Raw genomic sequence first — 56,016 nt, 5'->3', positions numbered from 1 at the left:
CTGCCGCTCGCCATCCTCATCGGCGCGCTGGTCTCGGCCGCCGTGGGCGCGCTGGTGGAGATCCTCATCATCCGCCATCTCTATGACCGGCCGCTCGACACCATCGTCGCCACCTGGGGCCTCAGCCTCATCTTCACCCAGGGCACGCTGATCGTGCTCGGCTCCACCATGGCCGGCGTCGGCACGCCCTTCGGCAGCTTCACCGTCGGCGATTATTCCTATTCGCTCTATCGCCTCGTGCTGTGCGGCATGGCGGTAGTGGTCATCGCCGGGCTCTACGCGCTGTTCAACTGGACCCGCTTCGGCGTGATGGCCCGCGCCACCATCCAGGTGCCGCACATGGCGGCCGCGCTCGGCATCGACACCCGCCTCGTCTACAGCCTCACCTTCGCGCTCGGCGCGGGCCTGGCCGGCCTCGCGGGTGGGCTCTACGCCCCGACCATGACGCTGGTGCCGACCATGGGCACCACCTTCATCATGGAAGCCTTCGTCACCGTGGTGGTCGGCGGCGCCGACGTGTTCCTCGGCACCGCGCCGGCGGCGGCGATTCTCGCCGTGGTCAAGGCGACCATGACCTCCTGGTACGGCCAGTTGGCCGGCCAGATCGGCCTGCTCATGGCCGTCATCATCGTCATCCGGGTGCTGCCGCGCGGCATCTCTGGCTTCCTCCTGCGCGAGCGGGCCTGATCCCGGACACGGAAAACTGACATGAACGCGCTTTCACGTTTCTTCGCCCGCCTCGAAGGCCCGCAGACGCTGGGCCGGGGCCCCGGCTTCTGGATCGGCTTCCTCATTGTGCTGGCCGGCGCCTGCGCCTACCCGCTGTTCTCGGACGGCTACACGGTCGGCAACACGGTGTATTTCTTCACCTGGATCTTCATGGCGCTCGGCCTGTCCCTCATCTGGGGCTATGGCGGCGCGCTGAGCTTCGGCCAGACCGCCTTCTTCGGCATTGCCGGCTATGCCTATGGCATCCTCACCATCAATTTCGGCGCCGCCTATGGCTTCACCTTCATCGCGCTGCTGTTCGCGGTGGCGATCGCCGCGCTGTTCGCGGCGCTGCTCGGCTATTTCCTGTTCTTCGGCCGCATCTCCGGCGTGTTCCTCGGCATCGTGACGCTGTCAGTGACGCTGGTGCTGGAGCGATTCATGGCGCAGACCGCCGGCCCGGAATGGAAGATCGGCGCCGCCCGGCTCAACGGCTTCAACGGCATGAGCAACATGCCCCCGCTCACCGTGCCCTGGCCCGGCGGCGACATCGTGCTGTTCCCCGATGTGCAGCTCTATTACGTCGTGCTCGGCATGCTGGTGCTGGTGTATCTCGGCCTGCGCATCCTGGTGAACTCGCCCTTCGGCAATGTGCTCGTCGCCATCCGCGAGAACCCGGAGCGGGCGGAGATGCTGGGCTACGACATCCGCAAATACCAGCTCGGCACTTTCGTCATCGGCGCCGCGCTCGCCGGGCTGTCGGGCGTGCTCTACACCAGCTGGGGCCAGTATATCACGCCCTCCTCCATGGGCATGACCGCCGCCGCCCTGCCCATCGTCTGGGTCGCGGTCGGCGGGCGCTCGGACCTCACCACGACGCTGGTCGGCACCATCACCGTGCTCGCCGTGTTCCAGGCGCTCACCATCCATGGCAGCCAATATGCGCTTGTGGTGATGGGCATCATGCTGGTGCTCACCGTGCTTCTGGCGCCGCGCGGCCTCATCTACGCGCTGGCCCGGCTCATCGCCCGCCCCTTCTCCAAGCGTCAGCCGGGAGACGCCTGATGCCGATGCTCCAGACCCTAGGCCTCAACAAGCGCTTCGGCGGCCTGCACGTCACCAACAATGTCGACCTGACGCTTCAGGCCGGCGAGGTGCACTGCCTCATCGGGCCGAACGGCGCCGGCAAGTCGACGCTGTTCCGGCTGATCCTCGGCGAGCACCTGCCGAGCAGCGGCGCCATCCTGTTTGGCGGCGAGGACATCACCAGCCTCAAGCCGTTCCAGCGCATCCGCCGCGGCATGAGCGTGAAGTTCCAGGTGCCCGGCATCTTCAAGGCGCTGAGCGTCCGCCAGAACTTGGAGATCGCGATGCAGCACCATTATCCCCCGGCGGTGCTGGGCGAGGAGATCGACAAGCTGCTGGCATTCCTCAACCTCACCGCCGATTCCACGCGCCTCGCCGGCAATCTCTCGCACGGCCAGAAGCAGTGGCTGGAAATCGGCATGGCGGTCAGCCTCAAGCCGCGCCTGCTGCTGCTCGACGAGCCGACCGCCGGCATGTCGCCGGAGGAAACCCATGCCACCGGCGAAATGGTCAAGCGGCTCAATGCGCAGGGCATGACCGTGCTGGCGGTGGAGCACGACATGGCCTTTGTGCGTCAGGTGGCACAGCAGGTCACGGTGCTGCATCTGGGCAAGGTGTTCGCACAAGGCTCGATCGACGAGATCGTCGCCAATGAGGACGTCGCCGCCATCTATCTCGGCCAGACCACGGCACACGAAACCGCTCACGAGCCGGCGGGAGGCCCCCATGCGTAAGGAAGTCATGCTCTCCACCCTTGGCCTGCGCGCCGGCTATGGCGGCAAGCCGGTGCTGCAGGGCCTCGACATCGAGGTGCGCCAGGGCGAGATCGTCGCCGTCATCGGCCGCAACGGGGTGGGCAAGTCCACGCTGATGAAGAGCCTGATCGGCCTCGTGCCGGCGATGGAAGGCTCCATCGTCTTCGGCGACAAGCCGGTGGAACATCTCTCCGCCTTCAGGCGTGCGCGGCTCGGCATCGGCTATGTCCCGCAGGGCCGCGACGTGTTCCCCCGCCTCACCGTGGGCGAGAACATCGCGGTCGGCGGCATGCGCACGGGGCGCGTCACCGAGGCCGACCGCGAGCGCGTGCTCGGCTATTTCCCCATCCTGCGCGAGCGCTGGAGCCAGCGCGCCGGCACCCTGTCCGGCGGCCAGCAGCAGCAGCTCGCCATCGGCCGGGTGCTGGTGGCCAATCCGCAGCTCATCCTGCTCGACGAGCCCTCCGAGGGCATCCAGCCCAACATCGTGCAGGACATCGCCCGCATCATGGTTCAGCTCAACGCCGACACCGGCGTCACTGTGGTGCTGGTGGAGCAGAACATCGACATGATCCGGGCGATGGCCCAGCGCTGCTATGTCATGGACAAGGGCCGCGTCGTCGCCGAACTCACGCGCGAGGGGCTCGCCGATGGCGAGGCCATGCGCCGTCACCTCGCCGTCTGAACCAACAGCCGGAACCAAGGAGAACACCATGTCCTGGCTCGCGAACTCCCTCATGGCACGCAAAGGCCTCGCCAAAGGCCAGGCGGGCGCCACCCACTCCCTCACCGAGGCGGAGCAGGGCAAGTACCATTATGTCTACGGTCCCTATGTCGACCCGGTGCTGCGGGTCGATCCCGGCGCGGTCGTGGCGGCGGAAACCCATGACGCCTTCGAGGGCGCGATCAAGAGCGAGAGCGACAACCCGCTGGAGATCCTGAACTTCCCCTATCTCAACCCGCAGAACGGCCCGATCTTCGTCAACGGCGCGGAAAAGGGCGACACGCTCGCGGTCTACATCAAGAACATCGTGCCGCGCGGCCCGCAGCCGGTGGGTACCACGCTGATCATGCCCGATTTCGGCGGGCTGGTGCCGACCAAGGACACGGCGATGCTGAACGCGCCGCTGCCGGTCAAGGTGAAGAAGCTGCATGTCGATGCCGAAACCGGCACCAAATGGAGCGACAAGATCACCCTTCCTTACGTGCCCTTCATCGGCACCATCGGCACCTCGCCGGAGATCGAGGCGATCACCTCGCTGCAGCCGGACTATTACGGCGGCAACATGGACCTGCCGGATGTCGGCATCGGCGCGGTGATCTATCTGCCGGTGAACATCGCCGGCGGCCTGCTCTATCTCGGCGACTGCCACGCCACCCAGGGCGATGGCGAACTGTGCGGCGTCGCGTTGGAGCACCCCACCGTCACCACCATCCAGATCGACCTGATCAAGGGCTGGACCATCCACACCCCGCGCCTTGAGACGGAAGAGTTCATCATGTCCATCGGCTCGACCCGGCCGATGGAGGATGCCACCCGCATGGCCTATCGCGACCTCATCCGGTGGATGGCGTCCGACTACGGCTTCGACGAGATCGAGGCCTATATGCTGCTCACGCAATGCGGCCGCGTGCGGCTCGGCAACATGGTGGACCCGAAATACACGATGGGCGCCTCGATCCTGAAGTCGTACCTCACGGCCTGACCGTACAGATGCCGTCATGCCCGGCCGCAGGGGCGGGCATGACGCTTCCTCACACGCCACTTCTGTTCCAACCCGACGTCATCCTGAGGTGCCCGGCAAAGCCGGGCCTCGAAGGATGGAGGCTGCGTGCGCCCTGAGCGAACCTCCGTCGAGGCGCGCTGCGCGCGCGCCTCAGGATGACGGCGTCTTCCAAAAGAGCCCGGAGACCTGCCATGACCACGACGCTGAAGGTCGCAACCGTCCAGTTCGAGCCGACCCTGTTCGAGAAGGAGCGCAACCTCGCCCGGCTGGAGGCGCTGGTCACTGAAGCTGCGCAGCAGGGTGCCAAGCTCATCGTCACCCCGGAAATGGGCACGACGGGCTATTGCTGGTTCGACCGCGCCGAGGTCGCCCCCTTCGTCGAGACGATCCCCGGCCCGACCACCGACCGCTTCGCGGCGCTTGCCCGCGCGCGGGACTGCTACATCGTCATCGGCATGCCGGAGGTCGATCCCGCGACCAACCTCTATTACAATTCCGCCGTGCTGATTGGGCCTGAGGGCATCGTCGGCGCCCACCGCAAGACCCACCCCTATATCGCCGAGCCGAAATGGTCAGCACCGGGTGATTGCGGGCACAAGGTGTTCGACACGCCGATCGGCCGCATCGCGCTTCTCGTCTGCATGGACATCCATTTCATCGAGACCGCGCGCCTTGTCGGGCTCGGCGGTGCCGACATCATCTGCCACATCTCCAACTGGCTGGCCGAGCGCACCCCCGCGCCCTACTGGATCACCCGCGCGGTGGAGAACAGCTGCTACCTCATCGAATCCAACCGCTGGGGGCTGGAGCGCACGGTGCAGTTCTCCGGCGGCAGCTGCGTCATCGGCCCGGACGGCGCCATCGAGGCGGTGATCGATACGGGCGACGGCGTTGCCTGCGTCGAGATCGACCTGGAGCGCGCCCGCGCCCGCCGCATGCTCGGCGAACCCGTGTTCGAGCAGCGCCGGCCGGAACTCTATATGGAGCTGCCGACCACCACCTTCGCCTGGAATCCGCTCGACTTCTTCAGCCTCTACGGCCACCGCCCGCTGCCCAAGGGAAGGCGCTCGCAGGTCGCCGTGGCGCAGTTCGCCCCCACCGGCGACGCAAACGCCAATCTCGACCGCATCGAGGAGCTGGCCGGGGCGGCGAAGGCCGACGGGGCCGAACTCGTGGTCTTCCCCGAGCGCGCCGTCACCGGCCTCGATGCCCCCGCCGCCGTGCCGCTGAACGGGGAAGCGGTGGCCCGCCTCATCGCCATCGCCACCCGCCATGGCCTGCACCTCGCCGCCGGCCTCGCCGAGGACGAGGGCGGCACGCTCTATAACAGCGCCGTGCTGGTGGGACCGCAGGGGGTGATCGGGCGCTACCGCAAGACCCATCTAGACGCCTCCGACCACAATTGGGCGACGCCGGGCGATGAATGGGGCGTGTTCGACACCAAGTTCGGCCGCATCGGCCTGCTCATCGGCCATGACGCCGCCTTCCCGGAAGCGGGGCGCGTGCTGGCGCTGCGCGGCTGCGACCTCATTCTCTGCCCGGCGGCGCTGCGCGGGGCGCTCACCTCAGCCCATGCCGGCACGGCGATCGCGCAGAACTACCCGATCCCAACCGGCGCCGATCCGCATCACTGGCATTTGATGCGGGCGCGGGCCGGCGAGAACAATGTCCATCTCGCGTTCGCCAATGTGCTCGACGAGGCCTCTGGCTATGGCGGCAAGAGCGGCGTGTTCGGGCCTGACACCTTCGAGTTCCCCCGCCGCGAGGCCATTCTCACCGCCGTCGAGGGGGTCGTCGTGGCCGAGATCGACACCACCAATCTCGACACGCCCTACCCCACCAATGTGGTGCGGCGGAAGGATCTGGTGACGATGCGCCTGCCCCATCACTACCTCCCGCTCATCGGCTAAGGGCCCGCGCCTCATCCACAAGCCACGCCGCGCGGGCCGGGCGGCGTGGCCTTCGCGCGCGTGAGTGAATATGGTCTCGCCTTCCCCTCAAGCGATTCCGTGTTCCGCATGACCGATAAAAGCACCCTCGCCGCCGCCATCGCCCGCCAGATCGCGCAGACGATCGCGCAGGAGATCGGCGCGCGCCCGCAGCAGGCGGAAGCCGCCATCGCCCTGCTCGACGAGGGCGCCACCGTTCCCTTCATCGCGCGCTACCGCAAGGAGGCGACCGGCGGTCTGGACGACACCCAGCTGCGCCTGCTCGGCGAGCGGCTGATCTACCTGCGCGAGCTGGAAGCCCGGCGCGCCGCCATTCTCGAATCGATCCGCCAGCAGGAAAAGCTCACCCCGGAGCTGGAAGCCTCGCTCGCCGCTGCCGTCACCAAGGCGGAGCTGGAGGACATCTATCTCCCCTTCAAGCCCAAGCGCCGCAACCGGGCGGAAATCGCCCGCGAGCGCGGCCTCGGCCCGCTGGCGGAAGCGATTCTGGCCGAGCGTGCCGCCGTGCCGGCCGAGCTGGCGGCCGCCTATCTCACGGAAGAAGTGGCGGATGTGAAGGCGGCGCTGGAAGGCGCGCGCGACATCGTCGCCGAGCAGTTCGCACAGAATGCCGAGTTGCTGGGCCGGCTGCGCGGGCATCTCCGGCAGAACGCCAATCTCCGCGCCCGCGTGGTCGAGGGCAAGCAGGAGGAAGGCGCCAAGTTCTCCGACTATTTCGACCATGTCGAGCGCTGGGCCAATGCCCCCAGCCACCGCGCGCTCGCCATGCTGCGCGGGCGCAACGAGGATGTGCTGGCGCTGGAGATCGAGGTCGACATGGACGACCCCCGCCCGCTGAAGCCGGTGGTGCGGATGATCAACGAGGCCTACGCCATCGGCGACAAGCTGCCCGGCGATGCCTGGCTGATGGAGGTCGCCGGCTGGACCTGGCGGGTCAAGCTCTCGCTGCACCTCTCGCTCGATCTGATGACCGAGCTGCGGATGCGCGCGGAGAAGGAGGCGATCGACGTCTTCGCCCGTAACCTCAAGGACCTGCTGCTCACCGCCCCGGCCGGCTCGCGCACCACGATGGGGCTCGATCCCGGCATCCGCACCGGCGTCAAGGTGGCCGTGGTGGACGGCACCGGCAAGCTCGTTGCCACCTCGACCGTCTACCCCTTCCAGCCGAAGAACGATGTGCGCGGCACGCAAGCCGAACTCGCCCGCCTCATCCGCGCGCATGGCGTCGATCTCATCGCCATCGGCAATGGCACGGGCAGCCGCGAGACCGAGAAGCTGGTGGCGGAGCTGCTGGCCGCCCTCCCCGCGTCCGAAGCCGGCACCAAGCCGCTCAAGGTGGTGGTGTCGGAAGCCGGCGCCTCGGTCTATTCCGCCTCGGCTCTGGCGGCGGCGGAATTCCCCGGCCTCGACGTGTCGCTGCGTGGCGCGGTCTCCATCGCCCGCCGGCTGCAGGACCCGCTGGCGGAACTGGTCAAGATCGACCCGAAGTCGATCGGCGTCGGCCAGTACCAGCACGATGTCGACCAGTACCACCTCGCCCGCGCGCTCGATGCGGTGGTGGAGGACGCGGTGAACGCGGTCGGCGTCGATCTCAACACCGCCTCCGCCTCGCTGCTGGCGCGGGTATCGGGGCTCGGCACGGCGCTGGCCGAGGCCGTCGTCGCCCATCGCGACGCCAATGGCCCGTTCGCCAGCCGCAAACAGCTGAAGGACGTCGCCCGGCTCGGGCCGCGCACCTTCGAGCAATGCGCCGGCTTTTTGCGCATCCGCGACGGCGCTGAGCCGCTCGACGCCTCCGCCGTCCACCCGGAAGCCTATGGCGTCGCCCGCAAGATCGTGAGCGCCTGTGGGCGCGATCTGCGCAGCCTGATGGGCGACAGTGCCGCGCTGTCCGGGCTCAACCCCGCCGCCTTCGTCGATGAGCGCTTCGGCCTGCCCACCGTGCGCGACATCATCGCCGAGCTCGACAAGCCCGGCCGCGACCCGCGCCCGGCCTTCAAGACCGCCACCTTCGCCGACGGCATCGACGACATGAAGGACCTCAAGCCCGGCATGGAGCTGGAAGGCACCGTCACCAACGTCGCCGCCTTCGGCGCTTTTGTGGATATCGGCGTGCATCAGGACGGGCTGGTGCATGTCTCCCAGCTCGCCGACCGTTTCATCAAGGACGCGCATGAGGTGGTGAAGGTCGGCGATGTGGTGAAGGTGCGGGTGCTGGAAATCGACATCAAGCGCAAGCGCATCTCGCTCTCCATGCGCCGCGACGCCGGGGCCGGCGCGCCCCAGCGTGGCGTGGGCGACAAGCGTGAGACCCCGCAGCCCCCGCGCACGCCCAACTCCCGTCCACCCGCGCGCGAGCCGCAAAAGGCGCCGCAGGGCGCGCTCGGCGCCGCGCTGATGGACGCGCTGAAGCGGCGCTGAGGCAGGGCGGGACGCTCAGGCGCCGATCAGCACGATCCAGCCGGCCGCCATCGCCATGCAGGCGAGGGTGACCGGCACGCCGGCGCGGGCGAATTCGCTGAAGGAGATCTTCACCCCGCACGCCGCCGCCTGTTCCACCACGATGATGCCGGCGAGGCTGCCGAACACGATCAGGTTGCTGGAAAAGCCGGTGCCCAGCGCCAGCGCCGCGCCCAGCGCCTCGGCATCCCCGCCGGGGGTAAGAAAGGGGATGAGCAGCATCACGGCGGGGTTATTGCCGACGATATTGCTCAGCGCGCCACCCACGAGATAGAGCGCCAGCGGATCGTCGAGGTTCAGCCCGGTGGCGCGCAGCCCGTTCAGCAGTTCCTGCGGCAGGCCGGTGGCCGCCATCGCCGCATTGACCACGAACAGCCCCATGATCAGCAGCAGCAGGTCGCCATCGACATGGGCGAGCAGGTCGCGCGAGGCGATCTGCCTGTTGATCAGCAGCACGCCGGCGGCGCCGAGCGCGATCAGTTCGCGCGGCCAATCGCTGAAGATAAAGGCCGCCACCACGAGGAGCGTCACCAGCCCCGCCTTCGCCGTCTCCACCCGGTTGAGCGGCACCGGGGGAGGCGCCGCTTCCGGCGCAGCTCCCGGCATCCGCGCGCCCGCGCCCTGCGGCAGTGTCCAGCGGCCGCGATAGATCAGCGCCACGATCCCCCACACCAGCGGCAGCGAAGCCAGCGCTGGCAGGCCGGCAATGGCGAGAAACCCGTTGAAGGACAGGCCAAGCTGCTGCGCGGCGATCATGTTCTGCGGCGAGCCGATCAGCGTGCCGGCCGAGCCGGTATTGGCGGCGAAGCAGAAGGCGAGGAGGAACGGCACCGGGTTGAGCCCGCGCGCCAGGGTCAGCGACACCAGCAGCGGCGTCATCGCCACCACCACCACGTCATTGGTCAGCAGCGCCGAGAGCCCGCCGCCGACGCCGATCAGAACCGCCAGCAGCACCGGCGCGCTCACCGGAAGCAGCGCCACCCGCTCGGCGGTCCAGCCATAGAAGCCGGAGACGACGAAGGCCGAGGACACCACCATCAACCCGAACAGCATGCCGACGCTGGCATAGTCGATCGACTCCCACGCCGCCTTCGGGCTGATGCCGCCCGCCACCATCACCGCCAGCGCGCCGACAATGGCCGCCCCGGTGCGGTCCACCTTGAAGCCCGGCAGCTTGCCGAAGCCCATGGCGACATAGACGAGAAGGAAGATGAGAAGGGTCAGGGCCATGGCGGTCGCGGTTCCCGGCGCGGCGAAGGGCGCGGATCGCCGGAGGCGGCGATGCTTGAACGCCAACCCTTAGGCAGCGGGGCGCGCGAGGGCAAGACGTTCGGCGCCAGCGCGGGACAGCGGCGCTCAGAGCTCGCGTGGCGCGTTCGGCGTGATGAGCCGCCGTGCAAAGACAGCCGCCATGACCGGCACCTGCCAGGGCGCCCGCAGGATCCGCCGCCCGCCTTCGCCGAACAACGCCTGCGCCGCCCGCAGCGTGTAGTGCCAGCGCGGAGACCTGGCGAAGCGCTCCATCTTCCGCAGTTGCGCCGGGTCGGCCGGCAGTGGGTTGGGCAGGTCGAAACAGGTCTCGGTGACGGTGAGCAGGCGCTGTGCAGACCTTTCCCATCCCGCCTGCTTCACCCGCGCGAGAAAGGCCGCCGGCACCGTGCCCGCGAAATCATCATGAACCCGCTGGACAAGATCGAGTGCCTTCACCAGCGGGATTTCGGCAATGCCCAGCCACGATCCTCTGGGGTCGGTGCATTGCTGCAGCGAGCACAGCAACCGTCCCATCGGGTCGAGCTGGCCGATCCGCAGCCCCTCCCAGTCCAGCCATTCCACGCCCTGCGCCGCCTCATCGTCCGGCAGCAGGGCCTCATAGGGCGCCACGACGCTGTGGTGCAGCTCGATCCGGGCCATCTCGTCGGGATGGAAGAAGCCCGGAAAATGCCGGGGGCTCACATTCTCGGGGCCCTCCGAGACATAGCCGAGGCCGCGCAGCACCTGCATCGCCGCGCGCTGCGCGCTCTCTTGCGGCAGCCAGACGTCGAGATCCATCATCTGCCGCCCGGCGGCGGGCCCTTCCGGCGGCAGCAGCGTCAGCGCGCCCTTGAGCCAGACCGGCTCCAGCCCGGCCGCGTTGAAGGCGGCGCTCACCGTCCGCATCTGCCGCCGGAAGCCCTCATTGCGCTCGGCGTTCCAGTCCGCCACCGCCGCCAGCAGCTCGGCCAGTTCCGCATCGACCCGGTCGAGGAGCCCGTGACGGACGAGCGTGACGTGAAGGGCGGGAATCAGCCGGTGTTTGTCGGCCTGGGCGAGCAGGTCCTGCCAGGGCGGCGTCGCCGGCCAGTCCGCCAGCAGCGATTCGCGGGTGGAGAAGGGCGAGACGAGGGCGCCGAGCAGGCGCAGGCCTTCAAGGACGGATGGACGGCTCGGCATGGCGACCCCTTGACCGGCGCGGGTGGCGCGAAGCCGCCGCCCGGCCTGCGGCATCCCGGCCAACGCTATGTCAGCCCTCCGGGCCGGGCAAGCGCGCGGCAGGCAAATGCCGAAGCCGCACACGCCGCATTTCACGCTGGTGTCATAGGACCATTGACGGTAAATTGAAACTACCCTCCATTGTATGCGCCGATGGGGAATGCCTCCGGCGAACGTGCCGGTCCTGCCTTCCCGGCAACCTTGCTCTCACCTGCGAGACCGACCATGCCTCCTTCCCTGCCTGAGCCGGAAAAGACACCCGCCACGGATGAGCGCCGACGCGCGGCGTTGCGCCGCCTCGGCCGCGGCGCCGCCTATGCGGTGCCGGCCACCTTGGCGCTAATGACGCTGCGCCGCGCCTCGGCGGCTAGCCCGCCCGGCTGACCAGACGGGCTGCCGCACGACACCCGGTTCCCGCTCCCTCCTGAAAAGGCTCCAGCCCGCTAATGACCACGCGAGAGAACGCGCCGCCGCAGGGCGTGCTCCCCGGCAACGGGCCCGCCCCATCCCCCGCCGCGCCCGCCGACGCCCGTCGCCGCGACGCCTTGCGGCGCCTTGGCCGAGGCGCCGCCTGTGCCCTGCCGGCCACGCTGGCGATGATGACGATGGACCGGGCCGTCGCCCTCAGTTGACGCGCGGTCGGTGGAGGTGCATTTTTACCCTCCAGTCTTGGCTGCGCGTATATCCGCCTTGGCTCAACGAGATGAGGGAGCACCATGGCGACTGATCGCGAATCGACGACCGAGCGGGACACTCCCGCCACCCGCCCTGCGCTGGAAGGGGCTGAGCTGCGTCGGCGCGCGGCACTGGCCAAGCTCGGCCGCGCCGCCGCCTATAGCGTTCCCGCCACGGTGAGCCTTTTGATGATGTCCCGGTCCGCCCGGGCAAGCTGATCGCTGCGGCAGCATCGCTGACAACACAATTCTGCCCCGCTTTTCGCCACCCCTTCGGGATAAGCGCGCATGACACACTCTGACGACAGCGACTCCGACAACACCCACGCCGGGACGCAGGCCCCGTCCGCACACCCGGCGCCGACCGAGGCCGTCGACAGCCGCCGGCGCGCGGCGCTGGCGAAGCTCGGTAAGACGGCCGCCTATGCGGTGCCCGCCACGGTCAGCCTGATGGCGATGAGCCGCTCGGCCCGCGCCTGCGTCTGACCGGCGGCCCCGGGGACCCGGCGCCGCCTTCCGCCTCGCCCCACCGCCTCCGGGAAGCCGCGCATGACCATTTCTGACCACGTGGCCGACGATGTGCCGGCCACCGCTACCCTCCCGACCTCCCCTGCGCAGCCAGGCGAGGCGATCGACAACCGCCGGCGCGCCGCGCTGGCGAAGCTTGGCAAGACGGCCGTCTACGCGGTGCCGGCCACGGTGAGCCTGATGGCGATGACCCGTTCCGCCCGCGCCTGTTGACCCGCTGCACCGGGGGCATGACAGCGGTTCGGATAAGCCCCGCCCCGGGGCACCTTTGAAGAGGGCGCCGCCCCCCGGGAGGCGACCGCCGATCGGCCGGAGAAATCGATGTCAGCTGAAGAGAACACCCACCTCGTCAGGAAGCCGCCGACCACCGATGAGCGCCGGCGCGACGCCCTGCGCCGGCTCGGCAAGGCGGCGACCTATGCCGTACCGGCAACACTCAGCCTGATGGCGATCAAACGCGCGGCGGCGGATAGCTAGAGCCCTTTCGCGCGACGCGGCTCCGCTTCGCGTGCAGAAAATGCGTAAAACAAAAACCTGGAGCCTTTTCGAGCGAAGCGGGTCCGGTTCGCGCGACCCGAAAGCCCCCGGCACGCGCCTCTCCGTCCCAGAACCCCGTGCCCCGAGGGCGGAAAGGCCGACCCGTTTCGCATGACCCCGCAGAGCCCATGACCCCGCACCGCGTGCCCACCGACGCCGTCAGCGCGACCGATCCCTCGCCCGAGCGGTTCTATTTCCGCGTCGTCGACCAGATTCTGTTCGTCTTCGACGCCGATGACGAGATGGCGCATGCGCTGAACGAGGCGGCGGCGCAGCTGTTCCTCAGCCTGCCCCCGCATTTCCAGCCGATCGCCGCTCTTGCCGCCGAGGCCGGGCTGCCGCTTGAGGCGCCGCTGCGGGAAAGTCTCGCCGCCTGGGAAGAGCTCGGCTGGATCGAGAGCGACGGTGCCGGGCAGGTGCGGTTGCGGAACACGAGGGGGCCCCGGTCGGACGCGGCGCGCGCGGCCGACCTCGCCCCGGCTGGCGAGGAGAGGCTGGTGGATGGCTACCAGGTCCGGTTGGCCGGCTCCTCCGTCGCGTTCCGCCTGTTCGTCAGCGGCGGGCCGGAAGGCCCCGGCGGGGCGGCGACGCTGGACGAGCTATCCGCGTTCGACGACCCGTCCGATCCCGATGGCTTCGCCGCCCGGCTGGCGAGCGGCCGGCGCATGTTCGGCTTCTTCGGCGGCTTTCTCGATCCCACGCCGGAGCGTCATCCCCCCCTCGCCACCATCGACCTCGTGGCGACGCCGGAGGGTTTCCTGCTGCGCTGCGGCCCGCGCCGCCTGTTCACCGAGAAGGTGGCGGTCGTGGTCGGCAAGGTGCGGCTCTGGCTGCTCGATCTCGTCTATCGCGCGCCCCACCCTTCGGTCTTCGTCCACGGCGCGGCGCTCGCCACCACGGCGGGCGCGGTGGTGATGGCCGGCGTATCCGGCGCCGGCAAGAGCACGCTTTCCGCCTATCTGGTCACGCGCGGCTGGCGCTTCGGCACGGATGATTCGCTCGCCCTCGGCTTTCGGGACGGCGAGGCGGTGGTGCTGCCGTGCCCCGGCGCGATCAACGTCAAGCCGGGGAGCACCGCCACCCTGCTGCCCTTCCACCCGCAGCTGGCGGCGCTGCCGCTGATCGGCGTGGGCGAGAAGCGCGGGCGCTATCTGCCGGTGCCGCTCGCGCTCCACATCGGCGCCGAGGGTGGCGAGAACCATGTCCGCTGCTTCATTTTCCCCCGCTTCGCGGCCGGCTCGCCGACACGGGTGACGGCGCTCTCCCCGGCACAGGCGCTGCTCGAACTGATGGAAGCGGAGTTCGATCTCGCCGAAGAGGCCGGCGCGGCCGAATTCGACGCCTTCTTCGACACGCTGGAGCGGATGCCGCGCTACGCCATCGTCTATAGCGACCTCGTCGAGATGGAAGCCGTGCTGCGCCGGCTGGTGGCGGGCGAGAGCGCCTGAGACCCGGCCTGCCGGCGCGTCACAGCGCCGGCAGGCGCCCGCCCAGCTCCTCGTCGATATAGGCGTCGAGTATCTCAGCGAAATCCACGTCGCCGACAAAGCCGAGCGCGCGCGCCCGCGCCGCATCGAAGCGCTGCGGCCAGCTGCCCACCACGCGGGCCACGGTGGCATCGGGCGCGTGGCGGATCAGCCCGGCCACACGATCGCCCGCCCGTGCCCGCAGCGCCGCGATCTGCTCGCCCACCGTGACCGAGACGCCCGGCATGTTGAGGCTGCGGCGGGCACCGAGCGGGCCGGTGTCGAGGCTGGCGGCGTGCAGGAGATAGGACACGGCGGCGCGCGGCGAGGCGATCCACACGCGCATCGCCTCCTCCACCGGCAGCACGGCTTCCTCACCCTTCAGCGGCTCGCGCATGATCGAGGAGAGAAAGCCCGACAGCGCCGCATTCGGCCGGCCGGGGCGCACGCACACGGTGGGCAGGCGCAGCGCCAGAGCGTCGATAAAGCCGCGCCGGCTGTAATCGGCCAGCAGCAGCTCCACCATCGCCTTCTGCACCCCATAGCTGGAGGAGGGCGCGCAGAGATAGTCGTCGTCGACCACCTCAGGGCACGGCGCGCCGAACACGGCGAGCGAGGAGGCGAACACCACGCGCGGCCGATAGTCCGGCAGCGCGCGGATCGCCTCCAGCAGCGCCCGCGTGCCGTCGAGATTGACCCGGTAGCCCTCCTCGAACCGCGCCTCCGCCTCGCCGGAGACGATGGAGGCGAGGTGGAAGATCACCGCCGGCCGCCCCGCCACCAGCGCCGCGGCGGCACCGGGGGCGGCATAGTCGCCGGCCTGGCACTCCACCGCGAAGGGCTGCGACGCCGGCGTGGGGTCGACCACGTCGTGCAGCACGGCGGTCGTCACCGCCGCCCCGCCGAGCCCTTCCACCGCCAGGCGGGCGAGCAGCTTGCGGCCGAGCATGCCGGCGGCACCGAGGATCAGGATCTTCATCGGCGGGTCTCCGTTCAGGACGCCTCGGTTTTATCAGCCGGCCGGCGCCGCGTCCCGGCGCGCCCGCGCCATGCGGCAGGCGACATCGAACGCCGCCTGAATGGCGCCCCAGCCGGCCTCGCCCTTGCCATAGCGATCAAAGGCGGTGCCATGGGCGGGGGTGGCGATCGGGATCGGTATGCCGCCATGCACGGTGACGCCGCGCGAGAAGCCCATCAGCTTCATCGCGATCTGCCCCTGGTCGTGATACATGGTGACGATGGCGTCGAGCTCGTCTTTCTTCAGGAACAGCGTGTCGGCGGGGAACAGGCCGAGCACCGGCAGCCCCTGCGCCCGCGCCGCCTCCATGGCGGGGGCGATCACGTCGATCTCCTCGCGGCCGAAGCTGCCATTGTCGCCGGCATGCGGATTGAGCCCGCATAGGGCGATGCGCGGCTCGGCCACGCCCACCCGCACCAGCGTGGAATGGATGAGCCGGATCGCGCCGACGATGCGCTCCTCGGTCAGCAGCCCCGCCACATCCTTCAGCGGTACATGGCTGGTGACGCGGCTGGTCCACAGCCCGTCCAGCGCGTTCAGTTCGCCATAGGGGCCGTTGGGCTGCAGCATCTCGGCGAACCAGTGGGTCTCGTCGGGATGGCCGAGCCCGCCCAGATGCAGCGAATGCTTGTTCAGCGGGGCGAAGCACACCGCGTCGGTCACGCCGGCCGTGGTGTACTCGATGGCGCGGCGCAGCGTGTCCATGGCGTAGCGCCCGCCATTGGCGGTGGAGACGGCGCGCGCGAACGGCGCCTCGCCCCGGCCGCGATAATCCACCAGCACAGGCACGCCGGGGAACAATTCCGGGCGCTCGGCGTCGCCGGCCAGCGCATAGTCGAAGCGCGCGCCGCAGATCCGCATGGCTTCTTCCAGCTCATCGCGGTCGGCGACGATGAGAATGTCGGCGGCCTCGCGGTTCGGGGCATGGGCGAGCAGGCGGACGACGAGTTCGGCGCCGATGCCGGCAGGGTCGCCGGGCGCGATGGCGATGCGGGGGATCATGGGTGTCTCCTGGAATGTCGGCAAAGGGTCAGGAATGGGCCGGCGCGGTGTGGGCCGGGCCGAAGAACGCCGAATCCTGCAGGCGGCGCAGCGCCAGCAGTTCGGAGCCCTCCTCCACCGCGATATCGGCCATGGTGATCAGCTGCCCGGCCGCCACGGGCCGGACGAGGGTGCGGTTGGCGGCGAGGTAGAACGGGGCCGGCGCCTCCGGTGTCAGCGGCGCGCCCGGCACCAGCTCGGCGCTCGTGCCCTCGATCGTGTGGTGATGCCCGCCCATGGCGAGCACGCCGCCGGCCGGCAGGGGCTGGGTGGCGCGGGCGACGAGGTCGAGATGCGGGCGCGGGTCGATACCGCCGCTGGAAGCGCCGAGCAGCGCCGCCTCCAGGATCGTGGTCGCCGCCTCGACGCCGAGCAGATGGCGCGGCAGGTACAGCATCGCCGTGGCGCCGGAGCGCGACACGACATGGCCCTTCTCCGCCAGCATGTCCCAGGTCGCGCGGTCGGTACAGCGCACCACCACGAACACCCCGCCGGCAAAGCTCGGCTCATGCGGCGCGCGCAGGCAATGGAACACGTCGATCCGCTGTTCACCGGCGAGCAGGCCGCCTTCATGGCGGCCGGCGAGCAGGTCCGGCACCTCGCTGATGCGGGCGATCGGGGCGTGCAGCTCCGGCCGGTCCGGCAGGAATCCGGTGGCATTGCCGACGATGAGCAGTTCGCACAGGTCAGGCACGGCGCGCTGCGGCAGCATCGCGGCGACCTCCGCCCGGGCGGCGACGATCTCGGCGGCCGGGCGGGTGCCGATGGTGAAATGCGCGGCCATGCCGGGGGCGGCGATGGCGCGGCCATTGCTGGTCAGCTCATCCGTGGCGGCGTCGAACACGAAGTCATATTCGCTCGACTTGCCGGCGGCGACGATCTCGAATCCCAGAATCTGCGCCCAGGTGACGAGGCCGATCAGCAGGCTCGGCTGGTCGCCATCCACCGGCGTCGCCACCACGCCGCGCGCCGCCGCCATCCGGGCAAGGCCCGGGCCGACCACGCTGTCGAGTTCCTTGGAGACCACCGCGAGATGCTTGCCCGCCTCAAGGGTCAAACGCGCATGGCGGGCGCCGGCCTCGGGATGGCCGGTCGCTTCCACCACCACCTCGATGGCGAGGCCCAGCACGGTGGCGAGATCACCCGCCGCGACGAAATCGCCGGCCGCGAAAGCCGCCTGCGCCTCCTCCGGCGTCGTGCAAACATGAATGCGCGCCGGGTCGATGCCGACCGAGGCCAGCGCGCGCGCGGCAACCTCCGCCTCGCGGTCGACGGCGACCCGGCAGCGCATCAGCGGCACCCGCAGGCCCTGCGCGAGAAAACTGCGGCCGAAGCCGCCGGTGCCGACGACGCAGGTCTCGACCGGGCCCCGGTCGGCGGCGAAATAACGATGATAGTTCATGGACTTGCCTTTGGTGTCGCAGTGCCTCGGTCACGGTTCCACCACGCGGCGGCGCCGGGGGACGACAAGGAAACCGCGCGCCCCGGGCCGTCGAGGCCCGGATGCATGCAAGCGCAGGACGGCGCCCGCAGCAGCGGCGCCTCGCCCTCGGCATTTCCTCGCGTTCCGGCGCCTCTTGCACGGGCCTTCGTGAACTCGTGACACATATTGCATGCAATCATACGCAGAAATCAACCCGTCTGGACCGAGATTGCCGAATGTGCCACGATGTTTGCATGCAATACGCGCCCGACGCCGCCACCCCACAGCCAGTCCCAGAGACCCGCAGCCTGCGCGGGCGCAGCGCCGCCCATGTCGCCGAGCGCATCCGCGAGCGCATCCTGTCCGGCGAATTGCCGCCGGGCGAGCGGCTGTCCGAGCGTAGCCTGACCGAGGGGCTGGGCGTCACCCGCACGCCGCTGCGCGAGGCGTTCAAGATTCTGGAGGCCGAGGGGCTGCTCGCCATCGTGCCCAATCGCGGGGCGCAGGTGGTCGAGCTGTCGCCGGCCGATGTCGATATGGCGATGGAACTGCTCGCCGGGCTGGAAAGCGTGGCGGCGGAGCTGGCCTGCGCGCGCGGCACGGTCCAGCAGTTAGCCGAAGTGGCCCGGCTGCACGCCCGCATGGTCGCCTGCCAGCAGGCGGGGGATCTGGTCGGCTATTTCCGCGTCAACCAGGACATCCACCAGCACATTGTCGACTGCGCCGACAATCCCGCGCTGTCGCGGGTCTACCGCACGGAGAGCGCGCGGGTGCGGCTCTATCGCTTCGCCGGCAACCGGGTGAGCGCGCGCTGGAGCCGCGCTGTCATGGAGCATGAGCAGATTCTCACCGCCCTGCAGCAGCGGCAGGGGCCGCTGCTGCGCGAATTGCTGCGCGCCCACCACCTCAATGGCTGGCGCGTCACCCGCAAGGTGCTGGAGAACGAAGTCCAGCCGGACCTGTAAGCGCGGCCGCGCTCAGCTGCCGGTCCAGTTCGGCACCGCCTTGGTCTTGGCCAGGAAATTCTCGACGCCCCGGCGGAAATCGGCGCTGCCATAGACTTCCTCGACGATCGCCTCGATATCCGGCAGCGTGCCCAGCGCCATCAGGCGGATCGTCTCCTTGCTGGCCCGCGTCGTCAGCGGTGCGTTTTCCGCCGCCCGCGTGGTCAGCGCCGCGATCTCGGCGTCCATCGCCGCCGGCTCGACGATCTTCAGCAGGAAGCCCTTATCGAGCATTTCCTGCGCGGTGATGATCTCGCCCAGCAGCACCATCCGCTTGGCGATGCCGACACTCACCGCCCCGCCGATCCGCGCCATGGAGAGCGCCGAGAGGCAATTGCCCAGCGTGCGGCCGATCGGCGAGCCGAAACGCGCGCCTGGCGTGGCGAGGCGGAAATCGCAGGCAGAGGCGATGTTGAGCCCGCCGCCCACCGCCCAGCCATCGACCACGGCAAAGGTCGTCACCGGAATGGCGTCCACCGCCGCCATGCATTCGTCGATGCGGTGCTCATAGGCGATGCCGTCGGCACCGCTGGTGAATGTGGTGAAGCCGGATATGTCGGTGCCGGAGACGAAGGCCTTGCCGCCGACGCCGCGAAACACCGCCGCCCGGATCGAGGAATCCGCCGCGATTCGCAGCGCCGCATCGCGCAGGCCGAGCCACATGTCGGTGGTCAGCGCATTGTGCGCCTCGGGGTTGTTGAAGCGGACGAAGGCGACGTCGCCCTCGCGGTCGAAATTGATGCGCGGGCCGCTCATCACACGGTCTCCTTCGTGGTCGACGGCTTCAGCAGCCCCTTCTCCACCAGCTCGCGGCGGATGTCGGCGCCATGCTCGTCCAGCAGCGGCGGCGGCAGGCGGATTTCCTGCGGCGTCGCGCTCATCTTCACCGGGAAGCCGAGCGCGCGGAATTCGCCCTCCACCGGGTGCGGCACCATCTGCACCATCTCGCGGGCCACCGCCTGCTCGCTGGCAACCGCCTCGCCATAGTCGAGGATCGGCGCGGTCGGCACGCCGGCTTGCGTGAGCGCGTCGATCCACTCTTCGCGGGTGCGGGTGAGGAAAGTCGGCGCCAGTTCTTCCATCAGCTGCAGCCGGTTGGTCACGCGCGCCGCATTGGTGGCAAAGCGCGGGTCGTCCTGCAGTTCCGTGCGACCCAGCACCTTGAGGAAGGTGATCCACAGGCCCTGATTGGCGGCGCCGATGACGAACCAGCCATCGGAGGCTTCCACCGCCTGATAGGGCGCCGACATGCGGTTGGCCGAGCCGATCGGGGTGGGGGACTTGCCGGTGCCCCACAATTCGGTGGTCTCCCAGATCGAGAGCGCCAGCGCCGCCTCGAACAGCGAGGCGTCGATATGCTGGCCCTCGCCGCTGGTCTGCCGGCCGATCACCGCGCTGAGAATGGCATAGGCGCTGAACAGGCCGGCGCCGAGATCGGCCACGGCGATGGAATTCTTTGCCGGCTCCATATCCGGGAAACCATTGGAGCTGAGAATGCCGGACACCGCCTGCGCGATCAAATCGAAGCCGGGCCGCTGCGACCACGGCCCCGTCTGGCCGAAGCCGGAAATGCTGGCATAGACGAGGCGCGGGTTGATCGCCTTCAAGGTCGGGTAGTCCATGCCGAGCCGGCCGGCGACGCCGGGGCGGGCATTCTCCACCAGCACGTCGGCGGTCTTGACCAGCGCGTAGAGCACCTCGCGGTCCTCGGGCGACTTCAGGTCCAGCGTGATCGAGCGCTTGTTGCGGTTGAGCGCCAGAAAACCCGGGCTGTCGCTGCCCTTGAGCCGGAAGCCCATGGAATGGCGGGTGGAGTCACCCGTGCCGGGCGGCTCGATCTTGATGACATCGGCGCCCATATCCGCCAGCAGCATGCAGCAGAAGGGCCCCGCCATCACCTGCGAGATGTCGAGCACGCGAATGCCTTGCAGGGGCAGCGCCATCAGAATTTCCTCCCGTTTCGAGTGTTCTCGGCCCGCGCCTTGGCGGCGCCTGTCGCCGGACGGCCTGCTATTGGGTGCCGCCAGCGCTTCTGGCGGCGGGCAACGGGGCCGGCATCGAGCCCGACCCCACGCCGCGCGCGGCGCCGGTCCGCAGTGCCGCGTTCATATATCCTATATGATTTACCGGCGCCGCGAGGGCCTGTCAAACCCGCCGCGCCGGAGAGTGCCGCCGTGAAGGCCGGCCTCAGCGCCGGCGCGAACGGCCGCGCCGCGTCGGCCCGTCGGGCGTGGGCGGCGTCTGCGCCGCCGTGAGGCGTTCGCGCTCCTCCAGCACCACATTCATCCGCCCGCGCGAGGCTTCCAGATGCGCCCGCATCGCCCGCTCCGCCGCTACCGGGTCGCGCGCCAGCAGGGCGGATATGATCGCCTCGTGCTCCTGCACCGCCTTGTCGGTGGCGTTGGTCTTGAACAGGAAGCGGAAGATGTGGAGATGGGCATGCAGCCCCTCCACCGTCTCGGCGATGAAGCGGTTGCCGCTCGCCGCCGCCACCAGATGGTGCAGCCTGGCGTCGCCCTCGGCGAACTGGGCATAGGCCAGCTCGTTGCCGGTCTGCGCGCTCGACATCTCCCCGGCAAGGCCGGCGAGGCGCGACAGCGCGGCATCGTCCGCTTTCTGCGCCGCGAACGCCGCCGCCGCCGGCTCGATCAGCAGCCGCAGCTCGAACAGGTCGTGCACTTCCCGCCGGGTCAGCAGCTCGGCGGCGCGGAAGCCGACATTGGGGATCTTGTAGGCGAGCTTCTGCGCTTCCAGCAGCGTCAGTGCCTCGCGGATCGGGGTCTGGGAAATGTCCAGCTGCCGCGCCAGCGCCTCGATGCCGATATGCGCGCCGGGAGCGATCTTCATCGTCACCAGCATGGAGAGCAGCTGCTCGTAGGCCAGTTCCACCAGCGACTGCGGATAGGCCGGCCGCCGCTCGTCGAGTGTGACCAGCCGCGCGAAGGACAGCGGCTCCTGATTGTTGGCAGCCATGAGAATCGAACCCAAACCCCGGATGATATAAGATATAGGTTTTCATCTTTCCAACCAAGCCGGCCACGCCCTCACGCGGCTGCCTCCGGGCGGGCGGCGGGCTCCGTGGGGGCCGCCCGCCCGGAGGGCCTTCACCAGTTGACCGCGATATACTTGGCCTCGGTGAATTCCAGCAGGCCGTGATGGGCGCCCTCGCGCCCGAGCCCGCTCTGCTTGACGCCGCCGAACGGGGCGGCCGGATCGGAGACGAGGCCGCGATTGAGCGCCACCATGCCGTAGTCCAGCCGCTCGGCCAGCTGCAGGCCGCGCTTCATGTTCTCGGTGTAGACATAGGCGGCGAGGCCATATTCGGTGTCGTTGGCCATCCGCACCGCGTCCTCGACATCGGTGAACTTCACCACCGCCGCCACCGGGCCGAAGATTTCCTCGCGCAGCAAATCGGCATCGAGCGACACATCGGCCAGCACCGAGGGCGGATAGAAGAAGCCCGCCCCCTCAGGCGTCTTGCCACCGAGCCGCACGCTGGCGCCCTTGGCCACCGCGTCGTTTACCAGCGTCTCGATCTTGTCGATGGCGGCGCGGTTGATCATCGCGCCGCACTGGCTGGCGGTGTCGGTGCCGGCGCCCATCTTCAGCGCGCCCATCTTCTCCACCAGCTTCTCAACGAAGGCGGGGTAGATGCCTTCCTGCACATAAAACCGGTTGGCGGCGGTGCAGGCCTCGCCGGCATTGCGCATCTTGGCGATCATCGCGCCGTCAATGGCGGCGTCGAGATCGGCGTCATCAAGCACCAGGAACGGCGCGTTGCCGCCAAGTTCCATCGAGCAGTTGATGACATTGTAGGAGGCCTCGCGCAGCAGGATGCGCCCGACCTCGGTGGAGCCGGTGAAGGAGAGCTTGCGGGTGCGCCGGTCGCGCAGGATGGCGCGGCACACGCCGGCGGGGTCGGAGGTGTTGATGATGTTGACCACGCCCGCCGGCACGCCGGCCTGGCGCAAAATCTCGCCCACCGCCAGCGCGGTCAGCGGCGTCTCTTCCGCCGGCTTGAGGATGCAGGTGCAGCCCGCCGCCAACGCCGGGGCGATCTTGCGGGTGGCCATCGCGGCGGGGAAGTTCCACGGCGTGATCAGCAGCGAGACGCCGATCGGCTGATACTGCACCATGATGCGGTTGCCGCCGGCCGGGGCGACGGAGATGTCGCCATTGATGCGCACCGCCTCCTCCGCGTACCAGCGGAAGAACTCGGCGGCATAGAGCACCTCGCCGCGCGCGTCCGGCAGCGCCTTGCCGTTCTCCAGCGCGATCAGCTGGGCCAGCCAGTCGACATTATCGACAATGGCCTGGAAACAGCGCTGCAGGATCACGGCGCGGGCGCGCGGCGGGGTCGCGGCCCAGCCGGCGGCCGCCGCTTCGGCGGCATTCAGCGCCGCCATGCCGTCGGCGATGGTGGCATCCGCCACCGAGGTCAGCACCCCACCCGTCGCCGGGTCGAGAATGTCGATACGCTGGCCGCCCGAACCGGGCACCCAGGCCTCACCGACCAGGAGATCGGTCGGCACCGGGAAGGCCGCCGCCTCGAAGCCGGGAACGAGATAGGTGTTGCCGGCCGCCTGGACCGTCGCGCCTGAAGTGGTGAGGGTCATCGCTTATATCCCGTGTCAGAGGTCGCGCAGAGCGGCGCGTTCGCCTGAGAAGGCGGCCTGGGTGATGTTCAGCATGGCGGCAAGGTCGAGCGGGCGCGGGTTGTTCTTCACCAGCCGCTCCGCCTTCAGCGCGCCGGCGGCCACGTCCTGCTGGTGGTCGGCACCAAGGCCGAGCGCCTCCAGGGAGCGCGGAATGCCGATTTCCGCGAACAGCTTGGCCACCTCGTCGATGAACAGCTGCGAGCGTGCCTCCACGCCCATGCTGGCGTGGCCGAGGCCGACCACCTCGGCCAGCTCGGCAAAGGCTTCCGGGTTAGCGGAGCGGTTGAACTGCATGACATAGGGCAGCAGCGTTCCCACCCCGTCGCCATGCGAGGTGTGGGTGATGTTGCCCACCGGGTATTGCAGCGCATGCGCCGCCGCCGTGCCGGAGGTGCCGAAGGCGCAGCCGGCGGCGAGCGAGGCCAGCATCAGCCCCTCGCGCGCCTCGACATCGCTGCCGTCGGTGCAGGCGCGGGCGAGATAGCGGAACACATTCACCACGGCCAGCTTGGCGAAATGGTCGGAAAGCAGGTTCTTGCCGATGAACACATGCTGCTCGGTCAGCAGCGGCTCGGCCGGGCGGGTCTTGCTGGTGAAGCCTTCCACCGCATGGGCGAGCGCATCGGCGCCGGAGCAGGCGGTCAGCCCCTTCGGGCAGGTCATGGTCAGCTCGGGGTCGCACACCGCCATGTGCGGAATGATGTAGGGGCTGGCAATGCCGATCTTGGTGCCACGCCCGCTGTCGAGGATGACGGCGACCGGCGTCACTTCCGAGCCGGTGCCCGCCGTGGTCGGCACGGCGATCAGCGGCAGCACCGGGCCGGGCACGGCGAACTCGCCATAATAGGCGCTGGCCTCGCCGCCATGGGTGAGCAGCACCGAGACCACCTTGGCCATGTCGATGCAGCTGCCGCCGCCAATGCCGATGATGCTGTCCGGCTTGAAATCGCCGATGCCGGCGACGCAGTCCTGGATCGATTCGATCGGCAGGTCGGGGATGGTGCCGTCATAGACCCTCGCCTCGACCCCATGGGCGGCGAGGTCCGCCAGCAGGTCGGCGAGCACCGGCAGCTGCGCCAGCCGCGCGTCGGTGCATACCAGCGTGCGGGCGCCGATGCGGGCGGCGGCGGCGCCGATGACGTGGCGTTGGCCGCTTCCGAAAAGGATGGTGTGGGGCAGGCGCAGGGCTCCGAACATGGCGGCTCTCACTGGCTAATGGTTACTTATTACCTCTTGAAACATACGCCGGACGGACCGCCGCATCTCTGCGAGGCCTAGGGTCGGGAGGTCTGGCCGGCGTCGGTGCTGTCCCCGCGCCGGAACAGCGCGCCGAACAGCGTCGTGAGCAGCGGCAGCGACAGCAGCAGGATACCGATCCCCATCATGGTGGCGACGAGCGAACCCTCGAAGAACACGCTGAGCGAGCCGCCGGAGGACAGCATGGACTGGCGGAAGGCGTCCTCCGCCTTGTCGCCCAGCACCACTGCCAGCACGAAGGGTGCGAGCGGGTAGTCGAGCTTCTTGAACACATAGCCGACGAGGCCGAAGGCCAGCGCCACCCAGATGTCGAACATGTGGTTGGAGACGGTATAGGCGCCGATCAGGCAGACGATGGCGATAAGCGGGCCGACCACGGTGAAGGGCGCGCGCAGGATCCAGGCGAAGATCGGCACGGTGGCGAGCACCAGCACCACGGCGATGACATTGCCCAGATACATCGAGGCGATGAGGCCCCAGACGAAGTCCGGCCGGGTGGTGAACAGCATCGGCCCGGGCGAGAGGCCCCAGATCATCAGCCCGCCCATCATCACAGCCGCCGTCGCCGAGCCCGGCACGCCGAGCGCCAGCATCGGCAGCAGGGCGCAGGAGCCGGCGGAATGGTCGGCCGTCTCGGGGGCGACGATGCCCTCGGGCTCGCCCTTGCCGAAATACTTGCCGCGACGGGAGAAGCGGCGGCCGAGCGCATAGCTCATGAAGGAGGCGGCGGTCGGCCCGCCGGGGGTGATGCCCATCCAGCAGCCGATCAGCGCGCTGCGCAGCAGCGTCACCCAGTAGCGCGGCAGCTCGGCCAGGGTGCGCACGATCACCCGCAGGCTGAGCTTGGCCTTCACCCCGTCGAACTTGTAGCCCTCGTCGATGGTGAGCAGCAATTCGCCGATGCCGAACAGGCCGATGACGACGATGAGGAAGGAAATGCCGTTGGTGAGCTGGGTGATGCCGAAGGTCAGCCGCCCCTCGCCCGAGATCGTGTCCATGCCCACCGTACCGACGGCGAGGCCCAGCATGATGCAGACCAGCGTCTTGAAGGGCGAGCCGCCCGCCATGCCGATGAAGCTGGCAAAGGCCATGAAATAGACGGCGAAATATTCTGGCGACCCGAACTGCAGCGCGAAATTCGCCACCCAGCCGGACAGCAGCGTGATCACCACGACGCCGACCATGGCGCCGAAGCCGGCGGAACCGAAGGCGAGAGTGAGCGCACGCACCGCCTCGCCCTGCTTGGCCATCGGGTGGCCGTCAAATGTGGTGGCGACGGAGGAAGGCTCGCCGGGAATGTTGAACAGGATGGACGTCGTCGAACCGCCGAACAGCGCGCCCCAATACATCGAGGTGAGCAGGATGATCGCCGCGATCGGGTCCATGGTGAAGGTCAGCGGCAGCAGCAGCGACACGCCGTTCGGCGCGCCGAGCCCCGGCAGCACGCCGACGACGAGGCCGAGCAGGACGCCGATCACCATGATCATCACGTGATGCACGGTGAGGGCGACGACGAACCCGTCCATCAATTGCCCGAAATTGCCCATGGCGCTTCCTCAGTCCGTTCTTGTTTTTTCAGTAGATGCCGAAATATTCGAGGATCGGTCCCTTCAGCAGCGGGACCATGAACAGCTTCTCGAACACGACGAAATTGACCGCGATCACCAGCAGCGCGGCGGCAAGGCTGGTCAGCGTGCGGAACCCGGCGGAAACACGCATCGTGTAGAAGATGTACAGCCCCATGCCGATATAGAGGCCGAGCCAGGCCGAGAGCGCCGTCATCGCCACGATCGGCAGCACGAAGGCCACCAGCAGCCGCAGCCGCGTGCCGTCGATGAACGGCTCCTCCGGCACGGCGCCTGCGCCGGCGCCGGCAGAATGCCCGCCGGCGGGGTGCGCGCCGGCATGTTTCCAGAAGGTCTGCACCAGGGTGGCGAGGCTGCCGATCAGGATCAGGCAGCCAATGCCGAAGGGGAAATAGCCGGGCTCGGGCCCGCCCGGCCCCCAGCCAATGCCGTTCTCCGTCGAGCCGTAGCAGATCAGTGCGCCGACACTGCCGGTCAGCACTGCCGTCGCCACTTCCATGGTCTTGCGGGAAATTTCCATCGCCTACACTCCGCGGGAGCCCGGGGCATCGGCACACGCCGACGCCCCGTCTCGCCCCACCCGGCACCGGCCGCAACCGGCGCCTGTCTGGTCCGTCACTCGCGCCGGGCATACCCGGCGCATGGCGTCACTGGCGCCGGGCATACCCGGCGCATGGCGTCACTGGCGCCGGGCATACCCGGCGCATGGCGTCACTGGCGCCGGCCCAGGCCGGCGCGTGGCGTCACTGGCTGGCGGGCAGCAGCCAGTTATTGTCGGCGTAGATCTTCTCGTAGTTCTTGGTCTGCTCGGCGAGGAAGGTCTTCAGCTCGTCGCCGGCCATGAACTTGGTGATCTGGACGTTGCGGGTCGTGTAGTCCTTGAATTCCGGCGTATCCATCGCCTTCTTCATCAGGTCGGTGTAGTAGGCCACCGCTTCGGGCGGCACGTCGGCGGCCATCCATACGGTGCGCGGCTGCACGAAGTCCTTCACGTCGATTCCCGCCTCGACGCAGGTCGGGATGTCGGCCCAGCTCATGCCGTCGGCGACCACGGTCTTGTCGGTGAGGCGGGCGGAGGTGAAGACGCAGAGCGGCTTCTGGTTGCCGGCCTTCCACTGCTCCAGGCTCTCGCTCGGATTATTGGTGTTGGCCTCGATATGGCCGCCTGCGACCTGGATCGCGGCTTCGCTGCCGGACTTGTAGGGGATATAGGCGAGGTCGATGCCGGCGGCGCGCTCGACCAGCGTCACCACGGTCTCGTCGGCGTCCTTGGCCTTGGCGCCGGCAACGCGGACCTTGCCGGGGTTTTCCTTCGCCTTGGCGACGAATTCCTGCGCGGTGTTGATGCCCGAGGCCTTGGGGTTCGACCACAGGATGAACACGTCGAACACCATGGACGCGACAGGCGTCAGGTCCTTCATGGAGTAGTTCACCTTGGTGCCGAGCGGCAGCACATAGGCGTCCTGGGTGCCGAAATAGACCTTGTAGGGGCTGCCGACATTATCCTCGGCGTAGTTGAACGCCTCCGAGCCCGAGCCGCCCGGCTTGTTGACGACGATGAGCGGGGTTTCGACCAGCTTGTTCTTGGTCAGCGCCGCCTGCACCACGCGGGTGAAGATGTCGGAGCCGCCGCCCGGGCCGGCGGAAACCACCAGCTCGACGGGACGGTTCGGCTTCCATTCCGCCAGCGCCGCCGTGGCGCCGGTGAGGCCGACGGCGAGCGCCGACGCGGTGAGAACGCTCGCGGTGAGAACACCCTTGCGGAGCGAAGTGATCTGCATGTCGTTTCCTCCCAGTTGCCTGCGGCAGCGCGGCCTCTCGCCGCCCGCCTCCGGGCAATCATTGCGATGTGACGGGCGCGCCTGTGCCGGCGGCCTTCTTGTTGCTGTTGCCTCGCAGCCGGCGGCGGAGAGGGCCGCGCCGCGTCGAGGGAAGGATCGGCCGTCCGCACGCGAAGGCGCATGGAACGGGAAGGCGAGCGTTGAGCCAGCCTTGGGCGCGCCGCCGGACGAAGGCCCGGTCGCGGGGTGGCAAACCCGCCAGCGCACCAAATCATATATCATCTATGATATTGTAAGAAGCAAAGATCAAGCATCTTTTGTCTGGCGCCGCAGCTAAACGTTCATCTCCTGCGCGGAAGGGCGCCCCTCTGCGGGCACGGCCGGGCGAAGGCACGTCCCGGCGCGCGTCCGGCGCGCCCAGCCCGTGTGCCGGCCCTTCGCCGCCGCACGCACTCTCGTCGCCGGGGGCGATGTCGCACGCCCACGGCCAGCGCGACGCAGCCGCCGCGACGGTGCGAGCCCCGCCGCGCGCGCGGCAGGCCTCGCCATCCGGAAGCGATGCTAAGCGTAGCTGGTATGATAGGTCAATAGGTGGCTAGGGCACCCCGATCAGATTGCCCATCTGATCGGTAAATCGCCCTCTCATTTTCGGAGAGAGCACGCGCCGCCGGTTCACCCGGCCGGGCGGTCGCGGTCCCAATACAGCGCCGCCACCGATTCCAGATGGGCGCGCATTGCCGTTTCCGCCGCGTCGGGGTCATGCGCGGCGATGGCGTCGTAAATGCGCTCATGGAAGGCGAGCGCCATTTCCTTTGCCTGCGCGACCTTCAGCGTCACGCTGCGCTGCTCGGACAGCCATTGCACCACCGCGCGGTGGACGCCGTCGAACAGCGGGTTTTGCGAAACCAGCACGATCTCATAGTGAAAGGCGATGTCGGAGGCCTCGAACGCCGCCATGTCGCCAAGGTCGCGCCGGTTGCGGGCGAGCGCGTCGCCGATGCGGGCAATGTCGGCCGGGCTGGCCTCGCGCGCGGCATGGCGGGTCAGCGCCATTTCCAGATGCAGGCGCGCGTTCTGGAAATGCCGCATGCCGGCGGGGTGGGCGAGATAGGAGCGCACCGAGGCCGACAATTCCTGGATGAAGTGCTTCGGGTCCGGCCGCACCACCCGCGCCCGCTCGCCATTGGCGATCGACACCAGCCCGGCTTTCTGCAGCGACATCAGCGCCTCGCGGATCGCCGGCCGCCCGACCTTGAACTGCTCCATCAGCTCGCGCTCGGAGGGCAGCACGTCGCCCTCGCCCAGTGTGCCGTCGAGCATCAGTTGCTGCAGGCGTTCAGCCACATCCTCATAGATGCGACGGCGGCGGATCGGTTCGATATCGAGCACGGCGACTCCCCTGGCTGGTATGAAAGGATCACCGGCCCGGCCGAACTGTCAACCGCAAGATGCCCTGCTACGATCTTACCGTATCTTTGGCTGCACCACGACCGTGGCGGAGAGGCCCGACACCAGCCGCACGCCGGGCGGCAGCGGGCCGAGCTTGATCCGCACCGGAATGCGCTGGGCCAGTCGGATCCAGTCGAAATTGGGGTTCACCTGCGCCAGCAGCCCCTCGCCGGGAATGGCGATGGCGCGGCTCAGCCCCTCGACCACGCCGTCGATCACCACCCCGCCGGCCATCAGCTCCACCCGGGCCGGGTCGCCGTCGCGGATGGCGGGCAGCTTGGTCTCCATGAAATAGGCGTAGACATAGAAGGAATGGCTGTCGACCAGCGCCAGCATGCCCTCGCCGACGCGGGCATAGTCGCCGGCATCGACATTGAAATTGGTGATGTAGCCATCGGTCGGCGCGCGCACGCGGGAGCGGTCGAGATTGATCTGCGCCGTGGCCAGCGCCGCCTGCGCGGCGTCGAGTTCCGCCTGCGCCTCGGCGGCGGTGGAAGCGGTGAGTTCGACCGTCTGCGCCGCGATCGCGTCGGCATCGGCGCGCTCCAGATTGGCATCGCGCCGGGCGGTGTCGCGGGCATAGTCCAGCGCCTGCTGCTTCAGCGCGACATCCGCCTGCGCCTGCTGCAAGGCGGCGGTGAAGCGCTTCTGGTCGATGACGAACAGCACGTCGCCCTTCTGCACCAGCTGGTTGTCGCGCACATTCACCGTGTCGACGAGGCCGGAGACATCGGGCGCGATCTCCACCACCTGCGCCAGCACCCGCGCGTCGCGGGTCCAGGGCGAGACGGTGTAGTAGAGCCACAGCCGCCAGCCGACAAAGACCGCCGCCAATGTGGCGAGCAGCGTGACGCCCACGCGCAGCACGGAGCCGATGTTCATCGCAGGATCTCCCCCAGCGCCGGCAGCAGGAAGATGACCACGCCGAACAGGATGATGTAGAGCGCCGCGTCGAACAGCGGCTTGTGCCAGACAAAACGATAGAACCCGGCCCGCGCCAGGCCCCGGCGCAGCAGCAGATAGGGCACCAGCGCCACCAGCGCCCACAGCAGAGCGGGCGGAAAATAGATCCCGAACGCCGCCGGGGTGAGGAATGGCAGGGCGGTGTCCATCAATCCTCCCCAAAGGCGTGCAGGAAGAACGCCCGGTCGATGTCGAAACGGTCGGCGATAAAGCGCAGCGACGCCCCGGCGCGCAGATTCAGCCCCGCCGCCGGCGAGCCGGGCGGCAGATCGCGCCCGGCGTCGCGCCCGGCCAGCGCCGCCGCGCGCGCCTCCGCCGCCGCCGCGTCGACACGGGCCGGCAGCGCCGGGCCGGCTTCGGGCAACGCCTCCAGCTGCGCGGCGAAGCGGTCGAGGAAGCCGGCAACCAGGGCGCGCGTGCCCTCCGCCAGATCAGGTGCCGCCAGCAGCCGGTGCAGGCGGCCGAGTTCCAGCGCCGTCGAGGCCGCGCCCAGTGTGCCGCGCAGGAACTCGTCCTCGCCCGGTCGGTCGAGCGCGAGGCGCGGCAGCAGCTCGGCCAGCCCCCCGACGATCTCGCGCAGGATCACCCGCTCATGGCGCACGCCCCGCGCCGCCTGCGGCAGCCGCTCGCCCAGCGTCTGCACCCAGAGCCGCCGGCGCGAGCCGCGCGAGGTCACGGGCAAGAGGTTCAGCAGCACCAGCGCCAGACCCATGCCGAACAGGGTCGACAGCGCCGCGTTGAAGAACCCGGCCTCATCAGGCAGGAACACATTGCCGGTGCCGATCTCGGCGACGAAGAAGCCGCCGAAGGCGATGCCCGGCCAGGCGAGCTGCGGCGTGCCCGCCATCAGCCCGGCCGGGAACAGCGCCAGCATCAAAAACAGCGCCAGCGCCTCGAAGCCCTCGATGCGCGGCAGCACCAGCACCATGGCGAGGAACGCCGCCGCCATGCCGAGCGCGGTCCACAGCAGGAAGGCGAAGCCGAGCGGCCCGGGCCGGTCCTGGTTGACCGAGAAGAACAGCAGCACGGCGAGGCCCGAGGCGGCGTTGAAACCGTCGGTCCACTCCGTGGCCGCCCAGAAGCCGCACATCAGCGCCAGGACCAGCCCGGCGCGCAGCCCGGCGAGCCCCGCTTCCCGCCGCTGCTCGGGGGAAGGCCCCACCGGCTTCAGCGGCGCGCGGGCGAGGCCCCGCGCCGGGCGCAGGCTCGCCGCCTCGCTCACCATCACCATGGAGAGCCCGTGCAGCAAATCCCCCGCCCGCCGCAGGATCAGCACCCCATCCGCCAGCGGCACGAAGGGCACGCGCCCGGCCATCGCCTCCAGATCGGCCCGTGCGGTGTCGAGCGCGACCCGGGCGGCGAGAAGATCGGACCGCACCCGGCGCGGATCATGAAACGCCGAGGGATCGCCGGCGAGCCGCTCCAGCCGCGCGGAGACGTCCGCCATCGCCGGGCGCAGCCGGTCCGCCACCACGCCCGCCCCTTCCACCTGGAAATCGTCGAGCCGCACATAGAGCCCGCGCGCCACCGCCAGCACGCGCAGGAACTCGCGGGTCATGCGGCGCAGCCCCGCGTCGCTGGCGCGCATGTCAGGCGCCTCGAACACGGTGTAGGAGCGCAGCGCATCGAACGTCACCACCCCCGCCACCATCTCCCGGCGCAGCGCCGCGAAGGTGGCGGGCGGCGTGCGCGGCTGAAGCGCCACCGCGCCATAATGGCAGAGCCGGCCGAACAGCGTCGCCAGCTGGCGGCGCAGCACGTCGCCGGCATAGACCGGAAACACCACCACGCTCACCGCCGTGATGCAGGCGATGCCGATGATGATCTCCGCCGTGCGGTCAAAGGCGATGTGCCAGGCCCCGGTCGGCGCGAACGCCCCTTCCAGCCCCACCAGCAGCGCGGTGTAGCCGGCGAGCAGGAAGCTGTAGGCGGCATAGTTGCGCCGCTGCGCCGCCAGGGTGAAACACAGGCCGAGCCAGAGCGCGAGGGAGCCCACCAGCGGCAGCGGCGCCTGCGACCACAGGCCGAGAATCACCAGCCCCGCCGCCGCCCCGCCCAGCGTGCCGACGACGCGGTAGGCGCCCTTGGCCACGGCGGCGCCGGCGGTCGGCTGCGCCAGCAGATAGACGGTGAGCGCCGCCCATTGCGGGTCCTGCAGCTCCAGCCAATAGGCGGCGGCAAGCGCCATCACCGCAGCGGCAGCGGTGCGCAGGGAAAAGGCGACATTGCGCCAGCCGAAATCGACCGGAACCGCCTTGCGAACGCTCTTCCAGAAGGTCGGGAAAGCGGTGCCGGCCGTGTTCATGGGGCTCCGTGGCGTCGGAAGAAAAAGCCGGGGCGCCCGGCGCGGGACCTTAGCAACAGCCCGCCCCGCCACGCAATGGCGCGCCCCGGCCGGCCCTCACCAGACCAGGGTCGGCGTCGCCACCGGCGCGCACCAGAGGGCGAACTCCTCCGGCGTCAGCAGGGCCAGCGTCACCGAGAGCCCCGCCATGTCGAGCGAGGTGACGAAGGTGCCGACCAGCGCCCGCGCCGGCACGATGCCGTGCGGACGCAGGAAGGCGCGGGTCAAATTGTGGGCGAGGTGCAGCTCGATCGGCGGGGTGCCGCCAAAGCCGTTGACGATCAGCAGCGGGCAGGCCTCCGCCAGCGGCGAAAGCTGCGCCAGCACCGGCTCGCACAGCAGCCGCACAATCTCCTCCGGTCCGGCGCGCCCGGTGCGGTAGAGCCCGGGCTCGCCATGAATGCCGACGCCGATCTCCATCTCGTCCGGCCCCAGCGCGAAGGTCTCGCGGCCATTGTCGGGAAGGCTGACGCCGCGCAGGGCGACGCCCATGCTGCGCACCCGGCCGGAAAGCCCCTCGCCCAGCGCCTTCAGCCCGGCGAGGTCGTCACCCCGCTCCGCCGCCGCGCCGAGCAGCTTTTCCACCACCACCGTGCCGGCGACCCCGCGCCGCCCCCGGCTGCGGACGGAAGGGCCATAGGCGGCATCGTCCTCGACGATCACCGTTTCGATGCGGTGCCGGCCGGCGGCCATTTCCGCCGCCATCTCGAAGTTCATCACGTCGCCATCATAGTTCTTCACCACCAGCAGGCAGCCGGCACCGGTGTCGGTCTCGTCCATGGCGGCGAGGATCTGGTCGGGGGTCGGCGAGGTGAACACATGGCCGGTGCAGGCGGCATCCAGCATGCCGGCGCCGATGAAGCCGCAATGCAGCGGCTCATGCCCGGCCCCGCCGCCTGAGATCACCGCCACCTTGCCGGGGGTGAGCCGGCGGCGGCGCACGAATTTGCCCTCAACGCCAAAGGCGACGAGGTCCTCATGCGCGGCGACGAAACCGGCGAGGCTCTGCGCCGCCGCCGTATCGGCGGCGTGGAGGAACCGCGTCATCCGATGGCCCCCGAACGCGCCCTCTTCCGCGCCATACGCCGCCCCCTCTGCCGCACCCGCTCAGCCCCGCCGGCCGGGAGTGGGCGCGCCGCTGTTCCTCGCGTGCATTCAATCGCCTCCATTCACCAGCGCCGCCATCTTAGCCACGAAGTCGGCGAGGGCATCGTCAAAGCTGCGGTTCTTCTTCTCGTCGCCGAAATCCGGCACCATCAGCGCCAGGGTCCGCATCGCCGCGCCGCCGCCGACCTCGGGCAGCCGGCCTGGATGGGCGGCCTCATAGGCGGCGAGAAAGCGCTCCTGCTCGGCCGGGCTGAAATGGCACACCCGCAAAATGGTCGGCAGATGCCGGGCCGGCAGCGGCGTGTCGTAGCTCGGGCTTGTGACCTGGGTCACGAAGCTGCGGTGCTTGCCCAAAGCCGCCGCCAGCCGCTGGCGCGTGCCGGAAGGCCGGTTGTCGAGAATGCCGGCGAGCAGGGTTTTATAGGCGATCACCGCCTCGTCACTGGTCTCGCGCGCCATGCCTAGGCCTGCCCCGTCGCAGGATCGGGAAAGCCGGTGCCCCGCGCCGGCGGCGGGACAGTTGCGGCCAGCGCCGCGCGCAGGGCGGGAAGCCGCCTCGGGGCGACGGAAAGCCCGTGCAGGCCGAGCGCGCGCAGGCGTCCGGCCGCCGCCGGTTCGGCGGCGAGATCGCCGCACAGCGACACCGGGCGGCCGAGCGCGCGGGCGGCGGTGCAGATCTGGTCCAGCAGCCGGAACAACGCCGTCTCCGCTCCCGCATAGAGCGGCGCCACGGCAGGATTGTCGCGCGCCGCCGCTGCGAGATACTGCATCAAATCGTTGCTGCCCACGGAAAAGAAGGCGGCCTGCCCGAACAGGTCGAGTGTCAGCGCGGCCGCCGGCACCTCCACCATGATGCCGAGCGGCGGGCGCCGGCCCTCGATTGCCTGTCGCGCCAGCCGCGCCGCCTCCTCGTCGAACAGCGCCGCCATCGCCGCCAGTTCCGCCGGCAGCGTCACCATCGGCAGCAGCACGCTGACCGGGCCCTGCGCCGCCGCGCGGATCAGCGCCCTCGCCTGGATGCGGGCGAGATCGGGATGGGCGAGCAGAAAGCGCACCCCGCGCAGGCCGAGCATGCCGGCCGGGTCGCCCTCGGTGAGGCCCGCCAGCGCCTTGTCGCCGCCGAGATCGAACATGCGCAGCGTCACCGGCTTGCCGGCGAGCGCCTCGAGGAGGCGGCGGTAGACCGCCAGATGCCGCTCCTCGCTCAGCGCCTCGGCCGCGCTGGTGAGCATGAACTCGGTCCGCACCAGCCCGACCCCGTCCACCTCGGCCGGATCGAGCGTGTCGAGATCGGCCAGCGTATCGAGATTGGCGAGCAGCAGGGGCGTTTCGCCCCCGCCGGCAGCAGCGGAGAACGGCGCCGCGCCGGCGGCGGCGTGCGGAGCGGGGGCAAGGGGGGCTTGGCGAGGGAGCGCCGCCGCCGGGCCCGCCTCGGCAAGAAGCCGTGCCTCGGGCAGAAGCCGCGCCTCGGGGTTAAGGCGGGCCAGCCCCTGCGTGCCGTCCACCAGCAGCGTCTCGCCCGTCTCGCCCGGCAGCGCCCCGAGGCCGACCACCATCGGCACGCCGCGCGCCCGCGCCAGCAGCGCGACATGGCTTGCCGTGCTGCCGGCGCCAAGCGCGATGGCGCCGCCGCTCGACCAGTCATGGGCGAGAAAGACGCTCGGCGGCATGTCGCGCCCGACATAGACCGCGCCGGGCGGAAAGTCGGCACGAATGCGCCCGGCCAGCGCGTCGAGCACCCGGTGCTGCAGGTCCATCAGGTCGACCGCGCGCAGGGCGAAGGGATCGACCTCGGACCCATCGTCCTGATTGGCCTCACTGCACTGACTGGCGCTCTCACTGCACTGACTGGCCATCGCGTCGATCTGATCGTTCAGCGCCGCGGCGAAGGCCAGCGCCGCCCCCTCGCCCCGGTCGATACGGGCCAGGGCCGGGGCGAGAAGCTCGCCATCAAGCAGCAGCTCGATCTGGAAATCGAGGATGCCGGCGCTCTCCGCATCGGCACCGGCCGAGAGCTGGCGCAGCTCGTAAACCGCTCTGTTCACAGCATTGTTCAGCGCCGCACGGGCCTCGGCCCCGCTGCCGGAAAGGCCGGACGGCGCCGGCGGCTCGCCCGCCCGGTGCACCGGGCCGACCGCCCGGCCGGGCGAGGCGGGATGACCGCGAAACTCACGCGGGGCGGCCATCGGCCCGCCCCGGCTTGCGATCCTCGTCGAAATTGCGCCGCACCAGCCCGCTCAGCGCCGCGACCGCCTCCTCCGCCCGCGCGCCCTCAGCGCGAATTCTCATTTTAGTTCCGCGTCTTATGCGGGCGCCGATGATCTTGACGATGCTCTTTCCGTTCAGCCAGTCGCCCGATCCATCCACCGCCACCTCGACAGTGCAGGGGAAGGATTTGGCCAGGCGGGTGAAGGCGACCGAGGGCCGCGCATGCAGCCCAACCCCATGCGTAACCTCAACTTCCGCCTGGCAACGAGGGGCGGAAGGCCGCCCGAGGAGGGGAGCGGGCTCGGCCATCACGCGGACAACTCTTCCGCCGTCGCCACCACCCGCGCCAATGGGGAGCCGCCGGAAGCCTCCGCCGCCGCGACCACCGCGCCCTCCACCAGCGGCGCGTTGCAGATGGCGACCTTGGCCGCCCGCGCCGGCCCAAGCATCTCCACCGCCATCTCGCTATTGGTTTCCGCCCCGCCGAGATCGACGAAAATGGCGACGCCGGCCTCGGACCACGCCGCCTCGATCGCTACCGAAATACCGACGACATGGGTGCCCAACCCACCCTCGACATTGCCGCCGGTCCAGGCGAGCGGCACGCAATCGCCCACCATCTGGCGCACCATATCGGCGGCGCCCTGCGCCACCAGCGGCGAGTGCGAGACGATCACGATCCCCACATTGGCGATGCGCGCGGGCGTCATGAGGGGGCATTCTCCTTGAAATACAGACAGATAGTCGTCGTGAGCAGCGCGCAGCTCGACGCGCCGGGGTCTTCATGGCCGATCGAGCGTGCGCCGAGATAGGACGCCCGGCCACGCCGCGCCAGCATCATTTCAGTCGCCTGCGCGGCATTACGGGCGCATTCGGCAATGCGCAGCGGCGCCGCATGTCCCGCGATCTCCGCCTGCACGGGGTAGAGCACATCCAGCAGCGTCTTGTCGCCCGGCCCGGAACGGCCCCGCCGCGCCACCGCCGCCACCGCCTGGGCGAGAATGGCGGCGAAATCGGTCGCGTCGTCACCCGTCGCCAGGCCGCGCCCGAGCTCCATCAGCAGCGTGCCATAGAGCGGCCCGGCGGCGCCGCCGATGCTCATGACCAGCACCAGCCCGATGCGCTCCAGCGCCGCCGGCAGCGGCAGGGCGGAAATGGCGTCGCGCTCGCGATGCACCGCCTCCAGCCCGCGCCGCATATTGGCGCCGTGGTCGCCATCGCCAATGGCGCTGTCGAGCCGGCCGAGACGCTCGCAATGCTGCTCGATCTGCTCACGGCACAGGCCGATGAGGGCCGTGACATCGGCGGCATCAAGCGTCATCGGCCTCAGCCCCGCTCCACCAGCGCCGCGAACACCTTGGCCACAGCCACGGCGCCGGGATCGGGCGAACCCTCCAGATCACGCGCGGCGACATAGGCCGCCCGCCCGGCCCGCGCCTGCACCATAGCCTTGGTCGCTTCGGCCCCTGAGGCGGCAGCGGCTGCGGCAGCCCTGAGATCACCGGCGGCAAGCGCCCTGAGGGCGGGATCGAGCGCATCGATCATGGTGCGGTCGCCCAGCGCGGCGCCGCCATAGAACACCATCCGTTCTAGGCCGGCGAGCAGGGCCTCGGGCAGCGCCTCCCCCGATGCGCGCGCCTGCGCGGCGGCAGTGAAGAAGATGGAGAGCAGCACCCCGCTCGACCCGCCCATGGCGGTACCGAGTTCGGCGCCGATGGCCTTGAGCGTAGCGGCAGGATCGGTCAAAGGCAGGCCGGAGAGACGGGCTTCGACGGCGCGGGCGCCGGTCGCGACAGTCGACCCCGTGTCCCCATCGCCAGCGCGGGCGTCGAGCCGGTTGAGTTCCTCCTCCAGCCCGATCAGTGCCGCGCAGGCGGTGCGGATGAGCGCTTCCGCCGCTGCGTCGGTGCTGGCGGGGGATGCCTCGTCGCGCGGCGCGGAAGGCGCGGCCCGGACCTCGACCCGGCCGGGTGCGACCGCCGGGCGCCAGGCCAGCGGCTCGGCCGGGGCGGTCAGCGCCGCTTCGCGCGCGGCGTCGAGCCGGAGATAGGACAGCGAAAAGCCGTTCATGTTCAGCGCCGTCATCAGCGCCGCCGGGCCGATGACCAGCTTCACCCCGCGCCCGAGTTCCGACCCCAGCAGCGCCTCGGCGATCAGGCTCATCTCCAGAGGCGGCACGGCGCCGAGATTGTTGATCAGCAGCGCGTAGTCGGCAGCGGGGTCGAGCCGGGTGGCGAGGCGCTCGCTCATCAGCGCGACGATCGCACCGGCCGGCTGCAGCGGGATGCGCTCCACCCCCGGCTCGCCATGGATGCCGAGGCCCAGTTCACCCTCTTCTGCGCCGAGCCGCGCCTCGAAGGGCTGGCCGGGGATGGAGCAGGAGGACAGCGACACGCCGAGCGAGGCGATGTCGGCCGCCGCAGCCCGTGCCGCCTCGGCGACGGCGGCGAGGTCCGCGCCTGCCTCGGCGAGATGGCCGGCGATCTTGTGCACGAACAGTGTACCGGCGACGCCGCGCGGCTGGGGAATGTCGGGCAGCGCGATGTCGTCGGCGACGATCGCCATCTCGATCCGATAACCCTCGGCACGGGCGCGCTCGGCGGCGAGGCCGAAATTCAGCCGGTCGCCGGTGTAGTTCTTCACCACCAGCAGGCAGCCGGGCTCGCCCGTCACGGCGCGGATGGCGGTGAGCACCGCCTCGACACTGGGCGAAGCGAAAATTTCGCCGGAGACGGCGGCGGTCAGCAGTCCCTTGCCGACGAAGCCGGCATGCGAGGGCTCGTGCCCGGCGCCGCCGCCGGAGACGACGGCGACCTTGGACTTGTCCCAGTCGGCGCGCAGCACAACCTTGATGTCGGGATAGGTGTCGAGCCGCGCCAGCCGGCCGGGCGGCGTCGTTCGCAGGAGACCGTCCAGCGCCTCGGTAACGATGCTGTCTCGCCGGTTGAAGAAATGTTTCATGGCTGCCTTCCCATCCGTTCGACGCGACATCAGGCGCGTGACCGTTCGTCCTCACGCGTGTCCGCTACACAAGTCTCTGGCCGTCCTGCCCGAAATAGAGCGGGTTCCGCAATGACAGGCTGATCCGGTCGCCGGGAGACACCGCCACGTCGGGGTCGGCGAGCGTCACCAGCTTCTGCTCGCCCAGCTTGATGTGCAGGTGGTTCTGGTCGCCGAGATGCTCGATCCAGTCGACCCGCGCATTGCCGCCCTCCTCCCGCGCCAGGGCGATGTGCTCGGTACGCGCGCCGATCGTCGTCGTTCCCGGCGGCGCCGGCACATCCGGCAGCAGGCCGACCGGCAGCAGATTGATGTGTGGCTGGCCGAGCCGGGCTGCCACGTGGAGATTGGCCGGGTCGGCATAGATCTCGCGCGGTGTGCCGATCTGCACCAGCCGCCCCTCGGCGAGGATGCCGATGCGGTCCGCCATGGTCATCGCCTCGATCTGGTCGTGGGTGACATAGAGCAGCGTCGCGCCCAGGTCCTTCTGGATGCGCTTCAATTCCAGCCGCAATTCGCCGCGCAGCTTGGCGTCGAGCGAGGAGAGCGGCTCGTCCATGAGATAGATGGAAGGCCGACGCACCAGTGCCCGGCCGATGGCGACGCGCTGCATCTCGCCGCCGGAGAGGCGGGTGGAGCGGTTTTCCAGCTTGTGGTCGATGCGGACCATCTTCGCCACCTCCCGCACCCGCGCGTCGATGGCGGCGGCCTCCATGCGCCGTGCCGGGGAGCGCAGCGGGAAGGCCAGATTCTCGTAGACGGTGAGGTGTGGGTAGAGGGAGTATTGCTGGAACACGAAGGCGACGTCGCGGCTCGCCGGCGCCAGATCCGCCATCGGCCGTCCGCCAATGCTGACCGTGCCGGCATCGGGCGTCTCCAGACCGGCGATGAGGCGAAGCGTGGTGGTCTTTCCGGCGCCGGTGGGGCCGAGCAGAACCACGAACTCCCCATCCGCGATAGCGAGATCGATGCCATCGACGGCGCGCTTGGCCCCGCCTTTGCCGAAGCTCTTGGTGATGCCCTTGAGCGTCACGTCAGCCATGGCGGGCCTCCTGGCGCAACGCGCCCTCGTGCAGGACGGAAGGAATCACCCGGCCGGAGCCGGCGTCGAACAGCGACAGCCGCTGGCTCTTGAAGGTGAGGCCGACCGGTTCTCCGATCCGGTAGCTGTGCTCGGCTGGCAGCCGGGCACGCACCAGCCCGCCCTCGATCTCCACCGTCACGATCTGGTTGGTCCCGAGATATTCGCTGCCATAAATCGCCCCGCGCAGCGGCGAGCTTTCCGAGAACCGGACATGCTCGGGCCGCACTCCCAGCGCCAGTGCGCCGGGCGCCACATCCCTGCGCAGTTCGGGCATTTCCACCTCCGCCGCGCCGATGCGCGCCGCACGCGCGCCCTTTTGCAGGCCGGCGGTAAAGCGGATGAAGTTCATCGGCGGCGACCCGATGAAGTCGGCGACATACATGGAGGCTGGGCGGTCATAGATTTCCTGCGGCGTGCCGAACTGCTCGATGACGCCATGGTTCATCACCGCGATCTTGTCGGCCATCGCCATCGCCTCGATCTGGTCATGGGTGACATAGACCGTGGTGGCATGGATGCGGTTGTGCAGCTCGCGCAGCTCGCGCACCATCACCTCGCGGAATTCGGCATCGAGCGTGCCGAGCGGCTCATCCATCAGGAAGCACATCGGCCGCCGCACGATCGCCCGGCCCAGCGCCACGCGCTGGCGATCGCCGCCGGCGAGGCCCGACACGGGACGGTCGAGAATGTGATCGATCTGCAGCAGGCGCGCCGTCTCCTCCACCCGCGCCTTGATCTCCGCCTTCGGCACGCCCTGGGCGAGCAGCGGGAAGCCTATATTCTTGCGCACATTCATATGCGGGTAGAGGGCAAAGAGCTGGAACACGAAGGCGATGTCGCGCTCGCTGGCCCGCTTGTAGGTCACATCCTCGCCGCCAAGGCGGATGGCGCCGCCGGTCGGCAGTTCCAGCCCGGCGATCATGCGCAGCGTGGTGGTCTTGCCGCAGCCCGAAGGGCCCAGCAAGGCGAGAAACTCGCCGTCCTCGACGGTGAAGCTCGAATCCTGCACGGCGACGAACTCGCCGAACGCCTTGCGCAGATGCTCGACCCTGATCTCGGCCATGCGCCTACTCCGGGAACTTGGACACGATCATGAACATGAACGTGCCGACGAGGAGGGTAATGAGCGAATAGGTGTAGAGCACCAGCGCGAAGGGCTGGAACAGCATGAGGAAGCCGAGCGCGATCACCGTCACGGCGACCGCCTCCATTGGTCCGCGCCGCAGGAAGAAGGGGCGGCGGCGCGGCGGCAGAGCGGGGCTTTGCGGGGTGAGGAGGGGATCGCTCATTTGCGTACCGCCCCGAAGGTGATGCCGCGCAGGAGCTGCTTGCGCAGCAGGATGGTGAAGACGAGGATCGGCACCAGGAAGATGGTGGTGCCAGCCGCCACTGCCGGCCAGTCCTGCCCGCCCTCGCCGATGATGGTGGGAATGAAGGGCGGGGCGGTCTGGGCGCTGCCTGACGTGAGCAGCGAAGCGAAGGCGTATTCGTTCCAGGCGAAGATCAGGCAGAAGATGGCGGTGGCCGCGATGCCGGTGGTCGCCTGCGGCAGCACCACTTTGCGGAAGGCCTGCAGACGCGAATAGCCGTCGATCATCGCCGCTTCCTCATATTCGCGTGGGATCTCGTCGATGAAGCCCTTGAGCAGCCAGACGGCGAGCGAGACGTTGACCGCCGTGTACAGCAGCATCATGCCGAGGGCGGTGTCCGACAGGCCAAGCTGGCGGTACATCAGGTAGATCGGGATGGCGACGGCGATGGGCGGCATCATCCGGGTAGACAGGATGAAGAACAGCAGATCATCGGCCATCGGCACCTTGAAGCGCGAGAAGCCATAGGCCGCCAGCGTGCCAAGCCCGACGGCGAGGAAGGTCGAGCCGAAAGCGATGATCAGCGAATTGGTGAAGCGCGGCAGGAAGTTGGAGGGTCCCGCGATCACCATGTTGCGCTGCCTTGTGACGGCGTCGCACACCCCGTCCGGCGCCGGCAGCGAGGCGATGTATTCCGGCGTCTGCCGCGTGCGAGTGGTGAACAGGTTGCAATAGCCCTCGATCGAAGGGGTGAAGAGGATCTTCGGCGGGTAGGAGATCGAATCCGGCGGCGACTTGATCGAGGTCAGGAAGATCCACGCCAGCGGAAGCATGGTGACGAGCGCGTAGACGATCACCAGCGTCCCGGCGATCCGTTTGGAGCGGGCGCTCGGCTCGACGACGGAATGGGCGGTATTGACGGTGGTTGTCTTGGCCGGGCTCATCGCTGCTTCACCCTGTTGAGCGCCTTGACGTAGATGTTGGCGAGGCCGAACACCGCGACGAACAGCACGATGGCGAAGGCCGAGGAGCGCCCGGTCGCCCAGGCCTCGAAGGCGTCGCGCTTCAGCGTGATCGAGGCGACCTCGGTGGTCGAGCCGGGTCCGCCGCCGGTGAGCAGGTTCACCATGTCGAACATCTTGAAGTTCTCGATGCCGCGGAACAGCACCGCCAGCATGATGAAGGGCAGCGCCATCGGCACGGTGATCGACCAGAACTGTCGCCAGTTAGAAGCGCGGTCGACCTCCGCCGCCTCGTAGATGTAGTCGGGGATGGAGCGCAGCCCGGCGAGGCAGATCAGCATCACATAGGGCGTCCACATCCAGGTATCGACGATGATGATCGCCCAGGGCGCCAGGTTCACGCTGCCGAGCATCTGGATCTCGGAGGTGGGGATGCCGGTCAGGAACGAGACCGCATAGGCGAACAGGCCGATTTGCGGCTCATAGAGGAAGCGCCAGAAATTGCCGACCACGGCCGGCGACAGCATCATCGGAATGAGGATGAGCGTCGTCCAGAACGCATGGCCGCGAAATTTCCGGTCGATGAGATAGGCGAGCGCGAAGCCGATCACTGTCTGCAACAGGATGGTCCAGAATACGAAATGCGCCGTGGTCTGCATCGACGCCCAGATGTCGGGGTCGTTCAGCACCCGCGAGTAATTGCCGAGCCCGACATTCTTGACCTCGGCATTGGGCCGGTTGGCGCGGAAATTCGTGAAGGAGAGGTAGATCGCCCAGAACAGCGGAAAGATGTTGATCGCCAGCAGCAGCACGATGGTGGGAGCGATGAAGAGCCAGGCGATCGCCCGGTCCGACAGTGCCCGCACTCGCACCACCACGCCGTCCGGCGTCGCCCGCGCAGCCGCCTCGGCGGCCTTGTCGGCTAGAGTATGATGGGATGTTGTCACGCGCGCACTCGCTTGCGTCGGCGGAAAAGGGGCGACCCGGTCAGGTCTCAGATGCAACCGGGTCGCCATCGGGAGGAAGCGGTCCTGTGCGCCAGGATCGCGCGGGGTCGTCGGCGGCCCGGGCCTGCGTCCTTCGAGGCCCGGCATTGCCGGGCACCTCAGGATGGTGGCATGGGGCAGCAGTCATCATGCTGAGGAGCGGGGCGGACACGCCCCGCGTCGCGAAGCACACGGGCCTGAGGCCCATCTTCGTTGAGAGACGGCGTCAGATCTTGCCGTCTTCCTTGAAGATCTCGGTCCAGTCCTTTTCCAGGCCGTCGAGCGCTTCCTTCGCCGTACCCTTGCCGGCGACGACATAGTCATGCACCCGCTTCTGCATCGCCTGCAGCAGCTCGGCATAGGAGGGCTCGGCCCAGAAATCCTTCACGATCGCCATCGATTCGAGGAAGGCGGGCGCGTAGGGCTGGCTGGTCTTGAAGTCCGGGGCGTCGACCACCGCCTTCAGGCAGGAATAGCCGCCGAGCTGCCACCACTTGGCCTGCACCTGCGGCTGGGCGAACCACTTGATGTATTGCAGCGCCGCGTCGCGCTTGTCGGAATAGGACACGACCGAAATGCCCTGCCCGCCGAGCTGGGCGAAATGGTACTTCTCCGCCGGGTTGGGGAAGAAGCCGATACGGTCGCCGCCGACCTTTTCGTCCTTGTAGAGGCCGGGCCAGGTGAAGGCGAAGTTCATCTGCATCGCCACCTGACCGGATTTGAAGGCGTCGGCCGATTCCACCATATAGACGTTGGAGGCGCCCGGCGGCGTGCAGCAATCATAGAGCGACTTGTAGAATTCGAGGCCCTTCACCGCGTCAGGCGAGTTCACATAGCCCTGCATGTCGTAGGGCTTCTTGGGGTTGTCATACATGAAGCCCCAATCATAGAGGACGTTGGTCACGCCCATGGTGATGCCTTCCGAGCCGCGCTCGGTGTAGATCGAGGCGCCATAGACGGTCTTGCCGTCGATCTGCCGCTTCTGGAAGAACTCGGCGATCTGCTTGAGCTGGTCATAGGTCTTGGGCGCGTCGAGGTCCCAGCCGTACTTCGCCTTGAATTCCTTTTGAATCTCCGGCCGCTGGAACCAGTCCTTGCGGTAGGTCCAGCCCACGACGTCGCCCATCGCCGGCAGCGCCCAGTAGTTCGGCGTATTCTTCGGCCATTCGGAGTAGCCGACGACGGTCGCGGGAACGAAGTCATCCATCTTGATGCCTTCCTTCGCGAAGAAGTCGTTCAGCTTCACATAATGGCCGTTCTCAGCCGCGCCACCGACCCACTGGCTGTCGCCGATGATGAGGTCGCACAGCTTGCCGCGCGAGTTGAGCTCGTTGAGGAAGCGGTCGGCGTAGCTCGTCCACGGGACGAACTCGAACTTCATGTCGATGCCGGTCTTGGTGGTGAAGTCCTTGGAGAGTTCGACCAGCGCATTGGCCGGGTCCCAGGCCGCCCAGCACAGGGTGAGCTGTTCGGCCTTCGCCGCCTGCGGCGCGGACATCAGCGCGCAGACGGCCGTCGCCCCAAGAAGGGGTATCCACTTCTTCAGCATGCTCTCCTCCCAGAGAACGAGGGGCTTTCTGCCCCTTTCATGGCTCACGCCGGGCGCGATGGCGCCGGCACGATTTAGCTTTATGTTTAGTTTTGCTCCATTTGCTCAACATGACAAGGGTAATTCGTTGCTGCAGTGCGGCGGTGCGCTGGAACCACTAGATCCACCCTCGCTGGAGAGGATGCCGTCCCCGCAACCCTAGGGAAAGGACGGCCTGACGGGCTTGGAGCGGAGAGGCTGCCAGCCGGCCCTCCCGCCGCGCGCCGGGATAGCCTCGCCCCAGCGCCGGAGCGGGGCGCTGGCATGCCAGAAAAGCCACGGAATTGCTGCAATGCACCTAAACGAAGGTTCGCTTCTTTCGATTTTGCGCTATTGCAGCCCAAAATGGTTTCGTATAGCGTCAATATGAACATAAAAACGAAAGCGCTGCTGACCTAAAGGAGCGCATCGGGAGACGCGCCTTGAACGCTCGCACGATGGACGAGATTTACGACCTTGCGATCATCGGCGGGGGCGTGAATGGTTGTGGCATCGCCCGCGACGCGGCCGGCCGCGGCGCGTCGGTGGTGTTGCTGGAGCAGGGCGATTTCGCCGGCGCCACCTCCTCCGCCTCGACCAAGCTGATCCATGGCGGGCTGCGCTATCTCGAACAATACGAGTTTCGGCTCGTCCATGAAGCCCTCGCCGAACGCGAAGTGCTGTGGGCCATCGCCCCGCACATCATCCGCCCGCTGCGCTTCGTGCTTCCTCACCATGCGGGCCTGCGCCCCGCCTGGCTGCTGCGCCTCGGCCTGTTCCTTTATGACCACCTCGGCGGGCGCAAGCTTCTGCCGGCCACCCGCTCGCTGGACCTGACCCGCGACCCCGCCGGCCGGCCGCTGCGCGAGGGCTATCGGCGGGCGTTCGAGTATTCCGATTGCTGGGTCGAGGACAGCCGCCTCGTCGTGCTGAATGCGCTCGATGCCGCCGAGCGCGGCGCCGACATACGTCGCGGCACGCGCGTCATCTCGGCGAGCCGCGAGGCCGAGCACTGGCGCATCGAGTTCGACGAGGACGGAACGCGCCGCGTCGTCAACGCGCGCGTGCTGGTCAATGCCGCCGGTCCCTGGGTGCATGAGGTGCTGGCGCATGTGCTGCGCGCCAATTCGCCCGCCAATGTCCGTCTCGTACAGGGCAGCCATATCGTCGTGCCCCGGCTTTACGAGCACGACCGTGCCTATATCTTCCAGAATGCGGATGGGCGCATCATCTTCGCCATTCCCTATGAGCAGGATTTCACCCTGATCGGCACCACGGACCGCGACTTCGGCCGCACCCCGAGCCCGCCAGTGGCGAGCGAGGAGGAGATTGCCTATCTCTGCGCCGCCGCGAGCGAGTATTTCCGCCAGCCGGTGACGCCGGGCGACGTGGTGTGGACCTATTCCGGCGTGCGCCCGCTTTATGACGATGGCGCCTCCAAGGCGCAGGAAGCCACCCGCGACTACGTGCTCGAACTGGACGATCAGGACGGGCGCGTGCCGGTGCTGTCGGTGTTCGGCGGCAAGATCACCACCTATCGTCGTCTCGCCGAACACGCGATGCAGAAGCTCGCGCCCTTTCTGCCGGCCGCCTCCAAGGCCTCGTGGACCGGCACCGCGCCGCTGCCGGGCGGCGATTTCGGCGTGCACGACCAGCCCCGCGTGGTCGCCCAGCTTTTGCGCGCCCATCCCTGGCTCGACGAGCATCTCGCCCGGCGCCTGGTCGTTGCCTATGGCACACGCGCCATGCGTATCCTCGACGGCGCCCGCTCCGCGCACGATCTCGGCCGCATGTTCGGCGCCGACCTGACCGAGGCCGAAGTGCGCTACCTGATGCGCGAGGAATGGGCCCGCACCGCCGAGGATGTGCTCTGGCGGCGTTCCAAGCTCGGCCTGCGCTTTTCGCCCGAGGAAACCGCCGCGCTCGACGCCTTCATGGCCGAGAGCGCTCTGCATGGCGCATCGCCGGCCTCGCTGCGGGGAGTTGCGCAATGACGCTCGAACTCGATCACGTCTCGCTCCGCGTGCGGGGCGTTCCCTTCATCAAGGACGTTTCGCTGCAGCTGGAGCGGGGCAGCCTCAATGTACTGCTTGGCGCCACCCTGGCCGGCAAGACCAGCCTCATGCGGCTGATGGCCGGGCTCGACGCCCCCACCTCCGGCCGCGTGCGGATGGAGGGACGCGACGTCACCGGCCTGTCGGTGAAGAAGCGCAGCGTCGCCATGGTCTATCAGCAGTTCATCAACTACCCCTCGCTGACCGTGTATGAGAACATCGCCTCGCCGCTGCGCGTGGCCGGCCTGCCGCGGGCGGAGATCGAAGCGCGCGTTCTCAGCGCGGCAAAGCTGCTGAAGCTCGAACCCTATCTGCAGCGCACCCCGCTGGCGCTGTCGGGCGGCCAGCAGCAGCGCACCGCCATCGCCCGGGCGCTGGTGAAGCGGGCCGATCTGGTCCTGCTCGACGAGCCGCTGGCCAATCTCGACTACAAGCTGCGGGAAGAACTGCGGGAGGAACTGCCGCGTATCTTCGCCTCCACCGGCGCGGTGTTCGTCTACGCCACCACCGAACCGACCGAGGCCCTGCTGCTGGGCGGCCACACCGCCACGCTGCTGGAAGGAGCCGTGACGCAGTTCGGCCCGACCGCCGAGGTCTATCGCCGGCCGGCCAACCTCGCCACGGCACGGGTGTTCTCCGATCCGCCGCTCAACGCGCTGCGCGTGACCAAGCAGGGCCACACGGTGCTGATGGAGAACGGGACCGTGCTGCCGGCCAGCGGGCCGCTCGCGCAGGTGTCGAACGGCGTCTACACGATCGGCGTACGCGCCCACCATCTGGAGGTGGAGGATATCGCCACCGCCGAGCGCATCACCGGAAACGGCCTCATCCGGCTGGGCGCCACCATCGCCGTGACCGAGGTCACCGGCTCGGAGAGCTTCCTGCACATGGATATGGGCCAGGAGCGCCTCACCGCTCTCGTCGCGGGCGTGCGGCGGCTGGAACCCGACGCGCCGGTGGAGGTGCTGATCGACCCCCGCCACATCCTGCTGTTCGGTGCCGACGGGCAGGCCATCGCGCCCGCCCGCGACGCCGCGGCCGCCTGAGGGAGAGCACCATGGCCAGCATCACGCTCGACGGTCTCGCCCATGCCTACCGGCCCGATCCGCGCGGCCCGCAGGATTATGCGCTCAAGGAAATCAACCATGTCTGGCGGCAGGGTGGCGCCTATGCGCTGCTCGGTCCTTCCGGCTGCGGCAAGACCACGCTACTCAACATCATCTCCGGCCTGGTAATCCCGACGCGCGGGCGCATCCTGTTCGACGACCGCGACGTCACGCAGCTGCCGACGGAGGCGCGCAACATCGCGCAGGTGTTCCAGTTCCCGGTCGTCTACGACACGATGACCGTGCGCGAGAATCTCGCCTTCCCGCTGAAGAACCGCAAGATGCCGCGCGAGGCCATCGCCCGCCGCGTCGAAGAGATCGCCAGCCGGCTCGGCCTGAACTCAGTGCTGGACCGCAAGGCCTCGAACCTCACGGCCGACGCCAAGCAGAAGATCTCGCTGGGGCGCGGACTGGTGCGCGAGGATGTCGCCGCCATCCTGTTCGACGAGCCGCTGACCGTCATCGACCCGCATCTGAAATGGCAGCTGCGCTCCTCGCTGAAGGAGTTGCACCGGGCGCTCGACCTGACCATGATCTATGTGACGCACGACCAGACCGAAGCGCTCACCTTCGCCGATACGGTGGTGGTGATGCATGACGGCGCCGTGGTGCAGACCGGCACGCCGGAAGAGCTGTTCGAGCGGCCGGCCCACACCTTTGTCGGCCATTTCATCGGCTCGCCGGGCATGAATGTTTTGCCGGCGAAGGTTGAGGGCCGCACCGCGCATGTGGGCGATGTCGCCATTGCGCTCGATCGCGGCTATGCCGCCCTGCCGGTGGGTGGGCGGATCGAACTCGGCGTGCGGCCGGAATTCGCCACGCTCGCCGCGCCCGGCACCGGCCTGCCGGTGAAGGTGACGCGCATCGAGGATATCGGGCGCGCCCGCATCGCCCGCATCGAGATTTCAGGCAATCCCGCCGCCGCCATGGTGCCGGAGGATTTGTCGCTCGACGGTGACAGCGCCGGCCTCACCCTCGATCCCCGGCAGATCCACATCTATGCCGACGGCGTGCTGGTGCCCGGCGAAGCCGCCGGCCGCGAGGGAGCCATGTGATGGACAAGCCCGTCAACAACGCCGCCTGGCTGCTGGTCGCCCCGGTTTTTCTCATCGTCGCCTTCTCGGCCATCCTGCCGATCATGACGGTGGTGAACTATTCGGTGCAGGACACCTTCGGCAACAACCAGTTCTTCTGGAACGGCCTTGGCTGGTTCCAGGAACTTCTGGACCCCTCGACCGAGCTGGGCGGGCGCTTCCTGGATGCGCTGTGGCGCAACCTGCTGTTCTCCGCCATCATCCTCGCCATCGAGGTGCCGCTCGGCATCCTGGTCGCGCTGTCCATGCCGCGCGACGGCTGGAAGGTCGCCGCGACGCTGGTCATCATGGCGCTGCCGCTGCTGATCCCGTGGAACGTGGTCGGCACCATCTGGCAGGTCTTCGCCCGCGCCGATATCGGCCTCGGAGGTTGGGCGATCAATGCGCTCGGCATCGACTATAACTATACGGGTGACCCGCTGGCGGCCTGGATCACCATCGTGGTGATGGACGTCTGGCACTGGACCAGCCTCGTCGCGCTGCTGTGCTATGCCGGCCTGAAGTCCATTCCCGACGCCTATTACCAGGCGGCCCGCATCGACGGTGCCTCCCGCTGGGCGATCTTCACCACCATCCAGCTGCCGAAGATGAAGCGCGTGCTTTTGATCGCCGTGCTGCTGCGCTTCATGGACAGCTTCATGATCTATACCGAGCCCTTCGTGCTCACCGGCGGCGGCCCCGGCAACGCCACCACCTTCCTTTCCATCGACCTCGTGAAGATCGCGCTGGGCCAGTTCGACCTCGGCAAGGCGGCGGCGATGAGCCTGGTCTACAATCTCATCGTGCTGGCGCTGTGCTGGGTCTTCTATACCGTGATGACCCATGCTGGCACCGAGCGCCGGCAGGAGGAGAACCCGGCATGAGCTCGCACGTGCAACCCTCCTCGCGGGCCGGCACCTTCGTCATGGCGCTGTATCTGGCGTTCCTGATCCTGCCGATCTACTGGCTCGTCAACATGAGCCTGAAGACCAATTTCGAGATTAATACGACGGTCTCGCTGTGGCCGAATGAGATCACTTTCGAGCACTATATAAAGATCTTTACCGATTCGAGCTGGTATTCGGGCTACATCAATTCGCTCACCTATGTGGCGTTGAACACCATCATCTCGATCACGCTGGCGCTGCCGGCGGCCTATGCCTTCTCGCGCTACAGCTTTGTCGGCGAGAAGCACCTGTTCTTCTGGCTGCTGTCGAACCGGATGGCGCCGCCCGCCGTGTTCGCCCTGCCCTTCTTCAATCTCTATTCCGCCATCGGGCTGTTCGACACGCCCTGGGCCGTGGCGCTGGCGCACTGCCTGTTCAACGTGCCGCTGGCGGTGTGGATCCTGGAGGGCTTCATGTCCGGGGTGCCGCGCGAGATCGACGAAACGGCGGCGATCGACGGCTATTCCTTCCCGCGCTTCTTCATCAAGATCTTCATGCCACTGATCGCGAGCGGGATCGGCGTCGCCGCCTTCTTCTGCTTCATGTTCTCCTGGGTCGAACTGCTGCTGGCGCGCACGCTCACCGCCACCAACGCCAAGCCGATCGCGGTGACGATGACACGCACCGTCTCCGCCGCCGGCATGGACTGGGGCCTGCTCGCCGCCGCCGGCGTGCTGACCATCATCCCCGGCGCGCTGGTGATCTGGTTCGTGCGCAACTACATCGCCAAGGGCTTCGCCCTCGGGCGGGTGTGAGGGAGGACGCCATGGAAAACGCCCCCGCCCCGTTCCTGGAAACCCTTGCCGAGAACACCGCCTGGATGGCGTGGACCTGGCCGACCGCGGCGTTCTTCGCCGTCATCGCCGGCCTGCTTGCCATCTTCACCGTGCTGGCGCTGTGGCGGCCCGAACGCGCCCGCGTTGGCGTGCTGGGCATTCCCACCACGCGCGGCGACCGGCTGTTCATCACGCTGCTCGGCAGCGCCTTCATCAATCTCGCCTGGCTTGCCTTGGTGGGACCCAATCTCGGCTGGGCGCTCGCGCTCTGCCTTGTCTACGCGCTGGCGGTGTTCCGCCTCGTGTGAATTCGCCTAAGCGGCAACAAGCCGCGGAATTCTGGGAAGAAACGGGAGGAAAGACCCATGTTGCCGTCTAAGAGCCGAGGCCGGCTTCTGCTGGCCGCCAGCGCCATGGCGCTGATCGCCTTCGCCGCGCCCGTCCGCGCGGACGAGGCTGCCGCCAAGAAGTGGATCGACAGCGAATTCCAGCCCTCCACGCTCTCCAAGGACGAGCAGATGCGGGAACTGGAATGGTTCATCAAGGCTGCCGAACCGTTCAAGGGCATGGAGATCAACGTCGTCTCCGAAACCATCACCACGCATGAATACGAGGCCAAGGTCCTGGCCAAGGCGTTCTCGGAGATCACCGGGATCAAGCTCACCCACGACCTCATCCAGGAAGGTGACGTGGTCGAGAAGATCCAGACCCAGATGCAGTCGGGCAAGAACATCTATGATGCGTGGGTGAACGATTCCGACCTCATCGGCACTCATTTCCGCTACAAGCAGGCCGTGCCGCTGACCGACTGGATGGTCGGCGAAGGCAAGGACGTGACCCTGCCGACGCTCGATCTGGGCGACTTCATCGGCATCTCCTTCACCACCGCCCCGGATGGCAAGGTCTACCAGCTCCCCGACCAGCAGTTCGCCAACCTTTACTGGTTCCGCTATGACTGGTTCACCAACCCGGACATCAAGGCCAAGTTCAAGGCCAAGTACGGCTACGATCTGGGCGTTCCGGTCAACTGGTCGGCCTATGAGGACATCGCCGAGTTCTTCACCAATGACGTGAAGGAAATCGACGGCGTCAAGGTCTATGGCAACATGGACTACGGCAAGAAGGACCCCTCGCTCGGCTGGCGCTTCACCGATGCGTGGCTCTCCATGGCCGGCAATGGCGATCGCGGCCTACCCAATGGCAAGCCGGTCGACGAATGGGGCATCCGCATGGAAGGCTGCCGCCCCACCGGCTCGACCGTCGAGCGCGGCGGCGACACCAATGGCCCGGCGGCGGTCTATTCCATCGCCAAGTATATCGAGTGGCTGAAGAAGTACACGCCGCCGCAGGCCGCCGGCATGACCTTCTCCGAGGCCGGCCCGGTCCCGGCGCAGGGCAATATCGCCCAGCAGATGTTCTGGTACACCGCCTTCACCGCCGACATGGTGAAGCCCGGCCTGCCGGTGATGAACGCCGACGGCACGCCGAAATGGCGCATGGCCCCCTCGCCCAAGGGTGCCTACTGGAAGGATGGCATGAAGCTCGGCTACCAGGACGTCGGTTCCTGGACCCTGCTCAAGTCGACCCCGGTCGACCGCCGCAAGGCGGCCTGGCTCTACGCCCAGTTCGTCACCTCCAAGACCGTCTCGCTGAAGAAGAGCCATGTCGGCCTCACCTTCATCCGCGAGAGCGATATCTGGGACAAGAGCTTCACCGAGCGCGCGCCCCAGCTCGGCGGCCTGATCGAGTTCTACCGCTCGCCGGCCCGCGTGCAGTGGTCGCCCACCGGCGCCAACGTGCCGGACTACCCCAAGCTGGCCCAGCTCTGGTGGCAGGCGATCGGTGACGCCTCCTCTGGCGCCAAGACCCCGCAGGCGGCGATGGACTCGCTGGCCCTCGCGCAGGAATCGGTGATGGAGCGCCTGGAGCGTTCCGGCGTGCAGGGCGAATGCGGCCCGAAGCTGAACGCCAAGCAGCCGATGGAATACTGGGTCAAGCTGGCCAAGGAATCGGACAACCTTGCGCCGCAGCCCAAGCTCGCCAACGAGAAGCCGCAGGGCGAGACGATCGACTACGACACCCTGATCGGCTCCTGGCCCGCCACCCCGCCGAAGAAGAACTGACGCGGGTCGGCTGATCGCACCACCGGGGCTGGAACCTGCAGTCGGTTCCGCCCCGGCATCTCGTCCCGGACGCCCCCGCCGTCCGGGACGATCCTTCTCCATCATGCCGTCGCCCGACGGCATCCCGCCCGACATGGACACTCATCCCGGACAGGAGCAAACCCTTCCGGGATGACGCCTTTTCGCGGAGCGCCCCGTGACGACCCATCTTCTCGCCATCGACCAGGGCACCACCTCCTCGCGTGCCATCCTGTTCCGGCCCGACACCTCCATCGCGGCGCAGGCGCAGCAGGAATTCCCGCAGCACTTCCCGGCCTCGGGCTGGGTCGAGCATGAGGCCGAAGACCTCTGGCAGACGACGCTCGCCACCTGCCGCGCCGTGATCGAGCAGGCCGGCCTCAAGGCCGCCGACATCGCCGCCATCGGCATCACCAACCAGCGCGAAACCACCGTGGTGTGGGACCGCAAGACCGGCGCCGCAATCCATCGCGCCATTGTCTGGCAAGACCGCCGCACCGCCGAGCTCTGCGCCCGGCTGCGCAGCGAGGGGCATGAGCCGCTGGTGAGCGAGCGGACCGGCCTGATCCTCGATCCCTACTTCTCCGGCACCAAGATCGGCTGGATTCTCGACCATGTGCCGGGCGCCCGCGCCCGCGCCGAGCGTGGCGAACTCGCCTTCGGCACGGTGGACAGCTGGCTGCTGTGGAAGCTCACCGGCGGGCAGGTGCACGCCACCGACGCCACCAACGCCGCCCGCACCCTGCTGTTCAACATCCACACCGGCGTCTGGGACGACGATCTGCTCGCTTTGCTGCGCGTGCCGCGCTCCATGCTGCCCGAGGTTAAGGACTGCGCCGCCGATTACGGCACCACGCAGCCGGAATTCTTCGGCGGCGCCATCGCCATTGGCGGCATCGCCGGCGACCAGCAGGCCGCGACCGTCGGCCAGGCCTGCTTCCAGCCGGGCATGATCAAGTCGACCTATGGCACCGGCTGCTTCGCGCTGCTCAACACGGGACCGACCGCCGTCCTGTCGCAGAACCGTCTGCTCACCACCATCGCCTATCAGCTCGGCGGAAAGCGCACCTATGCGCTGGAAGGCTCGATCTTCGTCGCCGGCGCGGCGGTGCAGTGGCTGCGTGACGGGCTCGGCATCATCAAGAACTCGGCCGAGAGCGAAGCGCTGGCGGAAGCCGCCGATCCGGCCCAGCAGGTCTATCTGGTGCCGGCCTTTGTCGGCCTCGGCGCCCCCCACTGGAACCCCGATGTGCGCGGGGCGATGTTCGGCCTCACCCGCAATTCCGGGCCGGCGGAATTCTGCCTCGCCGCGCTGGAAAGCGTTTGTTATCAGACCGCTGACCTGATCGCGGCGATGAACGCCGACTGGGCGCGCTCGGGCGCGGCGGGTCATCGCACGCCGGTGCTGCGTGTTGATGGCGGTATGGTGGCATCAAATTTCGCCATGCAGCGGCTCGCCGATTTGCTGGCCGCGCCGGTCGATCGGCCGGTGATCCGCGAGACCACGGCGCTTGGCGCGGCCTATCTCGCCGGCTACCACGCCGGCATCATGCCGGCGCCGGGGCGCTTTGCCGATTCCTGGCGGCTCGACCACCGCTTCGATCCGGTCATGCCGGCCGAAACCCGTGAAAGCCGGCTCGCCGGCTGGCGCGACGCGGTGCGGCGGCTCACTCTTCCCTAAGCCGGGTCGCCACCAAGTCCTTGCTGTTGCTTAGAATCTTTTCACGAACAGGCCGCGCCTCGCATAGACAGCGGCGGCTTCCTCGATGAGGGTGGCGACGCGGGTCGCGCCGTAGTCGCGGCGCAGAAGCGCCGCCCGGTCGAGCAGCTGCTCCGCGTTTTCGGCCCGGCCCGGGCGCAGCAGCTCATAGGTATCGAGGATCAGTTCCTGCGGCACGCCCACCAGGTCGGCCGCACGCTCGAAGTTGGCCGCCAGGGTCTCTCTCCCGGCGGCGCGGGCGATTTTCGCCTGCAACTTCAAGGCCTCAGGGGTGATGGCGATGTCCTCGGCGCCGATCTCGCCGGCCAGCACCGCCTCCAGCGTCAGGGCGGAAAGCGGCTTGCCGGTGGGGGTCTGCACCCGTTCGGGGGCCTTTTCGGCGACGGGGTAGAGGTCGAGGTCGCTGGGGGGATTTGCACTCATTGCGCGGCCTCCAGCGCACGCCTTTCGGGGCGGTACGCGAGTTCGATGGGGTGAACAGTCGGTTCGATGAGACCAGTCTCGATCGCGTAGAGCAGCGCCACCCGCACATGGAAGCGGGCTCCGAGCGCCTCGCCATGGGTGGCCACCATCACCGGCTCCGGCGTCTCGCCGAAGGTGTGGCGAGCGGCGTTGCGGCCGAGCGCGCGGTAATGGTCGAGCCCGGTGAGGGGGGCGTTGGAGAACAGTTCGAGGTTCATGTGCGGCATGCGGTCGGCCTGGTGCAGGACTGTGGTGCCCTTGGCCTGGATGCCGATGCCGAATCCCGAGCCGGACAGCCGCGCGGCGGCGAGGCCGAGGAAGGAGGTGTCGGCGGTGTGCAGCATCCGCACCAGCCGCGCGGTGCCGCCGCCAGCGGTAATGCCGCCGACCAGCGCCGCCACCACATCGGCCAGGGCATGGCCGGCCGTGGTCTGGTGCAGCTGGCGGGCAAAGCCCGGGCTGACGCCGATCACCACCTCATGCGGGTTCGCCCCCTTCGCCGCCGGGCCGGCGGCCACCAGCCAGTCCACCTCCGCGCCGCCGGCACCGGCGACGACATTCTCCGCCGCCAGCACCCGCTCGCGGGTGAGCACGTTGCGAATGCCCTGCACCTGCTGCCAGCGCTTCTCC

General features: G+C 68.6%; 53 protein-coding genes (2 of these 53 cut by a window edge). 21 read left to right on the top strand and 32 right to left on the bottom strand.

What is annotated here, in order from left to right; translation table 11 throughout:
• The 7 genes from A3M1_RS0109975 to A3M1_RS0109945 form a co-directional block, all read left to right on the top strand.
• Positions 1-687 carry the 3' portion of a branched-chain amino acid ABC transporter permease gene (locus A3M1_RS0109975; protein WP_018388821.1) on the top strand. 186 nt of this gene lie to the left of the window's left edge, so only the last 687 of its 873 coding nucleotides appear in the window; its start codon lies off the left edge, out of view; it ends in the stop codon at positions 685-687.
• Between the two features lie 21 nt (positions 688-708).
• Positions 709-1,773 carry a branched-chain amino acid ABC transporter permease gene (locus A3M1_RS0109970; protein ID WP_018388820.1) on the top strand — a complete coding sequence of 355 codons (1,065 nt, stop codon included), beginning with the start codon at positions 709-711 and terminating at the stop codon, positions 1,771-1,773.
• The gene (locus tag A3M1_RS0109965) at positions 1,773-2,528 is read left to right on the top strand and encodes an ABC transporter ATP-binding protein (RefSeq protein WP_018388819.1); all 756 of its coding nucleotides are present in this window, start codon (positions 1,773-1,775) and stop codon (positions 2,526-2,528) included. Before A3M1_RS0109970 ends, A3M1_RS0109965 begins: the two co-directional genes overlap by 1 nt.
• Positions 2,521-3,234, top strand: coding sequence for an ABC transporter ATP-binding protein (locus tag A3M1_RS0109960; RefSeq protein WP_018388818.1), 714 nt, complete (start codon positions 2,521-2,523; stop codon positions 3,232-3,234). The genes A3M1_RS0109965 and A3M1_RS0109960 overlap by 8 nt, the downstream gene beginning before the upstream one ends.
• Positions 3,235-3,262: 28 nt before the next feature.
• Positions 3,263-4,255, top strand: coding sequence for an acetamidase/formamidase family protein (locus A3M1_RS0109955; protein ID WP_018388817.1), 993 nt, complete (start codon positions 3,263-3,265; stop codon positions 4,253-4,255).
• A gap of 212 nt (positions 4,256-4,467) precedes the next feature.
• The gene (locus tag A3M1_RS0109950; protein ID WP_018388816.1) at positions 4,468-6,186 is read left to right on the top strand and encodes a nitrilase-related carbon-nitrogen hydrolase; all 1,719 of its coding nucleotides are present in this window, start codon (positions 4,468-4,470) and stop codon (positions 6,184-6,186) included.
• A gap of 108 nt (positions 6,187-6,294) precedes the next feature.
• Complete coding sequence (locus A3M1_RS0109945; RefSeq protein WP_085930265.1) at positions 6,295-8,646, top strand: Tex family protein; 2,352 nt, start codon at positions 6,295-6,297, stop codon at positions 8,644-8,646.
• Between the two features lie 15 nt (positions 8,647-8,661).
• Here the strand turns inward: A3M1_RS0109945 and A3M1_RS0109940 are convergent, their stop codons facing one another.
• Together A3M1_RS0109940 and A3M1_RS0109935 are read right to left on the bottom strand one after the other, a co-directional pair.
• On the bottom strand, positions 8,662-9,915 hold the full coding sequence (locus A3M1_RS0109940) for an SLC13 family permease (RefSeq protein ID WP_018388814.1): 1,254 nt from the start codon (positions 9,913-9,915) through the stop codon (positions 8,662-8,664).
• A 126-nt stretch (positions 9,916-10,041) separates the two neighbouring features.
• Positions 10,042-11,115 (bottom strand): nucleotidyltransferase family protein, encoded by a 1,074-nt coding sequence (locus tag A3M1_RS0109935; protein ID WP_245261626.1) that lies wholly within the window; start codon positions 11,113-11,115, stop codon positions 10,042-10,044.
• A 755-nt stretch (positions 11,116-11,870) separates the two neighbouring features.
• Between A3M1_RS0109935 and A3M1_RS26685 the strand changes: the two genes are divergently transcribed.
• The 5 genes from A3M1_RS26685 to A3M1_RS0109900 all read left to right on the top strand — a co-directional run bounded on the left by A3M1_RS26685 (position 11,871) and on the right by A3M1_RS0109900 (position 14,341).
• Entirely contained in the window at positions 11,871-12,047 is a 177-nt protein-coding gene (locus A3M1_RS26685; protein ID WP_018388810.1) for a hypothetical protein, read from the top strand.
• A 69-nt stretch (positions 12,048-12,116) separates the two neighbouring features.
• Positions 12,117-12,314 (top strand): hypothetical protein, encoded by a 198-nt coding sequence (locus A3M1_RS0109915; RefSeq protein ID WP_018388809.1) that lies wholly within the window; start codon positions 12,117-12,119, stop codon positions 12,312-12,314.
• 63 nt (positions 12,315-12,377) lie between these two features.
• Positions 12,378-12,569 (top strand): hypothetical protein, encoded by a 192-nt coding sequence (locus tag A3M1_RS0109910; protein ID WP_018388808.1) that lies wholly within the window; start codon positions 12,378-12,380, stop codon positions 12,567-12,569.
• A 108-nt stretch (positions 12,570-12,677) separates the two neighbouring features.
• The gene (locus A3M1_RS26680; protein WP_018388807.1) at positions 12,678-12,833 is read left to right on the top strand and encodes a hypothetical protein; all 156 of its coding nucleotides are present in this window, start codon (positions 12,678-12,680) and stop codon (positions 12,831-12,833) included.
• A 188-nt stretch (positions 12,834-13,021) separates the two neighbouring features.
• Positions 13,022-14,341, top strand: coding sequence for a hypothetical protein (locus A3M1_RS0109900; protein ID WP_026221247.1), 1,320 nt, complete (start codon positions 13,022-13,024; stop codon positions 14,339-14,341).
• Positions 14,342-14,360: 19 nt separating this feature from the next.
• Here A3M1_RS0109900 and denD read toward each other — a convergent pair whose 3' ends face one another.
• The 3 genes from denD to A3M1_RS0109885 are packed head-to-tail and all read right to left on the bottom strand — an operon-like array spanning position 14,361 to position 17,820.
• On the bottom strand, positions 14,361-15,338 hold the full coding sequence (gene denD, locus A3M1_RS0109895) for a D-erythronate dehydrogenase (RefSeq protein WP_018388806.1): 978 nt from the start codon (positions 15,336-15,338) through the stop codon (positions 14,361-14,363).
• Positions 15,339-15,371: 33 nt separating this feature from the next.
• Positions 15,372-16,379, bottom strand: coding sequence for a 4-hydroxythreonine-4-phosphate dehydrogenase PdxA (locus A3M1_RS0109890; RefSeq protein ID WP_018388805.1), 1,008 nt, complete (start codon positions 16,377-16,379; stop codon positions 15,372-15,374).
• A gap of 28 nt (positions 16,380-16,407) precedes the next feature.
• Positions 16,408-17,820, bottom strand: coding sequence for an NAD(P)H-dependent oxidoreductase (locus A3M1_RS0109885; RefSeq protein ID WP_018388804.1), 1,413 nt, complete (start codon positions 17,818-17,820; stop codon positions 16,408-16,410).
• A gap of 275 nt (positions 17,821-18,095) precedes the next feature.
• Between A3M1_RS0109885 and A3M1_RS0109880 the strand changes: the two genes are divergently transcribed.
• Positions 18,096-18,806, top strand: coding sequence for a GntR family transcriptional regulator (locus tag A3M1_RS0109880; RefSeq protein WP_018388803.1), 711 nt, complete (start codon positions 18,096-18,098; stop codon positions 18,804-18,806).
• Between the two features lie 12 nt (positions 18,807-18,818).
• Here A3M1_RS0109880 and A3M1_RS0109875 read toward each other — a convergent pair whose 3' ends face one another.
• The 25 genes from A3M1_RS0109875 to A3M1_RS0109755 form a co-directional block, all read right to left on the bottom strand.
• On the bottom strand, positions 18,819-19,601 hold the full coding sequence (locus tag A3M1_RS0109875) for an enoyl-CoA hydratase (RefSeq protein ID WP_018388802.1): 783 nt from the start codon (positions 19,599-19,601) through the stop codon (positions 18,819-18,821).
• Complete coding sequence (locus tag A3M1_RS0109870; protein ID WP_018388801.1) at positions 19,601-20,788, bottom strand: CaiB/BaiF CoA-transferase family protein; 1,188 nt, start codon at positions 20,786-20,788, stop codon at positions 19,601-19,603. Before A3M1_RS0109870 ends, A3M1_RS0109875 begins: the two co-directional genes overlap by 1 nt.
• A 244-nt stretch (positions 20,789-21,032) precedes the next feature.
• Positions 21,033-21,818 (bottom strand): GntR family transcriptional regulator, encoded by a 786-nt coding sequence (locus A3M1_RS0109865; protein WP_245261625.1) that lies wholly within the window; start codon positions 21,816-21,818, stop codon positions 21,033-21,035.
• A 131-nt stretch (positions 21,819-21,949) separates the two neighbouring features.
• Entirely contained in the window at positions 21,950-23,461 is a 1,512-nt protein-coding gene (locus tag A3M1_RS0109860) for an NAD-dependent succinate-semialdehyde dehydrogenase (protein ID WP_018388799.1), read from the bottom strand.
• Positions 23,462-23,476: 15 nt separating this feature from the next.
• Entirely contained in the window at positions 23,477-24,700 is a 1,224-nt protein-coding gene (locus tag A3M1_RS0109855) for an iron-containing alcohol dehydrogenase (RefSeq protein ID WP_018388798.1), read from the bottom strand.
• 77 nt (positions 24,701-24,777) lie between these two features.
• Entirely contained in the window at positions 24,778-26,307 is a 1,530-nt protein-coding gene (locus tag A3M1_RS0109850; protein ID WP_018388797.1) for a tripartite tricarboxylate transporter permease, read from the bottom strand.
• A gap of 28 nt (positions 26,308-26,335) precedes the next feature.
• On the bottom strand, positions 26,336-26,866 hold the full coding sequence (locus tag A3M1_RS0109845; RefSeq protein WP_018388796.1) for a tripartite tricarboxylate transporter TctB family protein: 531 nt from the start codon (positions 26,864-26,866) through the stop codon (positions 26,336-26,338).
• A 223-nt stretch (positions 26,867-27,089) separates the two neighbouring features.
• Entirely contained in the window at positions 27,090-28,127 is a 1,038-nt protein-coding gene (locus A3M1_RS0109840) for a tripartite tricarboxylate transporter substrate binding protein (RefSeq protein ID WP_018388795.1), read from the bottom strand.
• Positions 28,128-28,799: 672 nt separating this feature from the next.
• Complete coding sequence (nanR, locus tag A3M1_RS0109835) at positions 28,800-29,516, bottom strand: transcriptional regulator NanR (RefSeq protein WP_018388794.1); 717 nt, start codon at positions 29,514-29,516, stop codon at positions 28,800-28,802.
• Positions 29,517-29,591: 75 nt separating this feature from the next.
• Positions 29,592-30,458 (bottom strand): efflux RND transporter periplasmic adaptor subunit, encoded by an 867-nt coding sequence (locus tag A3M1_RS0109830; protein ID WP_018388793.1) that lies wholly within the window; start codon positions 30,456-30,458, stop codon positions 29,592-29,594.
• The gene (locus A3M1_RS0109825) at positions 30,455-30,688 is read right to left on the bottom strand and encodes a DUF1656 domain-containing protein (RefSeq protein ID WP_018388792.1); all 234 of its coding nucleotides are present in this window, start codon (positions 30,686-30,688) and stop codon (positions 30,455-30,457) included. The genes A3M1_RS0109830 and A3M1_RS0109825 overlap by 4 nt, the downstream gene beginning before the upstream one ends.
• Complete coding sequence (locus A3M1_RS0109820; RefSeq protein ID WP_018388791.1) at positions 30,688-32,844, bottom strand: FUSC family protein; 2,157 nt, start codon at positions 32,842-32,844, stop codon at positions 30,688-30,690. The genes A3M1_RS0109825 and A3M1_RS0109820 overlap by 1 nt, the downstream gene beginning before the upstream one ends.
• 96 nt (positions 32,845-32,940) lie before the next feature.
• Positions 32,941-33,930, bottom strand: a complete 990-nt coding sequence (locus A3M1_RS0109815; RefSeq protein ID WP_018388790.1) for a dihydroxyacetone kinase subunit DhaK — start codon at positions 33,928-33,930, stop codon at positions 32,941-32,943.
• 108 nt (positions 33,931-34,038) lie between these two features.
• The gene (locus tag A3M1_RS0109810) at positions 34,039-34,449 is read right to left on the bottom strand and encodes a hypothetical protein (protein WP_018388789.1); all 411 of its coding nucleotides are present in this window, start codon (positions 34,447-34,449) and stop codon (positions 34,039-34,041) included.
• 2 nt (positions 34,450-34,451) lie between these two features.
• Positions 34,452-36,176 (bottom strand): putative PEP-binding protein, encoded by a 1,725-nt coding sequence (locus A3M1_RS0109805; RefSeq protein ID WP_018388788.1) that lies wholly within the window; start codon positions 36,174-36,176, stop codon positions 34,452-34,454.
• Positions 36,160-36,507, bottom strand: coding sequence for an HPr family phosphocarrier protein (locus A3M1_RS0109800; RefSeq protein ID WP_018388787.1), 348 nt, complete (start codon positions 36,505-36,507; stop codon positions 36,160-36,162). Before A3M1_RS0109800 ends, A3M1_RS0109805 begins: the two co-directional genes overlap by 17 nt.
• Complete coding sequence (gene dhaM, locus A3M1_RS0109795) at positions 36,507-36,908, bottom strand: dihydroxyacetone kinase phosphoryl donor subunit DhaM (RefSeq protein ID WP_018388786.1); 402 nt, start codon at positions 36,906-36,908, stop codon at positions 36,507-36,509. Before dhaM ends, A3M1_RS0109800 begins: the two co-directional genes overlap by 1 nt.
• A complete protein-coding gene (gene dhaL, locus A3M1_RS0109790; protein WP_018388785.1) occupies positions 36,905-37,519 on the bottom strand; it encodes a dihydroxyacetone kinase subunit DhaL in 615 nt (204 codons plus the stop codon). Before dhaL ends, dhaM begins: the two co-directional genes overlap by 4 nt.
• Positions 37,520-37,524: 5 nt before the next feature.
• The gene (locus A3M1_RS0109785; RefSeq protein ID WP_018388784.1) at positions 37,525-39,159 is read right to left on the bottom strand and encodes a dihydroxyacetone kinase subunit DhaK; all 1,635 of its coding nucleotides are present in this window, start codon (positions 39,157-39,159) and stop codon (positions 37,525-37,527) included.
• Positions 39,160-39,223: 64 nt separating this feature from the next.
• Positions 39,224-40,240 carry an ABC transporter ATP-binding protein gene (locus A3M1_RS0109780; protein ID WP_018388783.1) on the bottom strand — a complete coding sequence of 339 codons (1,017 nt, stop codon included), beginning with the start codon at positions 40,238-40,240 and terminating at the stop codon, positions 39,224-39,226.
• Positions 40,233-41,345 carry an ABC transporter ATP-binding protein gene (locus tag A3M1_RS0109775; protein WP_018388782.1) on the bottom strand — a complete coding sequence of 371 codons (1,113 nt, stop codon included), beginning with the start codon at positions 41,343-41,345 and terminating at the stop codon, positions 40,233-40,235. Before A3M1_RS0109775 ends, A3M1_RS0109780 begins: the two co-directional genes overlap by 8 nt.
• Positions 41,346-41,349: 4 nt before the next feature.
• Complete coding sequence (locus tag A3M1_RS0109770) at positions 41,350-41,571, bottom strand: hypothetical protein (RefSeq protein ID WP_026221244.1); 222 nt, start codon at positions 41,569-41,571, stop codon at positions 41,350-41,352.
• Positions 41,568-42,536 carry a carbohydrate ABC transporter permease gene (locus A3M1_RS0109765; protein WP_018388780.1) on the bottom strand — a complete coding sequence of 323 codons (969 nt, stop codon included), beginning with the start codon at positions 42,534-42,536 and terminating at the stop codon, positions 41,568-41,570. Before A3M1_RS0109765 ends, A3M1_RS0109770 begins: the two co-directional genes overlap by 4 nt.
• Positions 42,533-43,501 (bottom strand): carbohydrate ABC transporter permease, encoded by a 969-nt coding sequence (locus tag A3M1_RS0109760; RefSeq protein ID WP_018964136.1) that lies wholly within the window; start codon positions 43,499-43,501, stop codon positions 42,533-42,535. Before A3M1_RS0109760 ends, A3M1_RS0109765 begins: the two co-directional genes overlap by 4 nt.
• Positions 43,502-43,766: 265 nt before the next feature.
• Entirely contained in the window at positions 43,767-45,089 is a 1,323-nt protein-coding gene (locus A3M1_RS0109755; RefSeq protein ID WP_018388778.1) for an extracellular solute-binding protein, read from the bottom strand.
• A gap of 476 nt (positions 45,090-45,565) precedes the next feature.
• Between A3M1_RS0109755 and glpD the strand changes: the two genes are divergently transcribed.
• The 8 genes from glpD (at position 45,566) to glpK (ending at position 54,885) form a co-directional block, all read left to right on the top strand.
• Complete coding sequence (gene glpD / locus A3M1_RS0109750) at positions 45,566-47,101, top strand: glycerol-3-phosphate dehydrogenase (RefSeq protein ID WP_018388777.1); 1,536 nt, start codon at positions 45,566-45,568, stop codon at positions 47,099-47,101.
• Positions 47,098-48,207 carry an ABC transporter ATP-binding protein gene (locus tag A3M1_RS0109745; RefSeq protein ID WP_018388776.1) on the top strand — a complete coding sequence of 370 codons (1,110 nt, stop codon included), beginning with the start codon at positions 47,098-47,100 and terminating at the stop codon, positions 48,205-48,207. The genes glpD and A3M1_RS0109745 overlap by 4 nt, the downstream gene beginning before the upstream one ends.
• 11 nt (positions 48,208-48,218) lie before the next feature.
• Positions 48,219-49,322, top strand: coding sequence for an ABC transporter ATP-binding protein (locus A3M1_RS0109740; RefSeq protein WP_018388775.1), 1,104 nt, complete (start codon positions 48,219-48,221; stop codon positions 49,320-49,322).
• Entirely contained in the window at positions 49,322-50,224 is a 903-nt protein-coding gene (locus tag A3M1_RS0109735; RefSeq protein ID WP_018388774.1) for a carbohydrate ABC transporter permease, read from the top strand. Before A3M1_RS0109740 ends, A3M1_RS0109735 begins: the two co-directional genes overlap by 1 nt.
• A complete protein-coding gene (locus tag A3M1_RS0109730; RefSeq protein WP_018388773.1) occupies positions 50,221-51,042 on the top strand; it encodes a carbohydrate ABC transporter permease in 822 nt (273 codons plus the stop codon). The genes A3M1_RS0109735 and A3M1_RS0109730 overlap by 4 nt, the downstream gene beginning before the upstream one ends.
• 11 nt (positions 51,043-51,053) lie before the next feature.
• Positions 51,054-51,371, top strand: a complete 318-nt coding sequence (locus A3M1_RS0109725) for a DUF2160 domain-containing protein (protein WP_018388772.1) — start codon at positions 51,054-51,056, stop codon at positions 51,369-51,371.
• A 57-nt stretch (positions 51,372-51,428) separates the two neighbouring features.
• On the top strand, positions 51,429-53,186 hold the full coding sequence (locus A3M1_RS0109720; RefSeq protein WP_018388771.1) for an ABC transporter substrate-binding protein: 1,758 nt from the start codon (positions 51,429-51,431) through the stop codon (positions 53,184-53,186).
• 196 nt (positions 53,187-53,382) lie between these two features.
• Positions 53,383-54,885 (top strand): glycerol kinase GlpK, encoded by a 1,503-nt coding sequence (gene glpK / locus A3M1_RS0109715; RefSeq protein ID WP_018388770.1) that lies wholly within the window; start codon positions 53,383-53,385, stop codon positions 54,883-54,885.
• Positions 54,886-54,915: 30 nt separating this feature from the next.
• Here the strand turns inward: glpK and A3M1_RS0109710 are convergent, their stop codons facing one another.
• A complete protein-coding gene (locus A3M1_RS0109710; RefSeq protein ID WP_018388769.1) occupies positions 54,916-55,347 on the bottom strand; it encodes a diol dehydratase small subunit in 432 nt (143 codons plus the stop codon).
• Positions 55,344-56,016 carry the end of a propanediol/glycerol family dehydratase large subunit gene (locus A3M1_RS0109705; protein ID WP_018388768.1) on the bottom strand. Its footprint extends 1,652 nt past the window's final position, so 673 of the gene's 2,325 nt are visible here — the last part of the coding sequence; the start codon falls outside the window, past its right edge — the gene reads right to left on this strand; it ends in the stop codon at positions 55,344-55,346. The genes A3M1_RS0109710 and A3M1_RS0109705 overlap by 4 nt, the downstream gene beginning before the upstream one ends.

It is taken from the genome of Ancylobacter sp. FA202, from assembly GCF_000380205.1.
GTDB lineage: Bacteria > Pseudomonadota > Alphaproteobacteria > Rhizobiales > Xanthobacteraceae > Ancylobacter.
The sequence above is the reverse complement of the archived record's forward strand: the minus strand, read 5'-3'. Positions and strand labels throughout refer to the sequence as shown.

What these genes read in the sequence shown, in the direction of transcription:
- A3M1_RS0109915 (WP_018388809.1), top strand. Translation starts at nt 12,117, where the DNA reads ATGACACACTCTGACGACAGCGACTCCGACAACACCCACGCCGGGACG.
- A3M1_RS0109965 (WP_018388819.1), top strand. Translation starts at nt 1,773, where the DNA reads ATGCCGATGCTCCAGACCCTAGGCCTCAACAAGCGCTTCGGCGGCCTG.
- A3M1_RS0109860 (WP_018388799.1), bottom strand. Translation starts at nt 23,461, where the DNA reads ATGACCCTCACCACTTCAGGCGCGACGGTCCAGGCGGCCGGCAACACC.
- A3M1_RS0109765 (WP_018388780.1), bottom strand. Translation starts at nt 42,536, where the DNA reads ATGAGCCCGGCCAAGACAACCACCGTCAATACCGCCCATTCCGTCGTC.
- A3M1_RS0109775 (WP_018388782.1), bottom strand. Translation starts at nt 41,345, where the DNA reads ATGGCCGAGATCAGGGTCGAGCATCTGCGCAAGGCGTTCGGCGAGTTC.
- A3M1_RS0109735 (WP_018388774.1), top strand. Translation starts at nt 49,322, where the DNA reads ATGGACAAGCCCGTCAACAACGCCGCCTGGCTGCTGGTCGCCCCGGTT.
- A3M1_RS0109870 (WP_018388801.1), bottom strand. Translation starts at nt 20,788, where the DNA reads ATGGCGCTGCCCCTGCAAGGCATTCGCGTGCTCGACATCTCGCAGGTG.
- A3M1_RS0109810 (WP_018388789.1), bottom strand. Translation starts at nt 34,449, where the DNA reads ATGGCGCGCGAGACCAGTGACGAGGCGGTGATCGCCTATAAAACCCTG.
- A3M1_RS0109955 (WP_018388817.1), top strand. Translation starts at nt 3,263, where the DNA reads ATGTCCTGGCTCGCGAACTCCCTCATGGCACGCAAAGGCCTCGCCAAA.
- A3M1_RS0109730 (WP_018388773.1), top strand. Translation starts at nt 50,221, where the DNA reads ATGAGCTCGCACGTGCAACCCTCCTCGCGGGCCGGCACCTTCGTCATG.
- A3M1_RS0109840 (WP_018388795.1), bottom strand. Translation starts at nt 28,127, where the DNA reads ATGCAGATCACTTCGCTCCGCAAGGGTGTTCTCACCGCGAGCGTTCTC.
- A3M1_RS0109935 (WP_245261626.1), bottom strand. Translation starts at nt 11,115, where the DNA reads ATGCCGAGCCGTCCATCCGTCCTTGAAGGCCTGCGCCTGCTCGGCGCC.
- glpD (WP_018388777.1), top strand. Translation starts at nt 45,566, where the DNA reads ATGGACGAGATTTACGACCTTGCGATCATCGGCGGGGGCGTGAATGGT.
- A3M1_RS0109875 (WP_018388802.1), bottom strand. Translation starts at nt 19,601, where the DNA reads ATGAGCGGCCCGCGCATCAATTTCGACCGCGAGGGCGACGTCGCCTTC.
- A3M1_RS0109815 (WP_018388790.1), bottom strand. Translation starts at nt 33,930, where the DNA reads ATGACGCGGTTCCTCCACGCCGCCGATACGGCGGCGGCGCAGAGCCTC.
- denD (WP_018388806.1), bottom strand. Translation starts at nt 15,338, where the DNA reads ATGAAGATCCTGATCCTCGGTGCCGCCGGCATGCTCGGCCGCAAGCTG.
- A3M1_RS26680 (WP_018388807.1), top strand. Translation starts at nt 12,678, where the DNA reads ATGTCAGCTGAAGAGAACACCCACCTCGTCAGGAAGCCGCCGACCACC.
- dhaL (WP_018388785.1), bottom strand. Translation starts at nt 37,519, where the DNA reads ATGACGCTTGATGCCGCCGATGTCACGGCCCTCATCGGCCTGTGCCGT.
- dhaM (WP_018388786.1), bottom strand. Translation starts at nt 36,908, where the DNA reads ATGACGCCCGCGCGCATCGCCAATGTGGGGATCGTGATCGTCTCGCAC.
- A3M1_RS0109855 (WP_018388798.1), bottom strand. Translation starts at nt 24,700, where the DNA reads ATGTTCGGAGCCCTGCGCCTGCCCCACACCATCCTTTTCGGAAGCGGC.
- A3M1_RS0109900 (WP_026221247.1), top strand. Translation starts at nt 13,022, where the DNA reads ATGACCCCGCACCGCGTGCCCACCGACGCCGTCAGCGCGACCGATCCC.
- A3M1_RS0109825 (WP_018388792.1), bottom strand. Translation starts at nt 30,688, where the DNA reads ATGGACACCGCCCTGCCATTCCTCACCCCGGCGGCGTTCGGGATCTAT.
- A3M1_RS0109865 (WP_245261625.1), bottom strand. Translation starts at nt 21,818, where the DNA reads ATGGCTGCCAACAATCAGGAGCCGCTGTCCTTCGCGCGGCTGGTCACA.
- A3M1_RS0109950 (WP_018388816.1), top strand. Translation starts at nt 4,468, where the DNA reads ATGACCACGACGCTGAAGGTCGCAACCGTCCAGTTCGAGCCGACCCTG.
- A3M1_RS0109805 (WP_018388788.1), bottom strand. Translation starts at nt 36,176, where the DNA reads ATGGCCGCCCCGCGTGAGTTTCGCGGTCATCCCGCCTCGCCCGGCCGG.
- A3M1_RS0109785 (WP_018388784.1), bottom strand. Translation starts at nt 39,159, where the DNA reads ATGAAACATTTCTTCAACCGGCGAGACAGCATCGTTACCGAGGCGCTG.
- A3M1_RS0109890 (WP_018388805.1), bottom strand. Translation starts at nt 16,379, where the DNA reads ATGATCCCCCGCATCGCCATCGCGCCCGGCGACCCTGCCGGCATCGGC.
- A3M1_RS0109740 (WP_018388775.1), top strand. Translation starts at nt 48,219, where the DNA reads ATGGCCAGCATCACGCTCGACGGTCTCGCCCATGCCTACCGGCCCGAT.
- A3M1_RS0109820 (WP_018388791.1), bottom strand. Translation starts at nt 32,844, where the DNA reads ATGAACACGGCCGGCACCGCTTTCCCGACCTTCTGGAAGAGCGTTCGC.
- A3M1_RS0109710 (WP_018388769.1), bottom strand. Translation starts at nt 55,347, where the DNA reads ATGAGTGCAAATCCCCCCAGCGACCTCGACCTCTACCCCGTCGCCGAA.
- A3M1_RS0109720 (WP_018388771.1), top strand. Translation starts at nt 51,429, where the DNA reads ATGTTGCCGTCTAAGAGCCGAGGCCGGCTTCTGCTGGCCGCCAGCGCC.
- A3M1_RS0109940 (WP_018388814.1), bottom strand. Translation starts at nt 9,915, where the DNA reads ATGGCCCTGACCCTTCTCATCTTCCTTCTCGTCTATGTCGCCATGGGC.
- A3M1_RS0109970 (WP_018388820.1), top strand. Translation starts at nt 709, where the DNA reads ATGAACGCGCTTTCACGTTTCTTCGCCCGCCTCGAAGGCCCGCAGACG.
- A3M1_RS0109850 (WP_018388797.1), bottom strand. Translation starts at nt 26,307, where the DNA reads ATGGGCAATTTCGGGCAATTGATGGACGGGTTCGTCGTCGCCCTCACC.
- A3M1_RS0109755 (WP_018388778.1), bottom strand. Translation starts at nt 45,089, where the DNA reads ATGCTGAAGAAGTGGATACCCCTTCTTGGGGCGACGGCCGTCTGCGCG.
- A3M1_RS0109745 (WP_018388776.1), top strand. Translation starts at nt 47,098, where the DNA reads ATGACGCTCGAACTCGATCACGTCTCGCTCCGCGTGCGGGGCGTTCCC.
- A3M1_RS0109960 (WP_018388818.1), top strand. Translation starts at nt 2,521, where the DNA reads ATGCGTAAGGAAGTCATGCTCTCCACCCTTGGCCTGCGCGCCGGCTAT.
- A3M1_RS0109800 (WP_018388787.1), bottom strand. Translation starts at nt 36,507, where the DNA reads ATGGCCGAGCCCGCTCCCCTCCTCGGGCGGCCTTCCGCCCCTCGTTGC.
- A3M1_RS0109885 (WP_018388804.1), bottom strand. Translation starts at nt 17,820, where the DNA reads ATGAACTATCATCGTTATTTCGCCGCCGACCGGGGCCCGGTCGAGACC.
- A3M1_RS0109910 (WP_018388808.1), top strand. Translation starts at nt 12,378, where the DNA reads ATGACCATTTCTGACCACGTGGCCGACGATGTGCCGGCCACCGCTACC.
- A3M1_RS0109780 (WP_018388783.1), bottom strand. Translation starts at nt 40,240, where the DNA reads ATGGCTGACGTGACGCTCAAGGGCATCACCAAGAGCTTCGGCAAAGGC.
- A3M1_RS0109725 (WP_018388772.1), top strand. Translation starts at nt 51,054, where the DNA reads ATGGAAAACGCCCCCGCCCCGTTCCTGGAAACCCTTGCCGAGAACACC.
- A3M1_RS0109770 (WP_026221244.1), bottom strand. Translation starts at nt 41,571, where the DNA reads ATGAGCGATCCCCTCCTCACCCCGCAAAGCCCCGCTCTGCCGCCGCGC.
- A3M1_RS26685 (WP_018388810.1), top strand. Translation starts at nt 11,871, where the DNA reads ATGGCGACTGATCGCGAATCGACGACCGAGCGGGACACTCCCGCCACC.
- A3M1_RS0109830 (WP_018388793.1), bottom strand. Translation starts at nt 30,458, where the DNA reads ATGAACATCGGCTCCGTGCTGCGCGTGGGCGTCACGCTGCTCGCCACA.
- A3M1_RS0109880 (WP_018388803.1), top strand. Translation starts at nt 18,096, where the DNA reads ATGCAATACGCGCCCGACGCCGCCACCCCACAGCCAGTCCCAGAGACC.
- A3M1_RS0109945 (WP_085930265.1), top strand. Translation starts at nt 6,295, where the DNA reads ATGACCGATAAAAGCACCCTCGCCGCCGCCATCGCCCGCCAGATCGCG.
- A3M1_RS0109845 (WP_018388796.1), bottom strand. Translation starts at nt 26,866, where the DNA reads ATGGAAATTTCCCGCAAGACCATGGAAGTGGCGACGGCAGTGCTGACC.